General features: G+C 49.5%; 49 protein-coding genes and 1 pseudogene (1 of these 50 running past the window's edge). 25 read left to right on the plus strand and 25 right to left on the minus strand.

The annotated features are described in order from the left end of the window. The first annotated feature begins 431 nt into the window (after window positions 1–431). The 6 genes from BWI93_RS25250 (at window position 432) to poxB (ending at window position 8860) form a co-directional block, all read left to right on the plus strand. Window positions 432–2120: a sodium:solute symporter gene (locus tag BWI93_RS25250; protein WP_094816594.1), complete on the plus strand. Its 1689-nt coding sequence runs from the start codon at window positions 432–434 to the stop codon at window positions 2118–2120. Window positions 2121–2124: 4 nt separating this feature from the next. Next, entirely contained in the window at window positions 2125–2736 is a 612-nt protein-coding gene (locus BWI93_RS25255) for a DNA-3-methyladenine glycosylase (protein WP_094816596.1), read from the plus strand. Window positions 2737–2785: 49 nt separating this feature from the next. Then, window positions 2786–3694, plus strand: a complete 909-nt coding sequence (gene miaA, locus BWI93_RS25260) for a tRNA (adenosine(37)-N6)-dimethylallyltransferase MiaA (protein WP_094816598.1) — start codon at window positions 2786–2788, stop codon at window positions 3692–3694. 25 nt (window positions 3695–3719) lie between these two features. Continuing rightward, the gene (locus BWI93_RS25265) at window positions 3720–4223 is read left to right on the plus strand and encodes a methylated-DNA--[protein]-cysteine S-methyltransferase (RefSeq protein ID WP_094816600.1); all 504 of its coding nucleotides are present in this window, start codon (window positions 3720–3722) and stop codon (window positions 4221–4223) included. Window positions 4224–4371: 148 nt separating this feature from the next. Further along, complete coding sequence (locus BWI93_RS25270; protein ID WP_094816602.1) at window positions 4372–6717, plus strand: TonB-dependent receptor; 2346 nt, start codon at window positions 4372–4374, stop codon at window positions 6715–6717. 418 nt (window positions 6718–7135) lie between these two features. Continuing rightward, a complete protein-coding gene (gene poxB / locus BWI93_RS25275; protein ID WP_094816604.1) occupies window positions 7136–8860 on the plus strand; it encodes a ubiquinone-dependent pyruvate dehydrogenase in 1725 nt (574 codons plus the stop codon). Window positions 8861–9055: 195 nt separating this feature from the next. On the opposite strand, the gene BWI93_RS25280 is transcribed toward poxB, so the two are convergent. From BWI93_RS25280 to BWI93_RS25295, 3 genes are all read right to left on the minus strand, one after another. Next, window positions 9056–10159: a P1 family peptidase gene (locus BWI93_RS25280; protein ID WP_094816606.1), complete on the minus strand. Its 1104-nt coding sequence runs from the start codon at window positions 10157–10159 to the stop codon at window positions 9056–9058. Between the two features lie 59 nt (window positions 10160–10218). Continuing rightward, complete coding sequence (locus BWI93_RS25285; protein WP_141217599.1) at window positions 10219–11151, minus strand: hypothetical protein; 933 nt, start codon at window positions 11149–11151, stop codon at window positions 10219–10221. A 170-nt stretch (window positions 11152–11321) separates the two neighbouring features. Further along, a complete protein-coding gene (locus tag BWI93_RS25295) occupies window positions 11322–11957 on the minus strand; it encodes an ATP-binding cassette domain-containing protein (protein ID WP_094816612.1) in 636 nt (211 codons plus the stop codon). 29 nt (window positions 11958–11986) lie between these two features. Between BWI93_RS25295 and BWI93_RS25300 the strand changes: the two genes are divergently transcribed. The 4 genes from BWI93_RS25300 to BWI93_RS25315 all read left to right on the plus strand — a co-directional run bounded on the left by BWI93_RS25300 (window position 11987) and on the right by BWI93_RS25315 (window position 16154). Next, window positions 11987–13600, plus strand: a complete 1614-nt coding sequence (locus BWI93_RS25300; RefSeq protein ID WP_369679223.1) for an NFACT RNA binding domain-containing protein — start codon at window positions 11987–11989, stop codon at window positions 13598–13600. Between the two features lie 23 nt (window positions 13601–13623). Beyond that, window positions 13624–14019, plus strand: coding sequence for a hypothetical protein (locus BWI93_RS25305; protein ID WP_176454335.1), 396 nt, complete (start codon window positions 13624–13626; stop codon window positions 14017–14019). A gap of 68 nt (window positions 14020–14087) precedes the next feature. Next, the gene (locus tag BWI93_RS25310; RefSeq protein ID WP_094816614.1) at window positions 14088–15182 is read left to right on the plus strand and encodes a YncE family protein; all 1095 of its coding nucleotides are present in this window, start codon (window positions 14088–14090) and stop codon (window positions 15180–15182) included. A gap of 39 nt (window positions 15183–15221) precedes the next feature. Continuing rightward, entirely contained in the window at window positions 15222–16154 is a 933-nt protein-coding gene (locus BWI93_RS25315) for a hypothetical protein (RefSeq protein ID WP_094816616.1), read from the plus strand. Window positions 16155–16165: 11 nt separating this feature from the next. Here the strand turns inward: BWI93_RS25315 and BWI93_RS25320 are convergent, their stop codons facing one another. Next, on the minus strand, window positions 16166–17032 hold the full coding sequence (locus tag BWI93_RS25320; protein WP_255158063.1) for a DinB family protein: 867 nt from the start codon (window positions 17030–17032) through the stop codon (window positions 16166–16168). Between the two features lie 142 nt (window positions 17033–17174). Next, entirely contained in the window at window positions 17175–18023 is an 849-nt protein-coding gene (locus BWI93_RS25325; RefSeq protein WP_094816620.1) for a tetratricopeptide repeat protein, read from the minus strand. Between the two features lie 611 nt (window positions 18024–18634). Between BWI93_RS25325 and BWI93_RS27555 the strand changes: the two genes are divergently transcribed. Then, window positions 18635–18730: a hypothetical protein gene (locus tag BWI93_RS27555; RefSeq protein WP_199181970.1), complete on the plus strand. Its 96-nt coding sequence runs from the start codon at window positions 18635–18637 to the stop codon at window positions 18728–18730. Here the strand turns inward: BWI93_RS27555 and BWI93_RS25335 are convergent. The 10 genes from BWI93_RS25335 to BWI93_RS25370 form a co-directional block, all read right to left on the minus strand. Further along, on the minus strand, window positions 18704–19258 hold the full coding sequence (locus BWI93_RS25335; RefSeq protein WP_094816624.1) for a transposase: 555 nt from the start codon (window positions 19256–19258) through the stop codon (window positions 18704–18706). The genes BWI93_RS27555 and BWI93_RS25335 overlap by 27 nt on opposite strands. 455 nt (window positions 19259–19713) lie before the next feature. After that, window positions 19714–20379, minus strand: coding sequence for a sulfite exporter TauE/SafE family protein (locus BWI93_RS25340; protein ID WP_094816626.1), 666 nt, complete (start codon window positions 20377–20379; stop codon window positions 19714–19716). An 81-nt stretch (window positions 20380–20460) separates the two neighbouring features. After that, the gene (locus BWI93_RS25345; RefSeq protein WP_094816628.1) at window positions 20461–20886 is read right to left on the minus strand and encodes a FixH family protein; all 426 of its coding nucleotides are present in this window, start codon (window positions 20884–20886) and stop codon (window positions 20461–20463) included. Window positions 20887–20945: 59 nt separating this feature from the next. After that, a complete protein-coding gene (gene ccoG / locus BWI93_RS25350) occupies window positions 20946–22331 on the minus strand; it encodes a cytochrome c oxidase accessory protein CcoG (protein ID WP_094816630.1) in 1386 nt (461 codons plus the stop codon). 4 nt (window positions 22332–22335) lie between these two features. Then, the gene (locus BWI93_RS29205) at window positions 22336–22461 is read right to left on the minus strand and encodes a hypothetical protein (RefSeq protein WP_255158064.1); all 126 of its coding nucleotides are present in this window, start codon (window positions 22459–22461) and stop codon (window positions 22336–22338) included. Beyond that, window positions 22458–23126: a cbb3-type cytochrome c oxidase N-terminal domain-containing protein gene (locus tag BWI93_RS25355; protein ID WP_255158065.1), complete on the minus strand. Its 669-nt coding sequence runs from the start codon at window positions 23124–23126 to the stop codon at window positions 22458–22460. Before BWI93_RS25355 ends, BWI93_RS29205 begins: the two co-directional genes overlap by 4 nt. 112 nt (window positions 23127–23238) lie before the next feature. Continuing rightward, the gene (locus BWI93_RS28005) at window positions 23239–23397 is read right to left on the minus strand and encodes a hypothetical protein (RefSeq protein ID WP_165796030.1); all 159 of its coding nucleotides are present in this window, start codon (window positions 23395–23397) and stop codon (window positions 23239–23241) included. A gap of 119 nt (window positions 23398–23516) precedes the next feature. Further along, window positions 23517–25676: a cytochrome-c oxidase, cbb3-type subunit I gene (gene ccoN, locus BWI93_RS25360; protein WP_094816632.1), complete on the minus strand. Its 2160-nt coding sequence runs from the start codon at window positions 25674–25676 to the stop codon at window positions 23517–23519. A 25-nt stretch (window positions 25677–25701) separates the two neighbouring features. Further along, the gene (ccoS, locus tag BWI93_RS25365; protein ID WP_094816634.1) at window positions 25702–25845 is read right to left on the minus strand and encodes a cbb3-type cytochrome oxidase assembly protein CcoS; all 144 of its coding nucleotides are present in this window, start codon (window positions 25843–25845) and stop codon (window positions 25702–25704) included. Between the two features lie 106 nt (window positions 25846–25951). Next, window positions 25952–26392 carry a group III truncated hemoglobin gene (locus BWI93_RS25370; protein ID WP_255158066.1) on the minus strand — a complete coding sequence of 147 codons (441 nt, stop codon included), beginning with the start codon at window positions 26390–26392 and terminating at the stop codon, window positions 25952–25954. Window positions 26393–26421: 29 nt separating this feature from the next. Between BWI93_RS25370 and BWI93_RS25375 the strand changes: the two genes are divergently transcribed. The 3 genes from BWI93_RS25375 (at window position 26422) to BWI93_RS25385 (ending at window position 28977) form a co-directional block, all read left to right on the plus strand. Further along, window positions 26422–26640, plus strand: coding sequence for a hypothetical protein (locus BWI93_RS25375; RefSeq protein ID WP_094816636.1), 219 nt, complete (start codon window positions 26422–26424; stop codon window positions 26638–26640). A 227-nt stretch (window positions 26641–26867) separates the two neighbouring features. Then, the gene (locus BWI93_RS25380; protein ID WP_094816638.1) at window positions 26868–27353 is read left to right on the plus strand and encodes an ankyrin repeat domain-containing protein; all 486 of its coding nucleotides are present in this window, start codon (window positions 26868–26870) and stop codon (window positions 27351–27353) included. Window positions 27354–27369: 16 nt separating this feature from the next. Then, window positions 27370–28977: a catalase gene (locus BWI93_RS25385; RefSeq protein WP_094816640.1), complete on the plus strand. Its 1608-nt coding sequence runs from the start codon at window positions 27370–27372 to the stop codon at window positions 28975–28977. Between the two features lie 110 nt (window positions 28978–29087). Here BWI93_RS25385 and BWI93_RS25390 read toward each other — a convergent pair whose 3' ends face one another. Both BWI93_RS25390 and BWI93_RS25395 read right to left on the minus strand, forming a co-directional pair. Further along, entirely contained in the window at window positions 29088–29834 is a 747-nt protein-coding gene (locus tag BWI93_RS25390) for an acyl-CoA desaturase (RefSeq protein WP_094816642.1), read from the minus strand. 301 nt (window positions 29835–30135) lie between these two features. Next, on the minus strand, window positions 30136–32631 hold the full coding sequence (locus tag BWI93_RS25395) for a heavy metal translocating P-type ATPase metal-binding domain-containing protein (protein ID WP_255158067.1): 2496 nt from the start codon (window positions 32629–32631) through the stop codon (window positions 30136–30138). 132 nt (window positions 32632–32763) lie between these two features. Here BWI93_RS25395 and BWI93_RS25400 point away from each other — a divergent pair, with 132 nt between their 5' ends. Then, entirely contained in the window at window positions 32764–33471 is a 708-nt protein-coding gene (locus tag BWI93_RS25400; RefSeq protein ID WP_094816644.1) for a Crp/Fnr family transcriptional regulator, read from the plus strand. A 130-nt stretch (window positions 33472–33601) separates the two neighbouring features. Further along, a complete protein-coding gene (locus tag BWI93_RS25405) occupies window positions 33602–33970 on the plus strand; it encodes a cyclic nucleotide-binding domain-containing protein (protein WP_094816646.1) in 369 nt (122 codons plus the stop codon). Window positions 33971–34196: 226 nt separating this feature from the next. Here the strand turns inward: BWI93_RS25405 and ung are convergent, their stop codons facing one another. Beyond that, window positions 34197–34862, minus strand: coding sequence for a uracil-DNA glycosylase (ung, locus tag BWI93_RS25410; protein WP_094816648.1), 666 nt, complete (start codon window positions 34860–34862; stop codon window positions 34197–34199). Between the two features lie 166 nt (window positions 34863–35028). On the opposite strand from ung, the gene apaG reads away from it, so the two are divergent. After that, on the plus strand, window positions 35029–35415 hold the full coding sequence (gene apaG, locus BWI93_RS25415) for a Co2+/Mg2+ efflux protein ApaG (RefSeq protein WP_094816650.1): 387 nt from the start codon (window positions 35029–35031) through the stop codon (window positions 35413–35415). Between the two features lie 89 nt (window positions 35416–35504). Beyond that, the gene (locus tag BWI93_RS25420) at window positions 35505–36269 is read left to right on the plus strand and encodes an O-methyltransferase (protein ID WP_094816652.1); all 765 of its coding nucleotides are present in this window, start codon (window positions 35505–35507) and stop codon (window positions 36267–36269) included. Window positions 36270–36286: 17 nt separating this feature from the next. On the opposite strand, the gene BWI93_RS25425 is transcribed toward BWI93_RS25420, so the two are convergent. The 3 genes from BWI93_RS25425 to BWI93_RS25435 form a co-directional block, all read right to left on the minus strand. Beyond that, entirely contained in the window at window positions 36287–36901 is a 615-nt protein-coding gene (locus BWI93_RS25425) for an outer membrane beta-barrel protein (protein WP_141217601.1), read from the minus strand. 299 nt (window positions 36902–37200) lie between these two features. Further along, the gene (locus tag BWI93_RS25430; RefSeq protein ID WP_141217602.1) at window positions 37201–37617 is read right to left on the minus strand and encodes a hypothetical protein; all 417 of its coding nucleotides are present in this window, start codon (window positions 37615–37617) and stop codon (window positions 37201–37203) included. Between the two features lie 318 nt (window positions 37618–37935). Next, a complete protein-coding gene (locus BWI93_RS25435) occupies window positions 37936–39672 on the minus strand; it encodes a DEAD/DEAH box helicase (protein ID WP_094816658.1) in 1737 nt (578 codons plus the stop codon). 497 nt (window positions 39673–40169) lie between these two features. Between BWI93_RS25435 and hisB the strand changes: the two genes are divergently transcribed. Together hisB and BWI93_RS25450 are read left to right on the plus strand one after the other, a co-directional pair. After that, entirely contained in the window at window positions 40170–41303 is a 1134-nt protein-coding gene (gene hisB / locus BWI93_RS25445; protein ID WP_094816662.1) for a bifunctional histidinol-phosphatase/imidazoleglycerol-phosphate dehydratase HisB, read from the plus strand. Between the two features lie 264 nt (window positions 41304–41567). Beyond that, a complete protein-coding gene (locus BWI93_RS25450) occupies window positions 41568–41906 on the plus strand; it encodes an ArsC family reductase (protein ID WP_094816664.1) in 339 nt (112 codons plus the stop codon). A gap of 2 nt (window positions 41907–41908) precedes the next feature. Here the strand turns inward: BWI93_RS25450 and tsaD are convergent. After that, a pseudogene (tsaD, locus tag BWI93_RS25455) lies at window positions 41909–42906 on the minus strand (tRNA (adenosine(37)-N6)-threonylcarbamoyltransferase complex transferase subunit TsaD). 142 nt (window positions 42907–43048) lie between these two features. Between tsaD and BWI93_RS25460 the strand changes: the two are divergent. Continuing rightward, window positions 43049–47839 carry a translocation/assembly module TamB domain-containing protein gene (locus BWI93_RS25460; protein WP_094816666.1) on the plus strand — a complete coding sequence of 1597 codons (4791 nt, stop codon included), beginning with the start codon at window positions 43049–43051 and terminating at the stop codon, window positions 47837–47839. Between the two features lie 57 nt (window positions 47840–47896). On the opposite strand, the gene BWI93_RS25465 is transcribed toward BWI93_RS25460, so the two are convergent. Continuing rightward, window positions 47897–49126: a chorismate-binding protein gene (locus BWI93_RS25465; protein ID WP_094816668.1), complete on the minus strand. Its 1230-nt coding sequence runs from the start codon at window positions 49124–49126 to the stop codon at window positions 47897–47899. 155 nt (window positions 49127–49281) lie between these two features. Continuing rightward, window positions 49282–50325, minus strand: coding sequence for a Gfo/Idh/MocA family oxidoreductase (locus tag BWI93_RS25470; protein ID WP_094816670.1), 1044 nt, complete (start codon window positions 50323–50325; stop codon window positions 49282–49284). Between the two features lie 144 nt (window positions 50326–50469). Between BWI93_RS25470 and BWI93_RS25475 the strand changes: the two genes are divergently transcribed. The 4 genes from BWI93_RS25475 to thrA all read left to right on the plus strand — a co-directional run bounded on the left by BWI93_RS25475 (window position 50470) and on the right by thrA (window position 56069). Beyond that, on the plus strand, window positions 50470–50931 hold the full coding sequence (locus BWI93_RS25475; RefSeq protein ID WP_094816672.1) for a YkgJ family cysteine cluster protein: 462 nt from the start codon (window positions 50470–50472) through the stop codon (window positions 50929–50931). Window positions 50932–50945: 14 nt separating this feature from the next. Then, window positions 50946–51371: a tRNA (adenosine(37)-N6)-threonylcarbamoyltransferase complex ATPase subunit type 1 TsaE gene (gene tsaE, locus BWI93_RS25480; protein ID WP_094816674.1), complete on the plus strand. Its 426-nt coding sequence runs from the start codon at window positions 50946–50948 to the stop codon at window positions 51369–51371. Between the two features lie 40 nt (window positions 51372–51411). Beyond that, complete coding sequence (locus BWI93_RS25485; protein WP_094816676.1) at window positions 51412–53178, plus strand: ABC transporter ATP-binding protein; 1767 nt, start codon at window positions 51412–51414, stop codon at window positions 53176–53178. Window positions 53179–53615: 437 nt separating this feature from the next. Beyond that, window positions 53616–56069: a bifunctional aspartate kinase/homoserine dehydrogenase I gene (gene thrA, locus BWI93_RS25490; protein WP_094816678.1), complete on the plus strand. Its 2454-nt coding sequence runs from the start codon at window positions 53616–53618 to the stop codon at window positions 56067–56069. 141 nt (window positions 56070–56210) lie between these two features. Here thrA and BWI93_RS25495 read toward each other — a convergent pair whose 3' ends face one another. Further along, window positions 56211–57671 carry the 3' portion of a SulP family inorganic anion transporter gene (locus BWI93_RS25495; protein WP_094816680.1) on the minus strand. 81 nt of this gene lie beyond the right edge of the window, so 1461 of the gene's 1542 nt are visible here — the last part of the coding sequence; the start codon falls outside the window, past its right edge — the gene reads right to left on this strand; the stop codon is at window positions 56211–56213.

The following is a 57671-nucleotide window of genomic DNA, read 5'->3' on the forward strand; positions in this document are numbered from 1 at the left end:
TACATTCCATGTCGGCACGCCCACCGCTCTTTTCATCCTGCACTAGGCCACCGCATTGCGGATGAAAAAGGCGGTTTGAGCCCGACATGGAATGTGATAGGACGGGGTTCGGGTTTATGTCGTCCATGAAGGTATTTGTATGTGCAAAACAACTATCAACTAATGACCGGTAACTATTGTCAGAAGATGAAAATCTCTCCCGCCCGTGAGCAACGGAATGCCCTACGACAGCCGCAACGCGGTGGCCTGAAGCGGGCTGTTGTCAGGCATGGAGAGGCTCACGGGCTACTAGTCGGCCAGTAAGCAGGACCAAACCCGGTCTATATGCACTAAACCCCAGTAGGGACGAAAGCATAGCATCGATTCCCGTAGAAATTGATCCAACAAAAACCAACGAATAAACCCAAAAACACCTCTTTACCCTTGAGTATATGTCTTTACTCGATTGGATCGTACTGGGCGTTACCCTAACCTTCATTGTGGGTTACGGCATCTACCGCAGTCGACAGCAACAAAACCTGGAAACCTACCTGACGGGCGGCCATACGCTGACCTGGTGGCACGTCTGCCTGAGCGTGATGGCTACCCAGGCCTCGGCGGTTACCTTTCTGTCGGGACCGGGACAGGCTTATACCGACGGCATGCGGTTCGTGCAGTTCTACTTCGGACTGCCCCTGGCCATGGTCGTCATTTCCATTACCTTTATTCCGATTTTCCATCGACTAAACGTCTATACCGCGTATGAATATCTCGAAACGCGGTTCGATCTGAAAACCCGTACCCTCACGGCCCTGCTGTTTCTGTTGCCCCGCTGGCTTTCCACGGGTATCAGTATCTACGCCCCGAGTATCATTCTTTCCACCATTTTTGGCTGGGATATTGTCTGGACGAATCTGGCCATGGGTGGGATTCTGCTGATCTACACCGTGCTGGGCGGGAGCCGGGCGGTGAGTTATACGCACGTGCAGCAGATGTTTATCGTCCTCGGTGGAATGTTTCTGGCGGGTTATCTGGTCGTGCGGCTCCTGCCCGAAAACATGGGTTTGGTCGATACATTGGAAGTGGCCGGGAAGATGGGGAAGCTACAAACCATCAACTGGCAATTCGACTGGAATGATCGCTACAACATCTGGTCAGGACTGATTGGCGGATTTTTCCTGCAGCTAAGTTATTTCGGTACCGACCAGTCGCAGGTCGGTCGGTACCTCGGGGGCGAAACCATCGGACAAAGTCGGCTGGGCCTGCTTATGAACGGTATCGTCAAAATTCCCATGCAGTTTCTGATTCTGCTGGTGGGAGCGTTGGTGTTTGTCTTCTACCAGTTTCATCAGCCCCCCTTGCTGTTTAACGAAACGGCTTTAAAGAAAGTCGAACATACCGCCCAATACCAGACGCTTCAGCGGGAGCATACGCAGCGATTTGAGGAAAAAAAGCAGGTCGTTACGCAATTGCAATCGGCCCTCGAACGCGGAGATGAAGGTCATATTACATCTTTACAACAACGCGTCCAAACCCTCGACCACCAAACCACGGAGCTTCGGAATCAAACCAAAAAACTGGTACAGGCCGAGGGCGGCGACGCTAACGATACCAACTACGTATTTTTATCTTTTGTGGTGAAATACCTGCCGCCGGGCGTGGTGGGCCTGCTGATTGCCATTATTTTTATCGCTTCGATGGGGTCTATCGCTTCGGCCATCAGTTCGCTTACGTCGAGCTTCGTGGTGGATATTTACCGACGCATGTGGGTCAAAAACGGTACGGAAGCCCATTACATCCGGGTATCAAAAATCAGTACGGCGGTTTGGGGCATGCTTAGTATTGCGGTTGCTATGTACGCCAGCCGCGTGGGGAGCCTGATCGAAGCCGTTAATATTCTGGGATCGCTGTTCTACGGAACGGTTCTGGGCGTATTTGTTGTTGCCTTTTACTTTAAGTCGATTGGAGCCCAGGCTACGTTCTGGGCGGCAGTGGGAGCCGAGATTCTGGTAGTCGTGTGCTGGGTACTGAATCTGACGGCTTTTCTCTGGCTCAACGTCATTGGCTGCGTGGCTGTGGTGGGGCTGGGTCTGGTGCTGAAAGGGCTGGACCGCACCACTAATTCACCAACTCAGGATTAAATGTATGCAGGAAGCACTTGTTCATCTGGTTCATCGCGACGCCAAACTGGCTCAAGTTCTGGCGGCGGTAACCTTACCCGACCCGGAACCAACGGGCGATTTATACTACGACTTACTTGATTCTATCGTTTCCCAACAGTTGTCGACGAAGGCCGCTGCCGTTATTTTTCAGCGATTTCTAACCCTGTTTCCCGGCGAGTACCCGCATCCGCAGCAACTTTTGGCTCTGGATATTGAGACGTTGCGTTCGGTGGGCTTGTCCAGGTCGAAAGCCCATTACATGCAGAATGTAGCGGAGTTCTGGTTGAAGGAAAAGCTGGAAAACAAGAACTGGGACGAGTATGACGATGATGCCCTCGTTGATTACCTCAGCCAGATCAAAGGCGTGGGCCGCTGGACGGTGGAAATGATTCTAATCTTTACGTTACAGCGTCCGGACGTATTTCCCGTCGATGATCTGGGCGTACAGCAGGGCATGATGCTGGTGTATGGGCTGGAAAAAGACCGGAACCTTCGCAAGCGGATGATCGAAATCGCCGAAAACTGGCGACCCTACCGAACCACGGCCAGCCGGGCCATGTGGCGGTGGAAAAATCAACAGAAAAACAGTAACTAATACCTTAAAACGCGGTCTGGACTCAGTTTCGGGCCGCGTTTGTTTCGCTATGCGTCTTCCTACTTTAGTAATAATCGCCGGTCCGACGGCCGTTGGAAAAACAGAATTGTGCGTACGATTGGCCCAGGAACTCGGCACGGAAATTGTTTCGGCGGATTCCCGGCAGTTTTACCGCGAACTCAGCATCGGTACGGCCAAACCCAGTCTGGCCGAGCGGCAGGGCGTACCGCACCATTTCGTCGATTCGCACTCCATTGCCGAGTATTTCAGCGTAGGTGACTTTGAACGCGAAGCCCTGCAAACCATTCAGGAAATTTTTACCCGTACCAACGTAGCTATCCTGACGGGTGGTTCCGGCCTGTTTCTCAAGGTAATTACCGACGGAATGGACGAAATGCCCGAAGTGAATCTGGACATTCGGAAGCAATTGATGGAACGGTTCGAGCAGGAGGGAATTACCCCGTTGGTCGATGAACTTCGCCAGCTCGATCCGGCGTATTTCGACTACGTGGATCGCAACAATACCCAACGCATCGTACGGGCTCTGGAAGTTTGTTTAGCGACGGGTAAGCCATACTCCAGCTTCCGGACCGGACACAAAGTCGAGCGTCCCTTCCGAATACTGAAAATATGCCTGACCCGCGACCGGGCCATTCTCTATGACCGGATCAATAATCGGGTGGAATCGATGATCCAGCAGGGACTCGTCGAAGAAGTCCGAAGCGTGGCCGGGTACCGAAACCATTATGCCTTGAAAACGGTGGGCTATCAGGAAGTATTCGACTATTTCGACGGTACGTATGCGTACGAAACCATGGTTGAGAAAATCCAGCAGAATAGTCGCCGGTATGCCAAACGTCAACTCACCTGGTTTCGTCATCAGGATCATTTCCAATGGTTTGATGCGGAAGATTACGATGGCGTCAGGGCCTACGTACTGGAAAACCTTGGTTCCTGACTTTTCAGGGCTTGTCTAACACACGATGACTACTTCTTACAAAACGATACCCTCGCCCGTCGGTTCGCTAACACTGGTGGCCAGTCAGCATGGACTAGCGGCTATTCTGTGGGAAAATGATCGCCCCGAACGTGTCTCCGTTGGTTTGGGTACGCCGAACGAGCAACACCCAATATTGCTGGAAACGGAACAACAGTTAAAGGAATATTTTGCGGGAAAACGAAAGACGTTCACCTTACCCCTGGACTTCATCGGAACCGATTTTCAGAAACAAGTCTGGCAGGCCTTGCTAACCATCCCTTACGGTCAAACCCGCACCTACGGCGACATTGCCCAACAACTGGGAAATCCGCAGGCAGTACGAGCGGTGGGTGGTGCTGCGAATCGTAATCCGATTTCGATTGTGGCCCCTTGTCACCGGGTCGTAGGGGCGTCGGGTAAACTCGTAGGGTTTGCGGGTGGATTAGTGCATAAAAATCGGCTGCTGCGGCTGGAAGGAGCCCTTGCACAAATTGCATTGTGGGAGTAAAAAACTCGCTTGTCCTGAAGACCAGTCCATTAAACGTATAGAAGCAAAAACACGACTAAGCCGAAGAGGACTCTGGAATTTGAAAAATTATTATCTGTAATCAATCTAAATATAAATAAATTTGGGGCGTTCATAATTAGTTAATTCCATGCACCCCTATTTAAAACTTCCCTATCTGCTTCTTTTAACCTTCTTTCTTTTCTCTACTGCCCAGGCTCAATCCGATCGTACTACCCTTCAGGGAACGGTCCGCACCGAAAAAGGAATCGCCGCGTTCATCAACATTTCGCTGGAACAGGAGGGCCGCATCCGAGCCATCACCACCGCCGACGAAGCCGGGAATTTCTCGATGAAAGCCACCGCCGGGTCCTACACAATTATTGCCAGTGGGGTAGGCTATGAAACCGTACGCCAGGCCATTACGCTGGTAGCCGGTGAGAAAAATGAAGTGACGTTACAAACGACAGAAACCAATAAACAGCTTTCCGAAGTGATCGTTTCGGCAGGCCGTCGGGTGGAGACGCTGGCGGAAACGCCTTCTTCCGTTACGGTGATTGCTGGAAAGGAACTGGAAACGCAGGCGGGCATTAGTCCTAACGTTGCCAACATTCTCTCGAACACGGTACCCGGACTCGCTCCTTCCACCAACCAAACCGGTAATAGCGGCCAAACCTTACGCGGCCGTAACGTGCTGGTACTCATCGACGGCATTCCGCAATCAACGCCCCTGCGAGCCGGTGGCCGCGATATTCGTACCATCGACCCTTCCGTGATTGAACGTATTGAAGTCATCAAAGGAGCCACCTCCATTTATGGTAACGGAGCCGACGGTGGCTTGATTAATTATATCACCAAGAAAGTACGTCCCGAAAATCATACAGGCGGTTCTACGCAACTAGCCATGACGGGCAATACGCAGGGGGACAGCACCTTTGGTTACCGCTTTTCCCAGCAATTTTTCGGACGTACCGGAAAAGTAGACTACGTCGTGAGCGGTATGCACGAAAAAACGGGCGTATTCCGGGATGGCGAAGGACAGGTCATTTCACCCGAATACGGTCTGGGCGAAACGCGTATCTACAACGCATTCGTGAAAGTTGGGTATGATATATCCAGCAAGCATCGGATTGAAGGGATGTACAACTTCTACGGCTCTAATCAGCATTCTAATTACGTACTAAAGCCGGGGAAGTATGGCGTCAGTCCGGCCATCGGTGTAATTGGCAAACGCGTAGGTGTGGATGAAGGAACGCGGCATAACCACAACGCCAACCTTCAGTACATCGGTCGAAACATCATCGGCGGAACGAGTATCAACGCCAGTTTGTACTTTCAGGATTTCCTGACGGTGTATTCCAACTCGGCTTCGTTTTACGGTTCCGGCCAATCGCAGATTCCTTCCCAGAAAAAAGGACTTCGGATCAATCTGAATAGTCCTTTCGTGATTGCCAGCCGAATTCGCGGGGACGTTACCTACGGCTTTGATTTGCTTAACGACCAAACCTCGCAGTCGTTGGTAGACGGCCGGGCCTGGGTACCCAACATCAACATGCGAAATCTGGCTCCTTACGCTCAGTTGAGTACTGCTTTAATGGAAGGGATAACCCTAAAAGCGGGCGTTCGTGCAGAAAATATCAAAACCAAAATTGCCGATTTCAATACGCTCGCGACTGGACCTAACGGGCAGGGCAGTATTTTCGTGAAAGGCGGAAATCTGGATTACGAAGCCCTGGTCTTCAACGCCGGTTTGCGTTACTCTAAAAACAAAGCGTTTAATCCCTTCGTCAGTTATTCACAGGCGTTTTCGATTTATGATTTAGGTCGGATTCTGCGTTCGGCTCAGGAGAATACCATCGAAAAACTCCAAACGCAGCCCATCATTGTCAATAATTACGAAGTTGGGTTTAGTAGTCAGGTTGGGACGCTTTCCTTGTCGGCGGCGGGGTACATTAGTACGTCCAAGCTGGGAGCCAACTTCGTGGACCTGGGTGAAGGCGTGTACAGCACCGAGCGGGCTCCCGAACGCGTCTGGGGCTATGAAGTACAGCTTGACTGGTCGCCGGTATCGACGTTTTCTGTCGGAGGAAATTATGCCTTTACGGAAGGGAAAGTGGATAAAAATTCGGATGGGGATTATGAGACCTACCTGAACGCCAGTCGCATTTCACCCGATAAAACTACCCTTTACGCTCGTTATACCGGCATTAAAAACCTGAGTGTTGACCTCAACTGGTGGCGATTGGGCGACCGGGATCACTTTACACCCCGGGCTAACGGGACGTATGCGATTTACGAAGGACGGATTCGATCCTACAACCTCTGGAATCTGAACGTTGGGTATAAGGTAAGTACGCAGGTGCGACTTAATCTGGGGGTTGAAAACCTGCTCAACACAAGTTACTACACCAATATCGCTCAGTTCTTCGGTAGTAACGAAAACTACACCCGAGGTAGCGGACGACGGTTTATGCTGATGGTAGGCTACTCGTTTTAAGGTTTGATTATGGTTTGAGATTTGAAAAACAGGCCCGGACGTGTTCGTACGTCTGGGCTCTTTTTTTGGTGTGAAGTCTCAATTGGTATGAAGTTTGAAAAGTTCAAGGCTTAACTATCTGTCGTTTGTACGGGAGTGGAGTAGTTTGAAGTTTAAAAAATTTAAAGCAATTGCCTATCCGTTGCTTTTATAAATTAGTTTACCCTTTCAAGCCTCTTCCCAAGCTGCCAGTTGTCCGTAGCATCCGCTACGGACGGCCTACTTGTTAGGCTCCGCCTAACCTACCGCTTGCTCCAAAGAGTACCGCTTTCATCTCAACCCATTCGGGCATTAAAAGATCATTAACGGCTCCCCAATTGTCCCTATCTGGCAAGGCTTTTGTGTCGTAGGAAGTCTGATACAAAACCTATCTACAGATATGGCTAAGACAATTGCGGCCGTAATGGTCGAAATGCTGGTACAGGCCGGAGTTCGACGCATTCACGGCATTGTGGGCGATTCCTTGAATGGGCTAGTCGACGAAATTCGCCGTTCCGGAGAAATCGAATGGATTCATTACCGACACGAAGAAGCGGCTGCCTTTGCGGCCGGAGCCGAAGCTCAGGCAACGGGCCAGCTGGCGGTATGTGCGGGTAGCTGCGGACCGGGAAACCTGCATCTGATTAACGGTTTATACGATTGCCACCGGAGTATGGCACCCGTTCTGGCCATTGCGGCTCAGATTCCGAGTATGGAAATTGGTACGGGTTATTTCCAGGAAACCAAGCCCGAGTACCTGTTTCAGCAGTGTAGTCACTACTGCGAAACGATTTCCTCGGCCAAGCAAATGCCCCGGGTATTCCAGATTGCGATGCAGAATGCAATCGGAAAACAGGGCGTAGCGGTGATTACGCTGTCGGGCGATGTCTCCTCCGAAACCGTTGAGGAAACGAACCTGATTCATCCGCTTTTTTTGCCCAAACCCGTCATCCGACCCTCCGACGAAGAATTACAGCACATGGCCCGGCTCCTGAACGAGGCCGACCGAATTACGATTCTGGGCGGTAGTGGTTGTGCCGGAGCCCACGCGGAAGTCCTGCAGTTGTGCGAGCAGTTGAAAGCTCCGCTGGTGTACGCTTTACGGGGCAAAGAATATCTGGAGTACGAAAATCCCTACGAAGTAGGTCTGACGGGCCTGATTGGCTTCTCTTCCGGAGCGAAAGCCATCAGTCGGGCGGAAGTGCTGGTAATGTTAGGGACCGATTTTCCCTACAAAGACTGGTACCCGGAACAGGCAAAAATCATCCAGATTGATATTCGACCGGAACACCTGGGTCGCCGTACGCGGCTGGATCTGGGCATGGTCGGTAGTGTTGGACCAACGATTCAGGCCCTTTTGCCCATGTTATTACCGAAAACGGATCGTAGTCACCTCGACGATTCACTGGAGGCGTATCAGGAAGCCCGTAAGGAGCTGGATTCGCACGCCAAAGGCGACGAAAACGACGGAGTCATTCACCCGGAATACCTTACGTCCGTTTTGAGTGAACAGGCCAGTCCGGACGCCATTTTTACCTGCGATGTCGGAACCCCGACGGTCTGGGCGGCTCGTTATCTGAAGATGACCCGGCAACGGCGACTCATTGGCTCTTTTACGCACGGCTCGATGGCGAGTGCCATGCCGCAGGCCATTGGAGCCCAGTTTGCATTCCCGGATCGGCAGGTGGTTGCTCTGGCGGGCGACGGTGGATTTTCGATGCTGATGGGCGATCTGCTCACCATTTATCAGTACAATCTTCCCGTTAAGCTGGTCATTTACAACAACTATTCCCTGGGTTTTGTGGCGATGGAAATGAAGGTAGCGGGGATGCCGCCCTTCGGTACGGATATGAAGAACCCGAACTTTGCCCGTATGGCCGAAGCCATGGGGATTCGGGGCATTCGGGTGGAAAATCCGGAAGATGTACCGGAAGCCATTGATGAAGCTCTGCGTCACTCCGGACCCGTAGTGCTGGATGTGGTGGTGAATCCGACGGAATTATCCATGCCGCCAAAAATCAAGTTTCAGCAGGCCTGGGGCTTTAGTATGTACATGATGAAAGAAACGCTGCGAGGCGATCTGAGCGATGTGGTGGAAACCATAAAGACTAACTTTTTGAAGTAGAAAAAGCGGTGAGGCCAGTAAGCTATGGAATGAAGCCAGGGGTAAAACCCCTGGCTATTTACATTGAACCCTTTCAGGGTTGGTGGTAATGTTCTCAAACTAATCAAGCCTGAAACCCTATTCCACTTCAAAGCCTTTCAAAACGGGTAGTAGCGTCATCAAACCTGAAACCTCATCAAACGTCAAACGCTATCCTCACTTCAGCAAAGTCCTCACCTGATCCCTCGGTAATTCGTTAACCGTACCATTCTTCCCCTGCATCGTACGAGCCGCCCACAGGGAATTCAGGATGGCTTCTTCCGTCGCTTCGATGGCAGCCAGAAACAGGGGTGACATCGCTTCATTATCCACTTCCTCAACGGTTTGTGTCAATTTTTTGCTGTTGTGCGGAATACGTACCTTTTCACTGGTAGAAAAAGCCAGTACGTATTCACCCGAGCCGTTTGACGCAATACCGCCCACTTTTGCCAGAGCCGACCAGGCCCGTTTCGCCAGCCGTTCGAGGTTGCGGTGGGTGAGCGGAGCATCCGTCGCTACGATGATCATACAGGAACCATCTGCCGGATCATTCAACTGATCGCTCAGAAAGTACTTGCCCAGTGATTTTCCAATGGGTTTTCCTTTGATTTCGAGCACGCCCCCGAAGTTGGTTTGTACGAGCACGCCCACCGTATACGCACCAGACTTTTTCGGTAGTACCCGCGAACTGGTGCCAATCCCGCCCTTCCAGCCAAAGCAGATGGTACCCGTTCCAGCTCCGACATTTCCTTCGGCAACCGGACCCCTTTGGGCTTTCTGAAGGGCCTCGGTAACGTGTTCGGGTTTGACGTGAAAGCCCGTAATGTCGTTGAGGAAACTGTCATTGGTTTCACCTACGATAGCATTGACCGAACGAACGGAGGCATTGCCCGGCTGGGCCAGCGTATACGAAACAAGTCCCTGCATCCCCGCCGCTACCGAAAGCGTATTGGTCAGTACGACGGGCGTTTCGAGATTGCCTAATTCATTGATCTGACTGATTCCTGCCATTTTCCCGAACCCATTCGCCACAAAGACGGCCGCCGGGATTTTTTGCTGAAACAGATTCCCTTCCGTAGGAATAATGGCCGTTACGCCCGTTCGGATCTGCTGACCTTCAATCAGCGTAACGTGTCCTACTTTCAATCCGGCGACATCGGTAATGGCGTTGTGCGTACCCGTTTTCAGAATGCCGATGGTTTGCTGCGTATGCTCGCGAAAGCGGGTTTGGGCATGCAGGAGGGAAGTACTCATCAGGAGCAGTAGAATTACTTTTTTCATAGAAACTGGGAAGAGCTTACAAACCCCAAGTTACGATTCAATAGTCAAAAGGAAAGCAACTACTGCGGCAAATGAAATTCCGAGCGGTAGTAGTGGTAGGTATTTACCCAGCCCGCGTACGCCCACAGCAGCAGTCCCAGTAGAGCCGTATCTACCTGAAACATGATCAGCAGCAGACCGACTGGAAAGCCCCACAATCCATACGATCCAAGGTTCTCCAGGCTTTTATCATTCTGATACAAGCGGTGTAAACCCGCCAGCCACAGACCGATCCCAAAGAAAAGGGCCTTCCCGACGTACAGCCACGATACCGTTGCGGGTAGGTAGCGGAACAGGAGCAGGGTTTCCGGAATAAACAGAAGCAAACCCTGGACGAACAGATAGCCTATCCGTTTGCCGAACGAAAGGGGCAGATTTCGTAGGAAAAGCAGATACTCGTGTTCGAAAACGTACTGTTCCTGAGCCAGTCCCAGCTGCGTCAGTCCACCGATGAGCATACCGATGGTCAACAGACGTTCGTCGTAGTCGTCGGTGGGGTACAGCAGACAAACCCCCATGATCAGCAACCCGGAGAAGATTTTGGTTAGGAGCAACAACAGCGGTTGCCGCCGGAACAAATGCTGAATGAAGTACAGCGGATAAGGTAAGGGCCAGTGCCGGATGAACGTACGCACGCGGACTTCCTGACTCATCTGGTGCAGCATTCGTTCCAGCAGCGGAATTGGCAGTACGACGAGCCCCAGCAGAACCAGACCTATAAGAACTAAAGCTGACCACTGGCGGGCTGGAAAAGCGTACACGCCCATCCAGCCTGCGTACAGAAAAACGGGCAGTAACAGTCCAGCCTGCATGGTAACCCAGCCGCTCAGACGCGTGCCAAACGGAACCAGCCGCCAAAGGTCCAAAAACCCATACGCCGGATGCCGAAACTGACTGCGAACAAAACTCAGCGTTTTTAATCCGTACAGCATCCAGGGGATAACGTAATACACCAGCGTAGAAGGCGAAGCATCGCGTACCGAAACAGGGCTACATGATCGTCGCTGCGGATGATACCGAAACTGATCAGTAAGATCAGTAGGAAGAAGCCCGAATTTTGTCGGTAAAATTCGGTAACCAGCGTACGAAAAAAGACAGCGTTCAAGGGCGTTGGCGAGTAAGATTAGGCAGGCGTTTCCACCAACGTATGGTTCTGGATCAGATACGAAGAATCCAGGGCTAATTCGGTCAGGCGAAAATCCTGGTGCGAAGACAGCAGAAAACTTACACCCCGCTGGCGGTACGTCGCAATGAGGCTACAGACGTTAGTCACAGCCCGGTCATCGATGGTAATGAGGGGTTCATCCAGCATGATGAGTTCGGGTTGCCCCAGAAATCCCAGCACCAGCGACGTTTTCTTAAGCATACCCGAGGAATAGGTACCAACGGGCTGTTTCCAGAATTCCCGAATTTCCAGCGTGTCAATCAACACGTCCACCTGTCCAGCGGGCGACTGCTTGGCTTTTCCCACGAAAGAAATGAGATCAAAGGCCGAAAGATATTCCGGGTACAGCGGCTCCGCTTCGGCGTAATTCACCCGCATGCGATACGGGACCGAATGCCGACTGACTTCATACTGATTGTTCAGCCAGATTTCCCCCTCGCAGGGAAGCATACCCGCAATGGACCGGAAAAACGTACTTTTCCCGGAGCCGTTCGAACCCCGAATCCAGTGGATACCCGGCGATAACTGCCAGTCGGGTACTTGCAGAATCGTCCTTCCGTGGTACGCTTTCCGATAATTTTTGACCTGTAGCATACCTGCAAAAGAAAGCTTTTGCGAATCCCTTGCCAAACCTTTCAGTATTCCGGGCGGGCCGTTCGTACTTTTGGGGTATGCAAAGCAATTACTACTTTCTTCGTCAGCTCTCCCGGGAGATCGAAGCCCAGCTCGAAGGCCTGGTTCTGGCGGAGTGTTTTTCGCAGGAAAAAGATGAATTGGTGCTGGGGTTTTGTCCGGCGGAGAAGCAGTGGCGAAAGCGACGGGATTTTTACATACGAGCCACCATCCGGCCTGATTTTGTGGCATTAAACTTTCCCGAGGACTTTCGACGGGCGGGAAAAAATACGGTTGATTTATTCTCCGAGTTACTGGATAAACCCATTCTGGGCGTTCGGCAATACCTGAACGAGCGGGCGTTTTCCATTGATTTTGCGGATGATTTTCATCTGGTATTCAAACTCTTTGGCAATCGCTCCAACCTGGTACTAGTGCAGGGAACGGCGGTGGTGGATCTCTTTCACAACAAGCTTGTAACGGACGAAAAGCTGGACATCACCACGCTGGATCGACCGCTGGATCAGAGCCGCGAAGCCTTTGATCGGGCGAATGGCGACTGGCGAAAGCTCTTTCCCACGTTTGGGAAGGACGTCACTACCTGGCTGGATCGGCAGGGGTACCGTTCAAAAACCATTGACGAAAAATGGGCATTGGTGGAACAGGTACGCGGCTATCTGGAAAATCCGACGTATTATATTAAAACGGTGGAGTACCAGCCCGTACTAACGCTGCTACCCGACGACGCCGAGAAATCCTTTACCGATCCGATTGAGGCGGCCAATAGCTTTTACTACGCCTACTCGCGAATCAATGTATTTGACCGGGAAAAGGGGCAGATTGTCCGGGCTTTACAGAAGCGGAAACAGAAAACGCAGCAGTACGTAGACTCGGTGTACGAAAAGCTCGACGAGATGGAAAAGGCCATCAAGCACGAGGAAGTCGGCCACATCCTGATGGCAAATCTGCACCAGATTCCCGAGCGGGCCGAGTCCGTAGAGCTGCACGATTTCTACCGGGACCAGCCCGTAACGATTCGGCTCAAGCCCGATTTGTCGCCGCAGAAAAACGCGGAATCGTACTATCGAAAGTCGAAAAACGAGAAGATTGAAGTTGAACACCTCATGGAAGCCCTGGAGGTGCGGGAGCGGGAAATGGCCGAATACGACGCTCAGATTGCGAAAGTGGGATCCATCGAAACGCTGAAGGAGCTGCGGAAATACCTGAAAACGAGTGGCCTCGACAAAATCGAAAAGCCCGATGTATCAGCGGCGACGCTCTTTAAACGCTACGAATACCAGGGTTTCGAGATTTTCGTGGGTAAAAATGCGAAAAACAATGACTTGCTGACCCAGCGGTACACCCGTAAGGAAGACCTCTGGCTTCACGCCCGTGACGTCACGGGTTCGCACGTCATCATCCGGCATCAGGCGGGCAAACGCTTTCCAAATCCGGTGATTGAGCGGGCGGCTCAACTGGCGGCTTACTACTCCAAACGACGCAATGATACGCTGTGTCCGGTGATCGTAACGCCGAAGAAATTCGTCCGGAAAACCCGCGATTTACAGGAAGGTCAGGTGATTGTCGAAAAAGAAGAAGTGGTGATGGTGGAGCCGAAAGCGTAAAGAATTGACTAATTGAAAATCAGATGAGTAAAAAAGTAAAATACCTGTTCATAGGAGCCATTCTTGTTTTGATGGCTTACATGGTGTATAACGCCACCTCGCAACCCGGCGTACAGGATTTGAAGGGAAATTTCAAAGAAGTCGCCTTGTATCGGAATGAGAATAACACGGGTCCGATCAAACGCATGTATGCCGTAACGGTAGACGACACGTTATGGAGTGAAATGAAGCAATACGGCGATTTTATGCCGCATACCAAATACGGTACAACGACGGTTTATTTCTTCAAAACCGGCAGTGCGGCACCCACAGAATTACAACCGGGAGAAAAGCCTTTTGATGATACGTTCCAGCCCCTGGCGAAGTATGAAAAAGACGGCATGGGAGAGGTTTCGTTTCAGAATTTACTTGAAAAATAAATAAGAATGTACGCGTAGGTGAAAGAGGGATGCAATTACTTTTGTTCGTATTAATCCATTTACGTCCAATGAAAAAAATTGTATACCTTTTTCTCCTGCTTACCTGTTGCGTTGAACTTACGAGTTGTCGGAAAAATAAAGACGATGAAATTTCTATTAGTGATGGAAAAATTATCTTGGAAACTGAAGTCATTGATGCCGAGTACTCTAAGAAAACCGATATCCTTATTTACGCTTCTTCCAAACCGCATCAGCTGCACGTCTATAGTACGCGTAAAAACACCAGAAAAACGATTGATCTGGATTTCGCTCCCTTAAGTGTAGCAATTGCTTTAGACGGGAAAACGGCGGTAGTCGGGCACGACGCCCGCATTTCGTATATTGATTTAGTCAGCATGCGAGTAACTAAAGTCTATGACGTTAGTTGTGAAGTATTCGACATTGTGTTGAGTCCTAATAACTGGGTTTACGCTTTTCCTAAAAGAGATCAGGCGGTAAAAGTTCATTGCATTGAATTAGCCACGGGCGTAGAAACCTTGAACCCCTTTCAGTTAATTCGGGAACGTTCGAAAGCGAAAATTCATCCTTCCGGTAAATACCTGTACGTAGCGGATAATGGTGTTTCTCCTTCGGATATTGTAAAATTTGATATTCAGTATGGAACGGCTCAATACATGTACGATTCGCCGTACCATGGTACATACAATATTGATGGAGATTTATGGTTTTCGGAAGACGGAAACCGAATCTTTGTAAAAGGAAGAACTGTTTTAAAATCCTCCGAAGTTAAAACGCAGGATATGGTTTATAACGGTACCGTACCGCATGATACCGTATTCACCAATTATTATATGCATCGTTCTATTATTGGTTTGGATCATTCGCAGGCCACTAACGCTTTGTATGTAATCAATAAAGGAACGAACTGGGATGATCCGGGCTTACCATTCGTCTATATTCACAATGCTCTTAACCTGGATTATATTAAAAAAATACCTTTAGAAACGTATGCCGCTACTGATAACTATGGGTATTCCGTCGTTAAAGGAGTAGAACCTTTATTCGTTTTTGTGAACGCAAAAGGCAACCGGTTATTTGTGATTACGAAATCGGCAAAAATTCCGAATAAGAATGAATGGGCCATTCAAATTATTAATAATTAACGCGTTTGCTACGCAGGAAGTCTTATCCATTGGGAAGGAATGAAGTACATTAAATCTGGTATGAAGTTACAGCTCATTATTGCCTTTTTCATTTTTGTACCTAGTGCGTTAGCACAAACCGCCGAAAGGAAAATCATTCCCGGGACCAAATGCAGTATGATTCCGCCCGCTGGATTTGAAGTGGCTACGAATTTCAGTGGCTTTCAAAAGGCAGAGCTACAGGCTTCCATTATGGTTACAGAGTTAAATACCGCTGCTCAGACCCTCATCGATGGGTTTACGGCAGAAGCGTTACAAACTCGTGGAATGACCTTACTGGAGAAAAAGAAAATCACGTTTCATCAGGCACCTGCTGCTTACATTACCGTGAGTCAATCCTTAGGTACCACCCCATACCTGAAGCAGATGCTGATTTTTGGTAATGCCGAGGTGACCATATTGGTCAATGGTATTTATCCGGAGGCTCATAAAAACATTGAGAAAGACATCCGGCAGGCTCTGCTCTCGACTACGTACAACGTCAATCAAAACGACGACCCCCTGGCCGCCGTTCCCTTTACGATAGACGTAAGCCAGAGTGCATTTAAATTAGCGAAGTATATGGTGGGAAGTCTTATTTATACAACGGATGGGAAACTTCCTTCGGTCAAACCAATGCTGCTCGTTGGAACGGCAATGAGTACGGAACTTATAGCGGACCGAAAAGCGTACGCTATTCAAAGGCTGAAAAGCTTACCCGACGGCCAGACTAGCGAGGTAAAAGAGGTGCAACCCATCCAGATTGATGGGTTGGATGGCTATGAAATCCGGGCTAATGGCAAAAGTCGCGAAGGTAAGCCGGAGTTGATTTATCAGACCATGCTTTTCCCGGATGCAGGCGGGTATTTTATCCTGGTTGGCATGACCACTGAACAACCCGAAGCCAACCTGGCCACTTTTAAACGCATTGCCCGCACCTTCAAGCGGAAATAATACGAGGGCGTTTAAGCCATCACCGAAACCATCTCCAGAGCCATCTTTCCCAAAGTCGCATCGCCAATAATTGTCACGCCACTACTGAGCTCATGCGGGCGTACACTCTTGGAAAACAGGGGCCAGGCGACTTCCGGCGTTAGCGTCACTTCAGTATTCCAGTGCGGTTGCGGGCTGCGTTCCAGTTGCCAGTAATCCGGCTGACGCACTAGAAACCAACTGCCCCCCGCCTCGGTCGTGATGGTGACTTTCAGGGTAGTCCCTTCGGACGCTTGTACGTTTCGGTACGTATGGGGCAGGGCATACATAAAGACGTCGATGAAGGGGTGAAAAAACTCCTGCGTCAATAAGCCCGGTTTGTGAACGGCGGCTCGTATCTGTTGCTGATGTAGCCATTTTTCGGTGTATTCCCGAGCGATGTGCATCCAGTTCAGACTTTCTTCTTCACCGGCCCAGGCTACGGAAAAGGTGGCTTTTGCCTGGGGATCAAGGGAGGCGTAATAGTCGCAATACATCGGTCCCGTAATCCGGTGGAGCAGGATCAGTACCTGCGGACTGACCCGTTTCATGGCCTTTACCCAATCGGCATTGAGTCCATTCAGAAAATCCAGCAAATCCTGATAGGAGTGAATATTGGGATTTTCACCCTGATACTCATCCCGCAGTGATGACAGGATGCGGATGTTGCCATCCAGTAAATGAGCGGCTACGTCTTTTACTTTCCAGAGTCTGGCTATGGTCTGGGCCTGCCATTCCTCAGGCGTTAGCGATTCCAATAGTTCCAGCAAAAGCTCATCAAGTTTGCGTAGCTTTTCGATGAGGAGAGCCGTAGGATACGTCATGGCTGGTAACGGACGGCTGGGGAGGGAGTCAGGCATATACAGGTAATTAAAAATTAATTCGTATAGCTCATGAGAAATGTTTATTTTATTGCTACTAGTAAATCACGTTAAAAGTATGGAATTATCAATCGTCTATATTAAAGATAGACAAAGTCTAATAAATGTACATCAGAAAAGGTTAATGAATTCTTATAGTGTTAATTTTATCGATTTCTTCTTCTATTTCATAAGTAGTAATTTGGTGTGGGTAGCTAGAGTAGACAATATTATCTTCATTATAAGTAAAGCCTTCCTGCATATATTCTTTTGCCTGTTTTAGGTAGTTTAAAGCAGTATTGAACTTTTGCTTTTTAAGCTGACAACGAGCTAGGTAATAATTGGCATCTGGATGTTGCTCGTATATGGACAGACACATCTTTAAATACTTTTCAGCTAGGCTATATTTTTTCATTTCATAAAATACTACGCCCAGATAAAAATAAGTATTAAAGTGAATACCTTTTGCTCTACTTTTTCTTTGTGCATAAACATCTTGTCTTAAGTATTGTTCAGCTTTTTGGTAATTCCCCAGCTCTAAATGACAAAGGCCCTGATAAAATGGATAAAAATGGTCCATTATGGAAGCCATAGGATGATAGATTTCTGCCTGTTCAAAATCTTTAAGGGCACCTTCGTAGTCCCTCGTAAAAATGCATTTTAAAAAAGCTCTGTAGTCAATCCACTGTTGAGGATCAAGCGATACGGCCTGATCTTCGAGGAGCATCGCTTTACCAAAATCGCCAAATTTTATATAGGGAATTGCTTTCTCACGGTAAGCCACTGCGATGTTTGGACAGGTTGCAATAAGGCTGTCGCAGTACATTTCCCAACGGGGATCGTTATATCCAACTTTAAAAGCACCATTCTCAAGATAATGATGAATCAAACTATCCGTTACGACCGAGTCACTGCAAGGCTGAGCAGGGCTAGGGGAGAAAGAAAAAATAAGAAATAAAACATTAAGGTAGTACAGCAATAACTTTTCCATCGTGAATTTTAAAAGATAAATAAGTTAAGTAATTGACAGGGAACAGGTTTTTATAATGTCCAGGTTGCCATCGATCAAGTGTTTTTATAAAATCAAATAAATCATTTACGAAGACCTTATCAAATTGATAGGTTTTATAGTCGGAACTGGTTTGTAAAACTCGTACCCGTTGAACTCGCTTTCCCTCACAATCAATCATGAAACGAAAAGTAACGTAGCCGCTACCCTGGTAAGAACGCTTACGTTCAAGTAAGTACTGGTTAACCTCGGTTCGTAAGGTCGCTGAGCTTTTAGGATATTTCGCATTAATGTGATAATAGTAAACGATACGACAGGAAGAACATTTCGAACTCATCTGATAAGTGGTATCCATGTAGTCACCCGTGGGCAAGGAGTAGTCTTGGCCGAAACAGGAGCTGGAAAGCAAAAGAAAAAGCAATCCTGTAACATAAGTATTCATAGAAAATCTGAACTAGTTGTTTGTTACAAATAAAAATTTATATACTTATAAGCTTTTAAACTTAACCTTTCCTGCTGAGAGGCTGTAAATGAGACAAAATTTCCAGATACAGATTCTGTTGTACTGACACAGTCTAGCCAATAAATTAGCCATTGTAACCGGGGCGAGCTCCGGCATTGGCCGTGCCATTGCTTTAGCCTATGCTAGGGAAGGTGCAAAATCAGAAAAGAAATACAATCTCCAGTAATCCTTTTCCAAATCCGGTATAATCCCGGGCACTGCTGTAGAGGAAATGTTCAGGCGTATCAACCCATCCGGCCACTACCGGATTCTGATGCAGGTAATTTAATTTTTGTTTCGTAAAGCGGGGCGTGATGAGTTCTTCCGCATGATTATCCTGTTGCCAGAACTGGTAATCGTCATTGCGTTTGTTGTGATGAGCTGCTCGCTGAAACATCCAGAGCATCCACTCTTTCCGACTTTCCGGATCTTCTTTAATCGCTTCTATGAGCGTAGTAGCCGTATGCCGCTTTAAATCACGGAGTGTATCGGAAAGGTTAAACCCCTCTTCTGTACTAATGATGAGGTGCACGTGATTACTCATGAGGCACCAGGCATGAAGGCGTAAGCCTTTGTGTTGCTGGCAAAACGTTAGACTATCCAGAAAGATGGTTCGGTAATGAATTCGGGTGAATACATCGATCCAGTAAACCGTTGCGAAACTGATAAAATAAATACCCCGAGGATTGCTGAATTGATAAGGTTTGAAGATCATGCAGCAAAGAAACCGCGGGTAGTTTATTTCGTGTGCACCGTTGAATCAGTGGGGTAGGCACAGCCTACAAATTAGATGGTTCGTAGCGGATGCTACGAACAACTCGCCGCCTGGGAAGAGTTGTGTTAGGGGGAGGCTTGGCGAAGAGGTAAGGCGGGGTGTTTCGCAAACAGCTACTTGAGGAAATGATGTAACCCACAGCCAAGCCAGTATGAGCCTTACCGCCAGGCAATCAAACCCCCTTATCCGGAACGGATGCTACGAACAACTCGCTGCGTGGGAAGAGTTATGTTAAGGATAGGTTTGCTGAAGAGCTGGAAAGGCGTGTTTCTCAACCAGTTGCTTGGCAAAAAATGCCATAAGCTACAGCCAAGCCAATGTGAACCTTCCCGTCAGGTAACCAAATCCCGTTATCCGTAGCATCCGCTACGGATGATCAAATTAGTAGGCTGTGCCTACTTTTCATGACAAACCGGAACCCCCGCCGAAGGCAAACCCGGACGAGACGGCAAATTCAATCCCAGTCCCCGCCAGACAAACAGCAACGCAATCGCCAGCGTCAGTACGGGTACCCAGCGGTTCAACGTTCGGCGTACAGGTAAACTCACCCACTGCCAAACCCAGCCCACGGCCAGCATCGCCGGAATGGTGCCTGCCCCATATGCCAGCATCCAGAGCATACCCTGAACGGGCGTTGCAGCCGCCAGAGCTCCCGCCAGTGCCACGTATACCATCCCACAGGGCAACCAGCCGTTGATAAACCCAACGCCCACGTACGCCATCCAGGTTTTCTGCTGTAATAGCTTACTAAAAGTTGATTTCAGCTGTGCGAAGGGACTAAAGCCAATCCAGCGATCGGCTATCACGAAGCCTGCCATCAGTACTCCCGCCAGCAGCGAAAGGTATTGTTGCCAGCCGAGAATGGATACGCGTTCGCCCACAAATCCTACCAGCAAGCCCAATAACCCGTAACTCAGCGTTCGGGCCAGGTTGTAACTCAGTCGAGCCAGTAGCATCCGTCCTTCCGACAAACCACCCACGGGTAAGGCCAGAGCAATTGGGCCACACATGCCGACGCAGTGAATGCTGGAAAGAAGTCCGGTGAGAAAGGCGAGAACCATGGGAATGGATAAAGAATAGAGATGATAGAGGACAGACTAAAGACGTTTTTACCTATCCTCTAAACGTTATCATCTATTATCTCAAATAATGATTTCTTCTTCGGTGTAGTACTCCTGCTTACCGTCTGACCAGGTAACTTTTACCCGCCAGTAACCCGTTTTTAGGGTTTCGGTAGAGATGGTCTGGGCAGCGGCACCGGGTCGCACGGCGACGGTGAAGTCCAGCTTGGCATCAGAAGGGCGGAAGAACTGAATCTTGCCTTCCTGTACTGCGTTCGGTACGGAAAACTGCACCTGCTGCGTTTGCGGACGGTACTGCATGGTGACCAGCTCTTTGGCGGCCTTACTATGGGCTACGCGATCAATTTGCTGTTGGTAAGCCATTTCGGTTTGGTAGTAATCAGGTCGTACCAGATCTACCTGTGTACGCATCATTCGGTAGACCAGAAAACCAATGAAACTACCGAAGAGAATAAAGGCCAGAATAATGGATTTGCCCCAGTTCATAGCTTAGTTGTTGGTTAGTGGTTTTCAGTTTTCAGAAAGTGGATATGCTTTCTGAAAAACTACAAAACCGGACCCATGAAATTCGTTTTTACTTCCTGCATCAGCTGACCGTTCGCCCGTACTTCAATCGTGAGCGGCGTTTTATTTTCCTGAATGCCTTTCGCGGGCGTTAGCAAAAAGAAGGAGCTTTTGGTAAACGTACCCGGTTGTGCCGTTTGTAGGGGCTGACCTACGTACTGTAACGAGAAGCCCGGATTTTTGACTTTAAATTCCAACGCAACCGGCTTGAACGTTTTGTTAAGTACTTCTACCGTATACAGATTGGAAATCTGACCGTTGGCCTGCTGCTGAAAAGTAAGTCCCGAAGCTCGCAGTACCGTCGTTTCGATGGCTTTTCGGGTCAGGAGCAGGTAGCCCAAGCCGCCCAGTAAAAGAATCAGAACCAGCGTATAGGCTTTGAGCCGTCCCGTAAACTGGAATTTCTTTCCCTGCTCGATACCTTCCTGCGAAGCGTATCGAATCAGCCCATGAGGCTTACTGATTTTATCCATCACGCCGTCGCAGGCGTCGATACAGGCGGTACAGTTGATGCATTCCAGTTGCGTACCCTTGCGAATGTCGATGCCCGTCGGACAAACCTGTACGCAGAGGGAGCAATCCACGCAATCGCCTTTGACTTCGGTAGATTGTTTCCGACGTTTGCCCCGAGGCTCGCCCCGTACGTAATCATAGGCGACGACAATGGATTTTTTATCAAGCAAAACGCCCTGTAAACGTCCGTAGGGACAGATCACCACGCAGACCATTTCCCGTAACCGGGCAAAGACGAAATAGAAAATCAGCGTGAAGATCAGCAATGCCGTCAGTCCGCCTAAATGGTTGGCGGGGTTATCGGTCTGAATCTGGATCAATTCGTCTTTGCCAATAATGTACGCCAGAAAAGTATTCGAAATGGCAAAAGCGATGAGGAAAAACAGACCATGTTTTAGTACGCGTTTCCGGATTTTTTCGGCGGTCCAGGGAGCGGCTGTCAGGCGTTGCTGAGCTTTAAAGTCGCCTTCAATCCACTGTTCGATTCGCCGGAAAACCATTTCCATAAAAATCGTTTGTGGACAGGCCCAACCGCACCAGATTCGTCCGAAGGCCACCGTAAATACGATGATGAAAACAATGAACGCCAGTAGACCCAGGGCTACCAGGTGAAAATCCTGCGGCCAGAAGGGTACGCCAAAGAAGATAAACTGACGTTCGAGTACGTTGAACAGAAATAGCGGATGCCCCTCAATCTCCAGCCAGGGAAGACCAAAAAGAATCAGTAGCAGAACGCCCGCTACGATTTCCCGCCACCGCAGCAGGCGGCCGCCTTCGGGCCAGCGGGGATACTTTCGCTGACCCGAGACCGCCCCGTGGGCAAGAAACTCTATATCTTCATCTATGGTGAACATGACCTTAGCGTTTGGCAACTTCAGGAACCGTCTTTACTTCCTCTCCCTGCGGCTCTTTGGCTCCGGCCGGTTTCGTGCCCTGTAAGGAAAAAATATAGCTGGATACCTGCTGAATCTGAATGGGATTCAACTGTTTTTCCAGGAAAGCATCCCTTTGTCGGGAACACCTTCGGCAATGGTTTTGAATACGGCGTTGATCGTACCGCCGTGCAGCCAGTAGTTATCCGTCAGGTTCGGGCCTACTTTTCCTTCCCCCGCGGCACCGTGACAGGCCGTACAGTTCTGATCGAAGATTTTCTTCCCCGCTTCGATTGCTTTTTCATCGTGTAGGATCGTCACGTTCGACTCGTTAACCGAATTGGCAAATTTTTTCAGGTATGCTTCGTGGGCTTTCTCGGCAACGGCCATCTCGGTCGTATACTCCTGATTCATTACATCACCGGGGCCAAGCACGTGGTAGTAGAGCATGTAACCGATGGCACAAACGATGGTGCCGTAGAACAGGGCCATAAACCACCCCGGTGTGGGGTTATCCAGTTCCTGAATATCATCGGGGGCGTGCTCAAGCATCAGCTGGGCATTCATGGCCGTAGGACGAAGGCCCATGATCCGATGCCAGAAACTGCTGTACTGGTATTGCTCTTCCAGTTCCTTTTTGGTCTGATCAGGAAAAGCCTGTTTAACGGTCAAATACAAATGAAGCGTCGTGACCATCAGAGCCAACGCTCCCAAGATCAGGCAGCAGAGAACCACAATCAGAAAAAGATCCTCGCCGGTTTTTATCTCAAAGTTCATGAAAGTAGGGGTTAAAAGACAGTTTACAGTTCACCGTTTTCAGTTGGTGACTTTGTTCAAACGGGTACTACGAAACTGAAAACGGTAAACCGACAACTGTAAACTGAGAAGCTCATTTCTCCAAAGGCATTTTGCTCATTTCCTGGAGGTGATTCTTATCCGTCAGTAAGGCAAACAGACTCACCGTAACAAAGAAGGCAACGAAAATCAGAAGCGAGGAAATCATGTAGAAATCGGCTCCCTGAAGTTGGGTAACAAGGTTGCGAAACATGGTTGGTTTAGTTTTTAGCTGGTGGTTGTTCGTTGTGGGTTGGGATGGTGGTCCCGGGTAATGGTTTGTTGATGAAGTGTTGAACTACGAACCAGCAACAAACAACCTCCAACCAAGGTCTATTTAGCGGCCTGAGCGTTTTTGATGTCCGTACCGAGTCGTTGCAGGTACGCGATCAGGGCGATAATTTCTTTGTCGGACTGAATCTTGATTCCCTCGGCTTTCAGGCGATTCGTAATTCCTTCAGCCTGTTGCTGGGCATTTGCCTGAGCATCGCTGATGGCGTAATCATCGTAGGGAACGCCCAGGGATTGCATCGTTTTCAGCTTCGCTTCCAACTGACTATTATTCAGCTTCTGCGTCAGTAACCAGGGGTAGGGCGGCATGATGGAACCAGGTGACATCGTCGTCGGATCGTTCATGTGGTGATAGTGCCAGGAGTCGGGATACTTGAATCCTTCGCGGTGTAAATCCGGACCCGTACGCTTCGATCCCCATAAGAACGGGTGGTCATATACGAACTCGCCGGCTTTCGAATATTCACCGTATCGCTCCGTTTCCGAGCGGAAGGGCCGTACCATCTGACTGTGGCAGTTATTACAGCCTTCACGGATGTACAAATCCCGACCCTGCAATTCCAGCGGCGTATAGGGCTGTACCGCGGCAATGGTTTCTACGTTGGATTCAACCGTAAACGTCGGAATGATTTCCAGCACCGTACCGATCAGAATCACGATCAGCGAGCCGGCCAGCAATTGCATGGGGCGACGTTCAAGAACGCGGTGCCAGTAGGTGTCACCACCCGTAGCTACGTACTCAGGCGTAAGAGCCGGAGCTTCGGCTGCTTCGTTGGCCTGGAAACTACCCTGAGCCATCGTTTTGAAAAGGTTGAAGGCCATCAGGATGGCACCGCCCAGGTAAATCACACCACCCGCGGCCCGCATCATGTGCATAGGCAATAATTGAAGCGTAGTTTCCAGGAAAGCGGGATATTTCAGCGTGCCTTCGGGCGTAAATTCTTTCCACATCATGCCCTGCGTAAAGCCGGAAATGTACATCGGTACGGCGTAGAACAGGATGCCGAGCGTACCCAGCCAGAAGTGAATATTTACCATTCGTTTCGAGTACAATTCCGTTTTCCAGAGTTTAGGAACGATGTAGTACAGAATGGCAAAGGTCAGGAAGCCGTTCCAGCCCAGAGCCCCGACGTGTACGTGAGCCACAATCCAGTCGGTAAAGTGACCAATGGCGTTTACGTTTTTGAGGGAAAGCAGCGGACCTTCGAAGGTGGCCATCCCGTAAGCCGTAATACCGACCACCATGAACTTCAGACGTCCATCTTCCCGAACCTGATCCCAGGCTCCACGTAGGGTAAGCAATCCGTTGATCATCCCACCCCAGGACGGAGCAATCAGCATGATCGAGAACGCCGTGCCCAGCGACTGAGCCCAGTCGGGCAAACTCGTATACAGCAAGTGGTGCGGACCCGCCCAGATGTAGATGAAAATCAGTGACCAGAAGTGAAGAATGGAAAGCTTATAACTGTAAACCGGACGATTCGCCATCTTCGGCAGAAAGTAGTACATCATGCCCAAATACGGCGTCGTCAGGAAGAATGCCACCGCGTTGTGTCCGTACCACCATTGTACCAGAGCATCCTGAACCCCCGCGTACATGGAGTAGCTTTTCAGGAAGCTAACGGGCATTTCAAACGAGTTGATAATGTGCAGAACGGCCACCGTAACGAACGTGGCGATATAGAACCAGATCCCTACATAGAGGTGACGTTCGCGGCGTTTGATGATCGTACCGAACATGTTGATACCGAATACCACCCAAATGACCGTAATGGCAATATCGATAGGCCATTCCAGTTCGGCGTATTCCTTGGAAGTCGTAAAACCAAGGGGTAGGGTCAGTACGGCGGATACGATGATGAGTTGCCAGCCCCAGAAGTGAATCCAGCTCAGCGTATCGGAAAACATGCGGGCCTTCAGCAGTCGCTGAAGCGAGTAGTAAACGCCCATAAAAATGGCATTACCCACAAAGGCAAAAATGACAGCATTCGTGTGCAGGGGCCGGATTCGTCCGAAAGTGGTGTACTGATTGTCCAGGTTCATGCCGGGATGAAACAGCTGCGTGGCGGCAATTACGCCCACCAGCATACCGATCAGTCCCCACACAATTGTCGCAATCGAAAAGGCCTTAACCACCCGGTTGTCGTACGCAAAGCGTTCGAGCGTCGTCGGAGGGGCAGGGGAAGCAGCGTGGGAAATCATGGGTGATAAGGGATGTTAGGGGAATTCATTTCTCGTCGTCGAGCAGCACTCGCATGCCCGGCGTGTACATGTCATCATTTTGTCCGGACTTCATCGCCCAGAAGAAGGCTCCCAGAAAACCCAGAGCCAGCAAGAGGCTAATGCCGATGAGAATGAAAATGATATTCATAAACCTTTGATTTTCAGTTCCAAAGGTCTGAATAATGGGAAGGGATAGAAATGACAAAAATCACCCTTTAGGGTGATTTTCGAAGGAGAAGAGGAAATCGCCGGGTTTAGCGTTCCATATACGAGTCGTTATTGAGGTATTCCAATTTGGAATTCCAGACCAGAGCAATCTGCGTTGCCCGTTCGCGGGCCTGCTCGGCCATGGGGCCTTCAAAGTTTTCCGAAAGCGTTTGCGTAAACAACTGCAACCAGCGTTCGAAGTGCTCAATCGTTAGCGTATGTTTCTGATTGACAATCAGATGTGGACGGAACGGATGGCCGTGGTAGGTGTTATTGCCCAGCAGCAAATTTTCCCAGAACGCGTACATCTTCGGCATATGCTTCGACCAGTCTACCTGGGCAACCTCTGTAAAGATGGGAGCCAGCAGAGAATCCTGCTGTACTTTCTCGTAGAATGAATCTACCAGATGCCGAACGGCTTCGGGGCTATCAAGGAATATCTTTTTTGTGGGGGAGTCCATCGAAGGGTGCTTAAAAGAGATGAGCATCAAATCAACACTGTTAAATCAACTTAGCCATGAAAAACGTTCGTTTCCCACTATTTTTTGCAACCCTGTACTTACTGGTTTATACGGTCGGGGCTAACCTGGGTTGGCTTTCCACGCCCGTAGTCGCCACGCTTTGGTTGCTGTCTCCCGTGGTCGTGGGCTGGATGGCGTATCGCATTTTAAAGTACGGCGTTCCGAGCGGTCGTACCTTCGACGAGCAATTTTACGAAGATTATAAACCTAACTAATTAGCTGATAAACAAAGCTGATCGGGTTTTTGGAATGGCACGATTATTGAGAAATGTTCTACTTCTTCCCTCAGGGAAAAGAGGAATGAACGGTTGTTGGCCTGGCTGATAAATCCATTAGTGCTTCGCCCGGCATTCGCTCATTTTGTTATCAATTTTTCTATCTTGGCAGGGAATCAAAAATATCAGTAATTACCCTCTATTTAACCGATCCCGACGAGTACACTATGGACATTTTTGAAGCCGCCCGGCAAAACAACCTCGAAGCCCTGGAGCAGGAACTGGAAACGCTACATCCCGACGTAGTCGATGCCCGCGGAAGTACGCCCCTGATTATTGCCGGGTATTATAACCACCCGGAAGCAGTCCGGCTCTTACTGGAAGCTCAGGCAAATCCGGACGCTCAGGATGCCATGGGCAATACGCCCTTGATGGGAGCTTGTTTCAAAGGGTACACCGAAATAGCCCAATTGTTGCTTGAATTCGGAGCGGCAGTAGATACTACCAATGGGAACGGAGCCACGGCTCTAACCTTTGCGGCCACATTCAATCATAAAGCATTAGTCGAGTTACTATTACAACACGGGGCTGATCCCTTACTGAAAGATCGTTTCGGGAAAAACCCCATTGATTACGCCATGGTCCAGGAAAATGCCGAGAGCTACGAAACCCTAGTGGCTGCCTTACACGCCCAGAAATCCTCTAATTCATAAATAAATCAAGTTACCTATGAGCAATGAAAACGGTGCGAATCAGAATGGCCATGCGAATGGTACTGATTCCGACAAAACGCTGACCACTCGCCAGGGTCACCCCGTCACTAACAATCAAAGTATCCGTACGGTAGGGAATCGCGGCCCGGCCACGATGGAAAACTACCACTTTCTGGAAAAAATCTCCCACTTCGACCGCGAACGCATTCCTGAACGCGTGGTGCACGCTCGCGGAGCCGGAGCACACGGCGTATTCGAGGCGTACGGTACGGTAGGGGATGAGCCCATTTCCAAATACACCCGAGCAAAGCTATTTCAGCAAAAGGGAAAACAAACCCCCGTATTCGTCCGATTCTCTTCGGTGATTCACGGCGGTCATTCGCCCGAAACCCTGCGGGATCCCCGCGGTTTTGCCGTCAAGTTTTACACCGAAGACGGGAACTGGGATCTGGTCGGAAATAACCTGAAAGTGTTCTTCATTCGGGACGCCATGAAGTTCCCCGATCTGGTACACGCCTTCAAGCCCGATCCTGTAACGAACCGTCAGGACGGCGAACGCATTTTTGATTTTATCAGCGGTACGCCCGAGGCGATGCACATGATTACGTTTTTGTTCTCACCCTACGGCATTCCGGCCAATTACCGGCAAATGCAGGGTTCGGGCGTGAATACGTACAAGTGGGTGAATGCCGAAGGCGAAGCCGTACTCGTCAAATACCACTGGGAGCCCCTGCAGGGAATCAAAAACCTGACGCAGGAGCAGGCCCAGGAAGTACAGGGTAAAAACTTCAATCACGCAACCCAGGATTTGTTCGACGCCATTGAGGAAGGTAATTACCCCGAGTGGGAATTACTCGTGCAAATCATGAGCGATGATGATCATCCGGAACTCGACTTCGACCCGCTGGATGATACCAAAATCTGGCCGCAGGATCAGTTCCCTTGGTTGCCCGTCGGTAAAATGACGCTGAAGCGTAACCCGGAAAATTACTTTGCCGAAGTAGAACAGTCGGCCTTTGGTACGGGTGTACTGGTGGACGGTCTGGACTTCTCCGACGATAAAATGCTGCAGGGCCGTACTTTCTCGTACTCGGATACGCAGCGGTATCGCATTGGTAGTAATTACCTGCAACTGCCCATCAACGCTCCGAAAACACACGTGGCAACCAATCAGCGGGATGGACAAATGGCGTATCACGTAGATGTACCCGAAGGGGGCAATCCGCACGTAAACTACGAGCCTTCGGTGATGAATGGTCTACAGGAAGCCCCTAAAGCCGGCAATGATTACGAACCTTACTATGCAGCCAAGCTGGTACGTCAGAAAATCGATCGTCAGAACAACTTCGCTCAGGCGGGCGAACGCTACCGGACGTTTGAAGACTGGGAACGCGACGATCTGATCACCAACCTGGTCAATACGCTGGCTCCGGCCAAGAAGGAAATCCAGGACCGGATGATTGATCTGTTCACGCAGTGCGATCCGGAATACGGTCAACGCGTAGCCGACGGCCTCAAAGCCGCCGCCAGCATGGACATTCAGAAAGGTCCGATTGGTAGTACGTCTTCAAAAGATGCGGTAAAGCAGGCCGAAGAAGAAAGCCACGAGTCGAAGCCGTATTAAGCGGATTGAATCAGTCGGCATGAGTTCCGACGCTGTATGAGAATCGAGTCTATGAATCTTGTTAAGAAGATTCGTAGACTCGATTTGTTTTACAACCTGCAATTCAACCCTCACATATAATTCAAATCATTATTCTTCTTCAGTTTCAGAATACCCAGGCTATTGAACAGCAGAATAAACGGATACGTCGGATCGAACTCAAACCAGCGTACACCAAAATTCGCCCGTCCACCCAGCTTGTGGTGGTTGTTGTGGTAGGATTCGCCCATCATCAGAAAGTCAAAAGGCAGCAGATTCTTCGCCGTATCATTCACTTTGAAATTCGTATAGCCGTACTTGTGAGCAAACCAGTTGATAATCACCCCGTGTACCGGTCCCATCAGGTAGTGGATTGGTAACAGTAAATACATCCAGGGGCTAGTCGCGTAGTGCATGTAAAACAGCGTATAGGCCGTACCCCAGCCGATACGCGAAAGCCAGTTATCGCCAATCTTTTCCATAAAGCCCCAGTACGGAACGTTCTTGAAGTATTTCGGGTCTACGTTTTCCTTATGCTTCAAAATGCGGTTGTAGATATTCTTGGTCTTCCACATCATATCAAAAGCATTGTCCGAAAAGCTGGGGGAGTGTGGATCGTTTTCGGTATCGGCAAAGGCATGGTGCAGCCGGTGCATGACCCCGTACGCATACGGACTCAGGAAACTCGAACCCTGCGTAACCCAGGTGAAAAAGTAGAAAAATCGCTCCCAACCCTTCGACATCGTAAACATCTGGTGAGCCGCGTAACGATGCAGGAAAAACGTTTGTGAAAACAGGGAAAGATACCAGTGAGCCAGAAAGAAAATCAGAATGTACATGGAAAGGTGTTGTAGTGTGAAAGGATTTAATGGAGTTGGTCGTGGGTTTGAGTAGGGTTTCAGGTTTGATTAGGTTTCAGGAGGTTTGAAGGAGTGTGAAGTTTGAGGGGTTTAAGTTTGAGTTAGTTTGAAGGGAAGGTTGGAGTGACAAGCGTTGAAAAGCCTTTTCCTGGCCTTTTTAAACCTTCAAAAAGAATTAAAAACGTTTTCAAGGCTAGAGCCCTTCAAGCCTTTATCAAACCCTCCTCAAATCCACAATGAAACTTTAAACCTTTTCAAACTTTATACTCCTCAAACCTGCTTAAACTCTTGCTAACTCCCGTCGCCTCGCCCAGTGCATCCCCGTAATGGCAATGAAAAGCATGGAGGCTGAGCTGACAGGCATGAGAATGGCTGCTACAATTGGAGCCAGATTACCCGTGAGTCCGTAGCTTAAGCCGATGAAATTATAGACCAGTGAAATCAGGAAGCTGAACTGGATGACTTTCAGGCCCGTACGACTGAATTTGAGGAAGTGTCCTACATTTTTCAATTGAGACGCCTCCAAAATGGCATCGCTGGCCGGACTGAAATGCAGCGTATTGTCCGTCAGGGCAATCCCCACATCGGCCTGTTTCAGGGCTCCGGCATCGTTGAGTCCATCGCCCAGCATCATTACCTTTTTACCCTGTTGCTGAAGCGTTTGGATGAACGCTAGTTTGTCTTCGGGTTTCATCCGAAAGACCATGTGATCACTGGGAAACCAGCGACTGAGCGTACGCTTCTCCGTATCAGAATCGCCGGAAAGAACGTACAGTTCGTAGGAATGAGCCAGCTGCGTCAGTGTTTCGTCGAGGCCTTCGCGGTACTGGTGCACGAGTTGGAAAGCCCCTTTCACCTGCCCATCGATACTAAAAAAGCTAGCGGAACCTTCCCGGTCTAAAGCACCTACCCAGGCCGCGGAGCCAAATTTCAGTACGTGCGTATCGACGACACCGGAAAGTCCCATTCCGGTTACAGCTTCGAATCCTGTAACGGGTTTTCGTGTTGATTCCTGGAGATATTCCAGCAGTTTTACACTGATCGGGTGCGTAGAATGCTGAACCAGCGAAGCCAGAGCCACGCGTTCCTCTGCCGTGAGCGGTTCGCCCTGATACTGGATCGGACTGACTTCGGTCGTACTCAGCGTACCCGTTTTGTCAAAAACCAGCGTATCGCACTGAGCGATGTGCTCAATGACTTCGGCATTTTTCAGATATAGCTTTTTCTGGCCGAGCATCCGCATGCCGTGACCCAGAGCAAAAGGGTACGAAAGAGCCAGAGCACAGGGACAGGCAATAATCAGTACCGCCGTAAAAGCGTTGAGGATTTTGGAAGGATCGTACACGTACCAGTACAGGGCCGTTAACGTTGCCAGCGTGAGTACGCTAATGGTGAAGTATTTACCGACCTGATCCGCAAAGGATTTCAGCCGACTTTCCTGACCTTTAGCAAAAGCCGTATGATTCCAGAGTTGGGTTAAATAACTTTGGGAAACGTCTTTCAGTACTTCCAGCTCCACGGAATCGCCCAGTTGTCGGCCCCCCGCGTAGACCAGTTCGCCCACTGTTCTGGATTCGGGGGCCGCTTCTCCCGTCACAAAACTGTAATCGATCAGGCCCGTTCCCCGGTATAAAAGACTATCGGCAGGAATAAGCTCGCCGTGCCGAATTCGGATGCGATCCCCCCGACGAAGCTGCTGAACAGGAATGCTTTCCGTCTCAGCCGTCAGGAAATTCTTAATCCGCGTAACGGCCAGCGGGAAGTACGATTTATAATCCCGCTCGAAGGAAAGAAAGGCGTAGCTTTTCTGTTGGAACCACTGTCCAGCCAACAAAAAGAACGTCAGGCCCGTTAGTGAATCGAAGTAGCCGTTCTGTTGCAGAAAAAGCACTTCGTAGACACTCCGTCCCCAGGCGACGAGAATACCCAGCAGAATTGGGAAATCGAGGTTAAGCCGCCCAGCCCGCAGACTTTTGTACACCGATTCAAAATACCCGCCGCCGGAATAAAACACGACCGGTAACGACAGAATCAGGCTAAGCCAGCCAAAGAGTACCTTATACGAATCATCTTCCAGCCCCAGGTACTCCGGAAAACTAAAGAGCATGATGTTTCCCGCACAAAAACCCGCAACACCAATACGTGTGAGCAGATTCCGGTAGGTAGGGCTTTGCTGTTCTTTCACCACATCCTGTAAGCTGATCAGCGGTTCGTACCCTACCGAGGCTAGCAGTTCGGCCAGCTCCCGTAGTGAAATTCGGTTATCGCCCGTTTTTCGGTACAGAATGCTAACCTGCTTTTTCATAAAATCGACCCGACTGGTTAATACCGCCGGATGGAGACGCGGCAGGTGTTCGAGCAGATACAGGCAGGAAGAACAGTGGATGGCGGGCAGATAAAACGTTACTTTCGCCTGCGTATCGTTCTGAAAATCGAGTAAGGAATCACTGATTTCGGCGTGATCCAGAAATTCGAATCGGGCTAAACTGGGAGAGGTGCCAATCCCACTTTTTCCCAGCGAATAGTACCCGCATAATTCGTGGTCGGCCAGTAGTTCGTAAACGGTCTTGCAGCCTTCACAGCAAAACGTTTTATCGTCTACGTGGAGGGCATCTTCCGCACAATCATTGCCACAATGGTAGCAATGCGTAGGTGCAGCAATGGATAAGGAAGCAGTGGAGCTGTTCATGGCAGGTAAATCAGGCAAGACCTGGGAAAGCCGGATGACAACGGCGGATGTTACGTTCGTTGCAGCCCCAAAAGTCCGCTTTTCCATTTCCTTTTTCCATGATTGGAATTAAGTCCGGAAACTGATTTTTATCATTTTTCTAACTGATGTGACCTTGCAACTTTGTCAGGCCAACCGGTAGTAATACCATATACGTTTTGGCATTTAAACAAGATCCTGATGAAATCGCAAGCTGCTCCTGAGTGCCAACGTTGTGCTTTTCGTGAACATTCGCTGTTCAAAAATTGTCAGCACGACGAATTGCTGGAGATGAATGAGAATAAGTGCTTTCACACGTATAAAAAGGGACAGGTCATTTTCCACGAAGGCAATCGCCCGTTCGGTCTGTTTTGTGTATTCGACGGAAAAGTGAAAATCAGCCGACTTAACTCAGAAGGGAAGGAGCAGATCATTCGTCTGGCGAAGTCGGGCGATACGCTGGGCTATCGTTCCCTGATTGAAAATACCAAATACACGGCCTCGGCAGTAGCTCTGGACGATACGCAGGCCTGCTTTTTGCCCGCTACGGATTTTAATTCTCTGATTGATTCGAATGTGAAAGTGGCCAATGATCTGATGAAAATGCTGGCGAAAGCGTTGGGGGAGTCGCAGGAACGGATGATCCATATGGCAATGAAACCCGTACGGGAACGGCTGGCTGAAGCCCTGTTGCTCCTTAAATCGACCTACCATAAAACCGAGGTAGCAGATCTGTTCAGTATCGCCATCTCCCGGGAAGATCTGGCGGCGATTGTAGGTACGGCCAAGGAAACGGTCATCCGCTTTTTGTCTGAATTCAAGGAAGAAGGGATCGTGAGTTCGCATGGTAGTACCATTACGATTTTAAAGCCCGATCGTTTGTTGAAAATCAGTCAGTTATACGATTAGGCGTGCGAAAGCCACTAAATCACATCACTGAAACCACTGATTTTTATCATTTCAAACGAGGCTGATTTCCAGCAACTTCGCCTTACCATTGAGCTTTACTTCCCGGTTGGGAAAAGCCAGACGAAGAACCATGCTACTAGATACGGAGAAATTATTACTGGCTCGGGGTACGGAGTTGTACGCCCACAAAGGCGAATATCTGTACCGGAAAGAACAGCTTGCTGAGTTTGTTTTTTATCTCAAGGACGGATCGGTCGAAATTTTACCCGAAAATGGGAAAGAAAACCATCGCCTCCAGAGCCGCTGTTTTTTAGGATTACACGAAGCTTTGCTGAACGTGGAGCATCAGGCTTCCGTAAAGGTGAATGACGAATCCATTTTGCTGGTGTTTGACAAACAGGAAATCGAGCACTTTATGGAGGAACATCGGATGGCCCGTCGCTACTTCATGATCAAGCTATGCGATCAGATGGATTTGATGCAGAAGAGTTATGAATGAAAGGCTTTGAGAAAGATTGAGCGGAATCCCCTACACAACATGATAATCCGCCAAGTATCTATACGTTGAATTTATACAAACGATCAATCTTTTCTCAAAGCCTTTTGTCTAGAGTATAAGGCTAGAAGGTAGTAATCACCTGACATCCGGATAAAGAAAACCCGCTGACACGCAAGTGCCAGCGGTCCAAGTAAAAGCCAGACGAAAACAAAGTACTTACCCCACCTTACCACTCAATTTCCGGTAACCCCTTACTATGAAGATAGGCATTGGTTTGGCTGAAATGTTTGCAGCCAAACCAGCCGCCATAGTTGGCCGACATGGGCGAAGGGTGCTTGGCTTTCAGAATTAAATGTTTATCGGGCGAAATGACAGCCCCTTTTTTCTGAGCATAGGCTCCCCAAAGTAGAAATACCAGATTTTCTTTTTCTTCGGACAAAATCCGGATGACCGCATCGGTGAAGGTTTCCCAGCCTTTGCCCTGGTGCGAACCCGCCTGCCCTTCGCGTACGGTGAGGGTCGAGTTGAGCAGTAATACGCCCTGATCGGCCCAGCGGGTGAGATCACCGGATTTGGGTATGGGCTTTCCTAAATCGTCTTTGATTTCCTTGAAAATATTGACTAGCGAAGGCGGGGTCCGGATACCCTCGTTGACAGAAAATGCCATCCCATTGGCCTGATTGGGACCATGGTAAGGATCCTGACCCAAAATGACCACCTTGGTATCCTCAAACGAACAGTGATTAAACGCGTTAAACATCAGCTTGCCCGGTGGGTAAACCCGTTGGGTGGCATACTCATTTTTGATAAAGGATACTAAGTCACCGAAATACGGTTTTTCGAATTCCGGTTGCAAATAAGGTTTCCACGATTCGGCAATCTGAACGTTCATACGGCAGTTAATTAGAGAAGTCGAAGCTAGGACATTCAACGCATGAGCAAGAATACCCCGGGATTAAAAAATATAAAAATCAATTCCAGGATTTGCCCCGTATCTTGCTGACGGTTAATTTCGATTTGATTAGCTTTTAGCAGTTTCGTCAAACAAGGACACGATTATGGTAACGGCCATCACGGAAGGCATCAAAGTTAGTGTGATTACGGAATTCATTTCCGATCATTCCAATGCTTCCCTGCAGCATTTTGTATTTACGTATCGCGTGCGTATCGAAAACCAGTCCGATCATACGATTCGACTGCGTCGCCGCCATTGGTTCATTTATGATTCCAATGGTGTAACCCGCGAGGTAGAAGGGGAGGGCGTGATTGGCCAGCAACCCGTACTTGAGCCTGGACAGGTGCACGAGTATGTATCCGGCAGTAACCTGCAAACCACCATGGGCAAAATGGCGGGCAGTTACCTGATGGAACGCATGTACGACGGTCGCGAGTTTCTGGTACAGATTCCGGAATTTCTGTTGATTGTGCCGTATAAGCTTAACTAATCTTTGCGAATAGCCCGTCTCACGTTTCGTATCACTTTTAATTGAAGCTTGGAGCGAAGAACATTCAATCGCGATAAGCAAGAGCCATCTTGATTGCTTCTTACCTTCGGTATCTGTTTACCGCCGGAAACGAACATGGTTTACATTCACCATTCGTTTTTGATTTATATACCCAAGTCATTCGTTCCCGGGAAAAGCAGCCGGTCTTTGAAGAGATTGAAGGCATTCGTGCAGCCATGAAAGCTCGGACGGATGAAATTGAAATTGTGGATTACGGAGCCGGCTCCCGCCGTACTAATGCTCCAAGGCGTAAAATTTCGACTATTGCCAGGAATGCTCAGAAAACGCCTAAATTTTCTCAGTTACTCTATCGCCTCATTGCCCACTTTCAGCCCCAGGTCATTTTTGATCTGGGAACATCGTTGGGTATCACTACTTTGTACGAAGCGAAAGCTGCTCCCCAAAGTAAAATTTATAGCTTCGAGGGCTGCCCGGAAACCGCCCGCGTGGCCGCTGGTAATTTACAGTCGGCTTCTCAGGTAACGATTGTAACGGGAAATCTGGATGAAACACTGAAAGCCCAAGTCGAGCAGGTTACCCAAATTGATTTTGCTTTTTTCGACGCCAATCATCGGTATGAGCCCACCGTTCGGTACTTTGAGACCTGCCTGCGTAAGGCTCATGCCGATAGTGTTTTTGTCTTTGACGATATTCACTGGTCCAAGGAAATGGAAAAAGCCTGGACCGAAATCCAGGCTCATCCAAGTGTCACAGTAACGATCGACTTGTTTTTTGTGGGCTTGGTTTTCTTTCGAAAGAAACAACCAACCCAGCATTTTGTCCTTCGTTTCTAAGGGGTGAAACGGGCTACTTAGTTGTTTGTACGGGGGAAACCAAAGGTAACACCTACGTTAACTGCCCAAAGTTTGCTGGGGTTTTCCCAACGAATGTTGTTTACGGTACCAGTGCTGGCACTTCCGTCTTTGCTACCAAAGATGAAGTTGTAGCTACCTTCAGCAAACAAACCTACGCCACCCAGTGCGAAAGCCAGACCCAGTTTAGGAGCCGCTCCGAAGCGGGTATCAGTAGACTTGTAAATTTCGCTTCCAGCCAGGTTTACTTTCGTCGTGCGTAAGTAAGCACCTGCTTCTGCTCCAATGTAAGGACGAACCACACCGCTGGTCAGGAAGATGTCCAGAGTACCCGTCAGAGGCACCAGTGATCCACGGTTTTCCAGATTATTACCTACGTTCTGGTTATAATCGTAGGAGATGGCAATGTACTTGGCGGCAGCACCTACGGCTACATTAGGGCCAAGGAACACTTTCAAACCAGCACCCACACCTGGTTTAACTTCTGCATTGTCCAGGTTAGGAGCCGCAGCTGTTCCGTGTAAAGTAAAACCTACTTGTCCAAATGAGTTAAAGCTGAAGGAAGCTAGTACGGCTACCAGAGCCAAACTTGCATATAAACGAATTGCTTTCATGGAGATAATGTTGTTTAGGTAATTAATCCGTACATCATCATCAAAAAAAAGTGCCAAGCCCTCTAAGAGGCCCGGGAGCTTTTAGCAGATCGGGTAGGAATGTCTACATTTTGGGGTTTTATTAGAGAATAAGACTTATGTGGGGAAGTATCCTACCTGCTTCTCGGGAGGATAAAAACAAAAAAGTGGTCGGCGAAAATTCACCGACCACTCCGCTCACCTGTCAAACCAATCACTCGAATTACAAAGGAAGCCCTATCCCTTCTATCCAATCACACGTCTCCAGGGCTCCCAATATTTTACCAGCGATTCGGGTATCCCTGGCCATCGCGTCTTTCCCAGGTAATGGCCCGGTCGATTCGATCTTGTAAGTCACTAATCAGGGCTCGTTCGCGGGGGGAAGTATATCCGTTGGAGCGAGCTGCGTAAATGGCCCGATCCGTTTGCGATTGCAAGCGTTTTAGATCCCGTACTTCCCGGCGGGTCAATTGCCCTGATCGGATACCCTGATCGATTCTTCTATTTTGTTGTTGCTGCCGAAATTCAGGATTAAAGCGTCCCCGGTTGTTATAGCGGCGATCTTCGTAACGATCCCGATCGCGACGATCATACCGGTCATCGTAACGTCCGTAGGGCTGGGCCTGCGTGCAGGCAGCAGTACCAATCATCAACGTAGCGGCGACAAAAAAGGCTTTGGAGAAAAAGGAGGTTTTCATGGCGTTCTTTCGTTTTTTGTTCAAATTCAGGACTAAGAACAAATACCTCAACGCACGTTTAAAGCCTTAACTTTCTTTAACAGGGGAGTGTACAGTTTTCAGTTTGCTATTTACAGTTTTTAAAAACCTTTAAGCTTATATAGTATTGAAAATCAATGTTTTAATATTTTGTAAATAATATTTATTGACTAATTAAGCGAGAAGCAAGCAATTTTTAAACATGAAAAAAGCCTCTGCAACGATTCGTCACAGAGGCTTTTTTATTTCAAGTTGTCAAGTTAAAACTGAAAACAGTACACTAGAAACTGACAACTAAACTTATCCTTTCGCCACTTCCACATTCACCCGTTTGCCTTTAATGGTATTGCCATCGAGAGCACTCAGGATCGTTTGTTGGTGTTCTTTAGGAACGTCCACGAAAGAGTAGCTATCGAACAAGTCGATCTGGCCGATGACTTTACCGGGCAGACCGGTTTCGCCCGTAATGGCTCCTACAATGTGGCTAGGCGTAATTTTGAAATTCTTACCGATGTTGATGAACAGACGAACCATTCCGGCATCGGCACCACGGCGGAAGGGTTTGCCTTCACGATCCACACGGTCACGGGTGTTTCCGTTACGTTCGCCGAAGCTTCCTTTGCGGTCACCGAAACGCTCATTACCGCGACGATCTCCGAAGCGACCATTGCGGTCTCCACCGCGTGCATCACGGCCTTCGAATTTGTTACGGGGTTGTTCTTCCAGATTATCCTCAGTCGTTTTTACACCACCCAGGTTAAGTTGAGCTAAGGCAGAAACGATGGCTGTAGGCTCATATCCGGCTTCTTCCAGCGTGCTCAGTACATCGGCGTAAAATTCAGACGTACCTTCTTCGATGGTTTGCTGTACGCGTTCAATGAAGCGAGTTTTCTTGATTGCGAAAACATCCGCAAACGTAGGCAGCTTACCCCGCGTAATTTCTACTTTCGTATAGTTCTGAATGTCACGGATACGGTATTTTTCCGCTCCAGCAGCCAGTGTAAAGGCTTTACCTGACTTACCAGCACGACCCGTACGACCAATCCGGTGTACGTAGTATTCCGAATCCATCGGTACATCGTAGTTGAAAACGGCTTCTACATCGTCTACGTCGATACCACGAGCCGCTACGTCGGTAGCAACCAGAATTTGCGTAGTACCGCCGCGGAATTTGCTCATTACCTGCGTACGGGCCGCCTGACGCATATCGCCGTGCAGACCTTCCGCTGCGTAACCACGCATCTGGAATTGCTCAACGATTTCATCGACCCGAGCTTTCTGATTACTAAACACCAGCATCAATTTGATCTGGTGGAAGTCGATCAGACGGCACATGGCTTCGAACTTCGCATCGGGACGCACCGCGTACCAGCTTTGTTCGATATTGGCGTTCGTAACTTCGTTTTTCGTAACTTTTACCAACTGTGGGTTTTTCTGATACCGTTTGGTCAGATCCATAATTGGTTTCGGCATCGTAGCTGAGAAGAAGACCGTTTGGCGATCTTCAGGGCAGTCGGCCAGTACACTTTCAATGTCTTCCCGGAAGCCCATGTCCAGCATTTCATCCGCCTCATCCAGTACCATGTATTTCACATGATCCAGACGCAGGGAACCACGTTCGATGTGGTCCATTACCCGACCCGGCGTACCTACTACGATCTGGCAGCCTTTGCGTAAATCGCGGTTCTGACGCTCGTAGCTATCGCCACCGTAAATAGCCGTAATCCAAACGCCTCTTTTGAATTTAGCCAAGCGACGAAGTTCTTCAGAAACTTGTACGGCTAATTCACGCGTAGGGCACAGAATCAGGGATTGAACGACTTTCTCGTTCGGATCAATAATGTCGATTAAAGGAATACCGAAAGCAGCTGTTTTACCGGTACCGGTTTGAGCTTGGCCAATGACGTCACGGCCTTCCAGCAGATGAGGAATAGACTCGGCCTGAATAGGCGAGGGTGCCACGAAACCCATTTCCGTGACGGCTTGCATCACCTCGTCAGAAAGACCGAGGTCAGCAAATAAAATTTGATTCTCCATGAATTAATAATACCACAAGAGTTCCTTGTGCTCCGGTCATCTACAGGCAGGGCCTGTTTCCGAAGACCTCACAAACAGAAGTTTGCGGTACAGTCGGTTTTAAATGATGTAAAATAAACCACAACGATGCCTACACATCCGTCGGGCTTCTGATGACCAAAGTGTGAGCTACAAAGGAGGGTTCGGCACGCGAACCAAATCAGAGCAAGGCAGACGGGAGGCCTTTTCAGCAAGCAGATGTTTCCCTGCCGCTAGAAATACAATGCAAAATACGCTGAAAGAGTTCAGGTCTGCAAGTAAATTGTACTATGTAGGGGAAATGTTCAGTATAATCAAAGAAATATACCATTCACTTTACTTTTTCCATGATTTAGATCAAAATCCGGGCTTCCTTCAAAAGGGTTCCATGGCCCTTGCAACCCCTGGGAATGAAATACTGGCGGGAACGTGTGGGTAATTAGCTGTTTCGGCTACAAATTTGTGACAAAATCGCGTGCATGAAAAAAGCCTTATTTATTGATCGGGACGGAACGTTGATCGTAGAACCCCAGACCGATTTTCAGATTGATTCCCTCGAAAAACTGGAGTTTCTGCCCAAAGCCATCTCCGCGTTACGTAAAATAGCCGAAGAAACCGATTACGAACTGGTGATGGTAACCAACCAGGACGGATTAGGTACGGATTCCTTTCCCGAAGATACGTTCTGGCCGACGCAGAATAAAATGCTGCAAACGCTGGAAAACGAAGGAGTCGTCTTCTCCGCCGTTCACATTGACCGCTCGTTTCCGGAACAAAACCTGCCGACGCGTAAACCAGGTACTGGCCTGCTCACGCAGTACCTGGACGGGAGTTACGATCTGGCCAACAGTTTCGTGATTGGCGACCGGCTGACGGACATACGGCTGGCGAAAAACCTGAACGCGAAAGCTATTTTGGTAGAACCCGGTAATAAAGAATCGGAACGCGGCCTGCTTACGCCGGAACTGGAGCCCTATGTAGCTCTGATTACGCCCGACTGGGATGAAATTTACCGCAAAGTACGGCTGGCTGACCGCATCGGACAGGTACAGCGGGATACGAAAGAAACCCAGATTTTTGTTGAACTCAATCTGGATGGTACGGGTAAGGCCAACATTCAGACGGGACTCGGCTTTTTTGATCACATGCTCGATCAACTGGCCAAACACGGCGGTTTGGATCTGACCATTAAAGTCAACGGTGACCTGCACATTGACGAACACCATACCATCGAAGATACGGCACTGGCCCTGGGTGAAGCGTTCCGCAAATCCCTGGGCGATAAACGGGGCATTGCCCGTTACGGTTTCCTGTTACCCATGGACGAAGCACTGGCTCAGGTAGCAATTGATTTTTCGGGTCGCCCGTGGCTGGTATGGGATGCTACTTTCAAACGGGAGAAAATTGGCGATATGCCCACGGAACTCTTCCATCACTTCTTCAAGTCCTTTACCGATACTTCACTTACTAATCTGAATATCAAGGTTGAAGGCGACAACGAGCACCATAAAATTGAGGCTATTTTCAAGGCCTGGGCCAAAGCGATCAAGATGGCCGTACGGCGGGAAATCCGGGAGCTTAATAATCTGCCCAGTACAAAAGGCGTCCTGTAAACTTTAGAGTTTAAGCTTTGTGGCTTACTTTTGTGATCATTGCTTTCGAAACACTAGATAACACATACGCATATGTTACTGAATATTCCTCTGCCCACTTTTGTACCCATCGCGTTTTTTGTATTGCTGATGGCCACGTCTTTCTACATTGGAGCATACCTGGAGAAGCGGGAACCTCGCAAGTAGGAATACCAAACCTTAAGAAAAGAGCGGCCTTACGGGCCGCTCTTTTTAGTATAAACCTGACTTGATCCTCAGAAAACAATGTATACGTTATACGCCATTCCCAATTGTGATACCGTGAAAAAGGCCCGCGTATGGTTGGCCGATCATGCCATTACCTACCAGTTCCACGATTACAAAAAACAGGGTATTACGCGGGAAACGATTGAACGCTGGCTCACGCAAAAGTCCTGGGAAGAACTGGTCAATAAAGCCGGAACCACGTGGAAACAACTCGCCGAAAAGCCAGCCGATCAGGAATCGGCGATTGCTCTGATGCTGGAAAAACCATCCGTAATTCGTCGCCCCTTGATTGAAGCCGAAGGGAAAATCGTGGCTCTGGGTTTCAAACCGGACGTTTACGAAACTACTTTTAAATAGGTTTACCATTCCATCCGGGGCAGCGGAGATACGGTCTGCGGGCAAAACTCGCCCCGTAACGCCTTGTAATGCCCGGCCATACCAATCATAGCCGCATTATCGGTGCAGTACTCGAAGTTAGGAATGTACACGTTCCAGCCGAGTTTCTCTCCCGTTTGCTGCAATTCCCTGCGTAAACCCGAGTTCGCCGAAACGCCACCGGCAATGGCAATTTCCTTAATGCCGGTTTCGCGGGCGGCCCGTTTTAGTTTGGTCAGTAAGATTCGAATGAGTGTGGCCTGGACGGAGGCACAAATATCGGCCAGGTTTTCTTCGATGAAGTTCGGATTCTGAGCCGTTTCTTTCCTAAGAAAATACAGGATGGCCGTTTTGATACCCGAGAAGGAATAATTCAGGCCGGGTGTATCTACGTCGGGTAAAGCAAAGCGGTCAGGATTACCCGTTTGAGCGTATTTGTCAATCAAAGGGCCGCCGGGGTAGGGCAGATTCAGCAGTTTGGCCGTTTTGTCGAAGCTTCGCCGACGGCATCATCCTGAGTTTCGCCGATGACTTCCATGTCCAGGTAGTCCCGAACCCGTACAATCTGCGTATGTCCACCCGATACGGTCAGACATAAAAAAGGAAACGAAGGGTGCGGGTCCTGCAGGAAATGAGCCAGTACGTGGGCCTGCATGTGATGCACATCGACCAGCGGAATGTTTAGTCCCAGAGCCAGTGATTTGGCAAAGGAGGTACCTACCAAGAGGGCACCCAGTAATCCCGGACCACGGGTAAAAGCAATGACGTTCAGGTCATTTTTTGTAACTTCGGCCCGCGTTAGAGCTTCGGTTACGACTGAGACAATGTGTTGCTGGTGAGCCCGTGAAGCCAACTCCGGTACTACACCGCCGTATTGCTGGTGAATTAATTGCGTAGCAACGACGTTCGAACGAACCTGACCATCAATCAGTACGGCAGCTGAACTTTCATCGCAGGAAGATTCAATGGCGAGTAAGACCATAGAGAGCGAAACGACCCGAACAAGCGGGGTGGTTTGTAATTTTAAATGAGTATTTAGTCAACAAAAGTACGGGGTAAACGTTCAAATGACAGGTTTTGTCACGTGATCCCTGTATAACTTTAGCTTTTTGTACCGATTTCCCATGATGCGATCGCTCCTCCGTTTCACCCTTCGAACCCTGCTAACCCTGGCGTTGGTAGCTTTCATCGGGCTAGCGATAGCAGTTCGGTTTTCGTGGGTTACGTTTACCGAAGCCGAGCAGGAGAATCTGGAACGTAAACTGCTGTTCATCGGCTTACCCCTGTTTACCCTCGGAGTACTTTTATTAATTTTTGTTCCCCGGCTACGGGCCTGGGTCCTGCCTCGCATCGCCCGGGAATCCCCCATTGTACTCCGTAACGCGACCATAATCCTTACGCTGGCGTTTGGGTTTACGATTAGCCTGATGGCCTTTCTACGCATTCCAGCCATTCAGACCAGGCTGACGCGATACGTTACGGAGTGGTTCTACGAGCAGACGCACTATCCCGTTAGCATTGGCCGCGTGAATTATCGCTTTCCCGATAATCTTATTCTGGAACAGGTTTCCATTCCGGATACGCTTCGTAAACCCATGATTGACGTCAAGCGTCTGGAAGTGAATCTGGCCTTATTCAAACTCATTGATTCGGCCAGTACCAACATTCACCTCGATCAGGTCAAACTGGTGGGTCCCGACGTCCGATTGGTCGTACAACCCAACGGGGATTTAAACATCGATGGTTTCATCAATGCCATCGACCGGCTCACGGCTCCTAAAACGCCTCGGAAAGGCCCGCCGAAAGTAATTCCCTTCACCATTGGCGAGGGCTTGGTGGAAGGGGGAGAATTTCACTACGACGATCCCCGCAAAGAACCTTTCCGACGAAAAGGCACCTTTGATTACAATCACTTTGTCATTCATGAGCTAAACGGCAACGTTAAAAACTTCCTGGTTTTTGCGGATACCATTGCTGCCGACATTACGCAGTTACGGGGGATTGACCGCGTCGCTCAGTTGCGTATTCATAAGTTCGATACGAAGTTCTTTTTCTCCGCCCAGCAGATGCGGTTTGAAAATCTACTCGTACACGTCAATCGTTCGACGCTGCGTAAACATATCGAATTCCGATACAAAAGAAGCCGGGATTTAGGTGACTTTAACGAGAAGGTACGCATCATTGCCGATCTCAGTCAAAGCGTCGTTTATGCCAATGACCTGGCCCGCTTTGCCTCCTCCTTATACCAGTTTAACGACCGCTGGCAGGCGTCGGGACACTTCGACGGAACCGTTCGGGATTTTGTTTTCAACGCTACCGACCTGCGTTACGGCAAGCAAAGTCGGGCGGCGGGTACGTTTGCCTTTAAAGGCTTACCCGATTTTGAAACGTCGGATATGGATTTTCGCCTGAGTCAGTTTGTAACGAACGCTCAGGATTTGGCTCAGTATACGGGAAAAACCGCCGAAGAAACCATTAAAGAATTTGGTACGCTGGATTATCAGGGACTTTTCGCGGGTCGTTACAATGATTTTCGGGCGAAGGGAATCCTGAAAACCGGACTCGGCACGATCGTGCCTGACCTGAGTATGAAGATTGCCGATGACATCGAAAATTCAACGTACAAAGGCAATATTGAACTCGCCGATTTTGCCCTGGGCGATTTAATTAAAGATCCCAAACTGCTCCAAACGATTGATTTGAAGGGCCAGATTGAAGGGGCCGGATTCGATAAAGAAACGGCAACAGTCAGGCTTAATACGGACGTTAAACAGGTTGGATTCCAGGGTTATAACTACCGGAATATCCGCGTGGACGGAGCCTTGCAACTCGGGTTGTTTGAGGGAAAAGTAGCCATGAAGGATACCAATCTGGTATTCGATCTGGAAGGGAAAGCCGACCTGCGTCAGAAACGCAACTACTTCGACATTGACGGCACCATCAGCCGGGCCATGTTGCATCCGCTGGGTGTATCCGAAGAAGACATGCGGTTACAGTCGGAAGTACACGTCGTCTGGACGGGGCTTGAGCTGGATCAGATGTACGGCGTCGCCCGCCTGAAAAATACGTATCTGACGCGAATGCTCGAAGAAGGCGACCGGAACCTGCTCATTGATACGCTGTATCTTTTCGTACCCAAGCCCGTAAGCAGTCGGTATATTTCCCTGCAAACGGATATTCTGAATGCCACTGTCGAGGGGCCCTTTGCCTTGTCACAAGCCCTGAAAGACTTACCCAATCTGGTAGAAGAGTACAAAATTTATTTCACGGAACTGGACTCCACCCGGCAGGACTATTACCGCCGAAAAGCCAAAAAGTCGTCCATCATCGACCGCTACAGTCTGGATTACTCCGTTGACTTTAAAGACGCCCGACCGTTGATGGCTTTTCTGTATCCCGGCGGCTATCTTTCGCCGAATACGCGGGTAGAAGGAGCCTTTACGATGGGAGCGACATCGGTATTTTCGCTGAACGCCAAAGTTGATACGTTACTGATTGAAAAGTATAAGTTCTACCACTCCGAAGTAGACCTCAACACGTCCAAATACGCTAATCAGAACGACGTATTGGCTTCAGCAGTCATTACCTCCCAACAGCAGCAAATCTATTCAGCGGCCCCAACGGAAGCCTTACAGGTGGAAGCTTCCTGGGAAAAAGATCACATTGCCTTTACGAGCCGTCTACGGCAACAGCAAAGTACCAACCGGCTTAACCTGAACGGGGATATTTTTTTCCGTCCGGAAGGGACCGACCTACATTTTCGCCGTTCCCGGGTCCGGATTCTGGATCAGGACTGGAACGTGAATACAGAGAACCGGATTCGGCTGACGGGTTCAACTATTCAGGTCAATGATCTGACTTTCCGCAATGTGGAGCAGTCGATTGCCATTAACGGCCTGGTTTCCAAGGATCCACTACAAACCCTTTCCCTCAAGGCTCAGGACTTTAACCTGGCTACGCTCCAACCGATTTTACAGGTAAACGTGAAAGGGACGCTCAATGGAGAATTATCCATGCGAGATGCCTACGAAAACATTAATCTGGACGGTAACCTGAACGTGGATGAACTCGTATATAAAGGTTTTCTGATTGGCAACGTAACGGCTTCGTCGCAGTGGGACCGTACCAATCAACGGGTAAATATCAATATGGGCGTCGATCGGATGAACAACCCGATTCTAAACGTAAAGGGGACGTACTCGCCCGAGCAGGATGACAATTCGCTTGACCTCGTTGCCACGCTGAACCGAACTGACTTACAGATTTTTGAACCGTTTACGGAAGACCTTTTCTCGGAAATCAAAGGACAGGCCAGTGGGAAACTCCTGATCCGTGGTACCCCCCGCGATCCGAAACTGGGGGGATTGGTAGACGTGAAACGTGGACAACTTCGCTTCGATTATCTGGGCGTACGGCTGGCTTTTTCCGATACCATCCGTTTCCGGGGGGGCGAAATTCAGGCCCAGATGGGCATAAGTGACGAAGAAGGCAATACGGGTAAGCTCCGGCTGGGCATGTATTCGGGCGGTAATGGCAGTTACGCCATGGATTTAAAGGCTAATCTGAAAAACTTTAAAGTGCTCAATACGACCAGTAAGGATAACAAACTTTTTTATGGTAAAGCTTACGTAACGGGCGATGTGAGCGTGGAAAGTGTGGGTTCACTGGATAACCTGATCGTAAAATCCAACGCCACCACTCGACCCGGTACAGAAATCACCATTCCGATTGATAATGCTTCGGAGGTAAGTAACACGGATTACATCCAGTTTGTAAATCTGGCCATTAAGAAGAAGGAAGAGGACCTGAATTTGCCCCGTAAGGTGCGTACGGGCATTCGAATGGACTTCAACTTCAATATTACGCCCGATGCCAAATGTATTCTGCTACTCGATCGTCGAACGGGTGACCGACTGGAGGCCTACGGACACAGTAACCTGAATCTGGAAGTAGATACGAAAGGCGAATTCGCCATGCGGGGAACGTATGAGCTGGAAAAAGGGAAGTACTATTACAAGTACGAAGCACTGGTTTCCAAGGAATTTGCCATTCAGCCCAACAGTCGCATTAGCTGGTACGGCGATCCCTATGAAGCCTACGTGGACGTTAAAGCTTCGTATACCAAACTCACTTCCCTGACGCCCATCATGAACCTGAGCAATGATCAGACTTCTTCGGCTCAGGCCCGGCGGGCGTATCCGGTGGAGGTGACGATCAGTTTGAAAGATCGGCTGATGAAGCCAAACGTTGGCTTTGGGTTAAAAATTAAAGAATACCCACTGGAACCACAGTTCTCCGGTTCAGTACAGGCTTTTGAAGCCCGCATTGCCAATGATGAGCAGGAGCTAAACAATCAGGTGAGTAGTATCCTGTTTTCGGGACGACTGATTCCGCAGAACTCGCAGGCGTTCCGCGACATCAACGTACTGAATTTGCTGGCGGAAACGGGTACCAGCGTGCTGAGTGACATCCTTTCCAAAGTAGCCAATGGCGTAGAAGTGGATATCAATACCGTGAACGTGATTGGTTCGAATCAAAACCTGGCCGATCAGCTTCGGGCCCGCGTATCGTATAATTTCGGGAATGGCCTGACGATTAGTCGGGACGGTGGGTTTTCATCGGTGTACAGCACGCAGAATGCGAACCTCATTGGCGACTGGGCCGCGGAATGGACCGTAACACCCGACGCCCGCTGGCGACTGAAAGCCTTTAGCCGTTTCCCGCAAAACACATTCCTGCAAAGTACCATCAACCAGAATACGCCGACGGTAGGGGGTAGTGTACTGTATACGAAAAGCTTCAATTATTTCTTCCCGAAGAAAAAAGTAACACCGTCCGCCGTGACTCCAACGGATACAACCCGACCCGATACGACCCGGCAACCCGCCCGTACGACGGAAGCCTACAAGCCCTGAAAATAAAAGCGGCCCGAACTTTGGTTCGGGCCGCTTTGCGTTAAAATCGTAAGGTACTTACAAGGCCAGGGCGGCGAGTAAGGTCTGGCATTTCATTTCAGTTTCGTGCCATTCCTGTTCCGGAATTGAGTTTTCTGTAATGCCCGCTCCGGCGTATAAAATGGCCTGATCGCCTTCCATCTGCATGGTCCGTAAGTTGACGAACAAATGGGATTCGTTGTGAATATTAATCGGACCGAGGAAGCCACTGTAATAGCTTCGGTCGTAGTTTTCGTAATGTTCGATGAAGCGAAGGGCCGAGGATTTCGGCGTACCGCAAACCGCTGAAGTGGGGTGTAGTAGATCCAGCATAACCGTGCCCAACTGCGGAAAATTAACGGCCTGGGTATCCACCTGAAAATCCGTACGCAGGTGCAGGAGGTTACCGGCTTTGACCGTTTTAGGGCCGCTTTCCTGGTATTCCCGCAAACGAATTTTCTTGAAACACTCGATGATATACCGGCTCACCAACGCGTGTTCTTCAATCTCCTTGTCTGACCATCGGGCATGTTCCAGGGAAACGGGTTGCTGCTCAGCATCCGTTGCGGATTGCGTACCCGCCAAAGACATTGTCCGAAAGATGCCCTGTTGATCCTGACTAACGAGTACTTCGGGCGTTGCTCCCAGCCAGACGCAACCCGACTCCGGTAAGGAAACGAGCGAAATAAACGCGTTAGGGTAAGTTTCGCAAAGCCGATGAAAGGCAGCGACGTGATCGAAACGGGCGGGTAATTCCACCCATTTACGCCGGGAAAGGACTACCTTCTGAAAAGCTCCGAGCTTCATTTCCGTAACGGCCTGCCGAACGGCTTCTTCGAATTTCTCCCGTTCTGAACCCGCGTTTCCGTCCAGCGGAATGGGGGTCAGATGGTATTCCGGGAAGTCATCGGAATCGTCGTCGGCATCATCTTCAAACGCCTGAATACGCCAGAAATCCGCCGACGAAGTAATCTCTTCGGCAATCAGGGTCTCCTCCGCATCAAACGAAAAGTAAAGATCAGCCCGCAAAAAACGCGTCTGCTCGCCTTCCGGATTTAGAAAAGGACTGATGGCAAACCCAGCAGGCAATTCTTCCAGATCGGCTTTCAGACGACGGTCTTCGCTCGATAAATCAATAATCAGCTGTTTTTCTGAAGCTCGCGGTAATCGCCACAAGGCTGCCGGATAACCGCCACGCTCAGCCGTACGCCAAAGATTGGATAATGAGTGGGTACGAATTGAAATATTCTCAGTATGAACTGTTTCCATAACTCCATTTCACGATATAAGTATAACTATTCGCAGTGCGAAATGGTGCTGGGAATTCCTTAAAAAGTCATTAATTGACGTAGGGATGTGTGTAAAGAGTACGCTCAAGAAGAGTAACTCCCCGAAAGTCAGCACTTTCGGGAAGGAAATAAAATTTAGGACAAATGAACGGTCTGGCCCGTTTGTGTACTTTGAAAAGCCGCTTCGATGACTTTCAACTGCGTAACTATCTGCTCGGGTTTCACAAACAATTCGGCATCATCGGTAATGGCATCCGCTACGTTTTGGTAGAAAATGCCCCAGTCACCGGGTAAGCTTTCCATTTTTCGGGAAATGCTCTGTCCGTCTACATCCGTATGCAGCAAGCCCCAGAGTGATTCGGGTTCTACACCAAAGTTGGGGTGACCCGGCATGATTTCACCCGCCTTCAACTGATCTTCCTGAATATCAATACCCGGTTTGAGAAAACTCCCGTGTGTACCATGCAGCGTATAGCGGGGAGCAGGCTCCTGTACGAGCAGACTTGAACGTAAGCGTACCCGTAACCGACCGTAATTCAGGTACAAATCGAAAGCATCATCAATTTGGGAGCCTTCCCGTTGCGTCCAAATGTTGGCCCATACCGATTGCGGACGACCGAACAGTACCAGAACCTGATCCAGAATATGCGAACCCAGATCGTAAAGAGTTCCACTACCGGCAGAATTGGTTTCTTTCCAGGCTTTTGGATTTAAAACGGGCTTGTACCGGTCGAAGTGAGCTTCGTAGGTATGCACTTCGCCCAGTTCGCCGGATTCCAGTACCTGTTGGACCGTACGGAAATCACTGTCCCAGCGACGGTTATGGTATACGCTGAGTACCCGGTTTTGTTCCCGAGCCAGCTCAATCAGTTCTTCGGCTTCTTCGACAGTAGGCGTGAAGGGCTTTTCCACAACGACGTGTTTGCCCGCCTGCAACGCTTTTCGGGTATAGTCCGCGTGGGTATCGTTGGGCGTATTGATGATGATCAGATCGATCTCCGGGTTTTCCAGCAGAGCTTCAAACGTACGTACCGTCTGCAAAAAAGGATAAGCCTCCGCTGCCCGGTTTTTGGAACGTTCGAAGACGTGCGTAAGTTGAAAGGCGGGATTCGCCAGAATAAAGGGGGCGTGGAGATAATGAGCAGAATCTCCGAAACCAGCAAGAGCAGTACGAATCATGGCAGTAAGTGGTCAGTTTTCGGTCTACAGTGTTCAGTTAGTAAAAGTATACCCCCGGGCCTGGGGAAAAGGAGCCACTGATTTTCAAAGAATAACTGTAAACCGAAAACAATAAACTGAAAACTAATCTATTATTTTTGTACAATGAATGAGCGTTACGCGGAACATAAGCGGTATTTAAATCGGCTCAAGGCCCGTAAACCTAAAAAATTAGACGAAGCTTTTGAGCAATTGCACGAAGAAGTTTTTGAGGAAGTCGATTGTCTGGCCTGTGCCAATTGCTGCAAGACGACCAGTCCCATTTTTACGGATACGGATATTGACCGCATCGCCAAACACCTGCGGATTCGCCCCTCGGATTTGATTGACCGGTATTTACACCTGGACGAAGATCGGCATTACGTACTCAATAGTTCGCCCTGTACCTTCTTAGGCAGCGATAACTACTGTTCGATTTACGAAGTACGCCCCAAAGCCTGTCGGGAGTACCCCCATACCGACCGACGCCGAATGGTTCAGATTCTGGATCTGACGTTAGCAAATACGACGATTTGTCCGGCCGTGGCTACCATCGTTGATCGTTTACAGCACCTAGTACCGGCCTGAGGCCCTTTCCCATCATGCAGATTCAGGAATTTCATTGCCCTTCGCTTTCGGAACTTTCAGAAACCGCCCGTCAGGTGCTGGCGTATGGGAAGGAGCGTACCGTGTGGCTATTTGAGGGCGAGATGGGAGCGGGCAAAACCACTTTTATCAAAGCGTTGTGCGGGGTACTGGGCGTAAGCCAGACCGTACAGAGTCCGACCTTTGCCTTGGTGAATGAATATGCCACCCAAGCGGGTGAAACGGTGTACCACTTTGATTTCTATCGGATTAAGTCAGAAATTGAAGCCTTGGATTTGGGCGTAGAAGAGTATTTTGATTCAGGAGCGTACTGTTTTGTTGAATGGCCCTCGTTGATTCCGAACCTGTGGCCCCCCGATGCTTTATTGGTGTCCATCATCCCTAACCCCGACGATTCCCGAACGATTCGCGTGCAGAGCTAATACGCGGACGTTCCGTTTTTAAGGTATCCTTTTTTCCCCCATGCGTAATCCTTATGTTTCGCTGCTGCGTACCGCGTGGCAGTATGCCCGGCATGAAAGAGGCCGGTATGTAGGCGTGTATACGCTGTTTATTCTTTCCAATTTAGTCAATGCCAGTTTGCCCCTGATGCTGGGCTGGCTGGTCAATCAGCTTCAAAAAGACGGCGTTCATGCCCTGCGGTATTCCCTCTGGTACATCCTGGGGTATATCGGTCTGCGGCTGGTTTTCTGGGCGTTTCACGGTCCGGCCCGCGTGGTAGAGCGGGAACTGGCTTTTAATCTAAGCCGTAACTTTCTACAGGAACGATACCACCAGGCCCTGCATTTGCCCGTCAAATGGCATAAAGATCACCACTCGGGAGCCACGATCAACCGGATTCGGAAGGCCTACGAAGCCCTGCGTCTCTTTTTCCAGAACGGCTTTACGTACCTGCACGCCCTGATGAAGTTTGCCTTGTCACTGGGAGCCATGCTGTACTTTTCCCCGCTATTTGGCATGATCGGGGTAGGCATTGGTATCGTGACGCTACGCATCATTTTTATGTTTGATAAGCCTTTCGTTCGGACGCTGAATGAAGTCAACGAGGGTGAACACGAGGTATCTGCCACGCTCTTTGACAGCCTTTCCAACATTCTTACCGTGATTACCTTACGGCTGGAAAACAGTATGGAAACCGGACTAATGCAAAAGGTATCGAAGCTGTTTCCAGCCTTTCGTAAAAACGTCGTAATTAATGAATGGAAATGGTTCACGGCTGAAATGATGATTAGCCTGATTTACGGTGTCATTACGCTGGGTTACATTTATCAGAACAGCGATCCGTCACAGGCTTTTTACGTGGGTGGACTGGTCACGCTGCTCGGCTACGTGAACCAGTTTACGAGCGTATTTCAGGATGTAGCCTGGCAGTATACGGACATCGTTCGCTACAATACCGACCTGCAAACGGCCAACGACATTGCCGAGGCCTACGAAAATAATCACCGTCCGGAAGCCATTGAAACGATACCTCCCGACTGGCAGGCGATTGAGCTAAAAAATATTCATTTTTCCCACCAGTCTGACGAACGCGTGACGGGTCTGAAAGGCCTGAACCTGCGAATTCAGCGGGGACAACGCATTGCCCTGATCGGGGAAAGTGGCAGTGGCAAAAGTACTTTGCTCGCCCTGTTGCGGGGATTGTACCAGCCCAAGCCCGGCTGCGAAATGGCCATCGATGGCGAGCTGTATCCGGATTTGGGAGCCTTGTACGATTCCGTAACGCTTTTCCCGCAGGAGCCGGAAATTTTCGAAAATACGATTGCCTATAACATCACGCTGGGTCTGCCGTTCGAGGAAGCGAAACTGCGGGAAGTCTGTGAAATTGCTCATTTCCACGAAATCGTGAAGCAACTGCCGCAGGGGTTCGACTCGCAGATTCAGGAAAAAGGAGTCAACCTGTCGGGTGGACAAAAACAGCGGCTGGCTCTGGCCCGGGGAATTCTGGCCGCTCAGCACAGTCACGTAGTATTGCTCGACGAACCGACGTCCAGCGTCGACCCAAAAACGGAAGCGTTGATTTATCAGCGGATGTTCGAAGCGTTCCCCGACAAGGCGATCGTCTCCTCGCTGCACCGCCTGCACCTCTTACGCGACTTTGATTACGTCTACGTCATGGACAAGGGCCGAATCATTGAAGAAGGTTCGTTTGACTGGTTACGCTACAACGGTCCCCGTTTCATGGAACTGTGGTGGCACCAGGAAGAAAAAATGGAGAAAGTGGCGTAAGCCCCGTTTCATAACCAGTACGGACTTCCCGGGAGTCATTACTTCCGGGAAGTTTTCTTTTTAATAATAGCCAGCCATCGCCTTACCTTAAAAATCCCGCCTTCCCAAGTTATCCGTAGCATTTGCTACGGATGCCTAAATTTGTAGGCTGTGCTTACCTTGGCCGCGAGCCTGAGTCCGACTAACCGTCACGTTCTTTTTCCGAGTTATCCGTAGGATTTGTTACGGATGTTCAAAATTTGTAGGCGATGTTTAGCCTAAGAAATTTGCTCTACTCCCGCATTCTCCTACGTTTAGTACCGGCAAACGCGTAGTTTTTAGAATTCTTCAGCTGCGAACCAATCGTCTCGGTTATCTTTGCGATTCTCTTATTTTATGAGTCTCCCCCAAGGGCTCCTCTACTTATCCGGCACGGCTGTAAAGTCGTTGATTAGCGTATGAAAGTTCTAAAGTTCGGCGGCACCTCCGTAGGAAGCATCAAAGCCATAGAGTCGGTTTTGGGCATTATTCATGATAATCTTCAACGCGGTGAAAAAATAGCCGTGGTTTTCTCGGCCATGGGTGGATTTACCAACCAGTTGCTGGAAATGGGCAACCGGGCCGCCCGTAATGAAGAATACCGGGACGTTTTGAAAAAAGCGTCCGATCGTCACCTCGAAGTCATTAACCATTTCATTGGACCGCGTTTTCGGAGTCGGGTCATTGCCGATGTCATGGGTTTGTTTAATGAACTCGAAGACTTACTGCGGGGGATTACCCTGATTCGGGAAATTTCACCGCGAACGTCCGATCTGCTTGTAAGTTTCGGCGAACGCCTGTCGACGACGCTGGTGACTGAAGTGCTAAAAGATCAGGGTGTCGACTGCGATTTTCTCGATGCCCGCAAGCTGATTAAAACGAACGCTTCGTTTCAGCAGGCCGAAGTAAACTTCGAGTTGACGAATCATCTGATTCAGCATCATTTTGCCAAGAATAAAAACCTCCAGCTCATTACGGGCTTTATCGGCTCAACCGAAGATGGCGTGACGACGACGCTCGGTCGCGGAGGCTCCGATTATACGGGTAGTATTTTCGGGTCGGCTCTCAACGCCAGCGTCATTGAAATCTGGACGGACGTACCGGGTATGATGACTTCCGACCCTCGGAAGGTACGCAATGCCTTTACCATTCCAGTGGTCAGCTACGCCGAGGCGATGGAGCTGACGCACTTTGGTGCCAAGGTGATTTATCCGCCCAGCCTGACGCCGGCGTTCAAAGCCAACATTCCCATTAAGGTTCTCAATACCTTTGATCCCTCACATCCGGGAACCATCGTAACCCGGCAGGCTCCCCCGCACGAGTACACCATCACGGGGATCAGCTCCATCGACAATCTGGCTCTGGTTAACCTACAAGGTTCTGGTATGATTGGCGTAGCTGGGGTATCGGCCAAGCTGTTTACGGTACTGGCCCGCCACGAAATTTCGGTGATTCTGATTTCGCAGGCCTCTTCCGAACACTCGATCTGCTTTGCCATCGATCCCAAGTTCACCAGTAAAGTACGGGAAATCATGGAAACGGAATTTTCCGGCGAACTCCGGATTGGAGACATTGAAGGAATCGACATTCAGGAAGACCTTTCCGTCATTGCCGTAGTAGGTGAAGGCATGCGGCAACACACGGGTGTGTCGGGTCGCTTGTTCTCGGTACTCGGAAAGAACGGGATTAACATCGTGGCAACGGCTCAGGGCAGTTCGGAGCTGAACATTTCCGTAGTAATCGAGCGGAAAGATCTATCGAAAGCTCTGAATGTCATTCACGAAAGCTTCTTCGCCGATCAGGTCAAAACCCTGAACCTCTTCCTGATGGGTACGGGACTGATTGGTAAAACGCTGTTGCATCAGCTTTCGCAGCAGGAAAGTTACCTGCGGAAATACCGGAATCTGAAACTTCGCCTCATTGCCGTAACGAACAGCCGGGTAATGGTTATTGACGAAGGGGGTATTTCAAAGGAACACTGGGAAGAACGTTTGGACATCGACGGTGAAAAGGCGGATATGTCGGCCTTCATCGAACGGGTGAAAGCCTTGAACCTGCCCAACAGTATCTTCGTGGATTGTACGGCCAATAAAGCCATTGTCGATTACTACGAAGGATTGCTGGAAGCATCGGTATCCATCGTTACGCCCAATAAAACGGCCAACGCCGCTCCGTACGAGGAGTACGCCCGCCGTCACCGCATGGCCCTCAAGAAAGGGGTGAAATTCCTGTATGAAACCAACGTGGGAGCGGGCTTGCCCGTCATCAACACCTTGCAGGGACTCATTGCTTCGGGTGACCGATTCCTGAAAATCGAAGGCGTATTCTCGGGTACGCTGAGTTATATCTTCAATAATTTCCGTCCGGGCTTACGCTTTGCCGAAGTGGTTCGCGAAGCGAAAGCCAAAGGCTATACCGAACCCGATCCCCGCGATGATTTGAGTGGTCAGGATGTCGCCCGGAAAATTCTGATTCTGGCCCGGGAAATCGGCATGCAGGCGGATTTCGAAGACGTTGAAATTACGCCCTTGTTGCCCGAAAGCTGCCGACTGGCTCCCTCCGTGGACGACTTCTTCGCTGAACTGGAAAACTGTAATCCCGTTTTCGAAAAATGGGTCGATGACGCCGATGCCAAAGGCGAGAAACTCCGGTTTATCGCGACGCTGGAAGGCGGAAAAATCAAACTTGGACTGAAATCCGTAGGACCCCAGCATCCGCTGTATTCGCTGGAAGGAGCCGATAACATCATCTCTTTCACAACCAAGCGTTACCACGATCGACCCCTGGTCATCAAAGGCCCCGGAGCCGGTGCGGAAGTAACCGCCACCGGTGTATTCGCCGACATCGTTTCCATTGGTAGTTACCTTTCGTAAGAAAAAGTGAAACATAAAAAAAGCGGGCTGATTAGAAATCAGCCCGCTTTTTTTATGGAATCTACCAAGTCATTTTCATTCGCTAGCACGAAAGCGGAAACATACGAGCAACCACCAACTAATAACTATCAACCATTAATTCTACTCTAAATCCGAAGCCACCCGATACGTCGGATCTTCCAGAATATTCACTTCAATCATCGATTCCGCCTGTTGTAGAAGCTTTCGGCAATCGGGACTCAGATGGCGTAGATGTACCGTTTTACCCGCCACCCGGTAGCGACGCGTCAGAGCATTTAGGGCCTCAATGGCTGACATATCCGCTATGCGACTTTCCGCAAAATCAATCACCACTTCCTGCGGATCAGAGCTGACGTCGAACTTTTCATTAAAGGCGTGAATCGAACCAAAAAACAGTGGACCGAAAATCTCGTAGTGCTTCGTTCCCTGCTCATCCACATACTTCCGGGCCCGAATGCGTTTGGCGTTTTCCCAGGCAAAAACCAGGGCCGAAATCACAACGCCTACGCCAACGGCCAACGCCAGATTGTGCAGGAAAACCGTCACCAGCGTTACCACTACGATAACGAATACGTCGGAAGCGGGCATTTTGCCGATGGTTTTGAAACTGGCCCATTCAAAGGTTCCGATACAAACCATGATCAGTACACCGGTTAAGGCCGCCATCGGTAATTGCTCAATCAGACTGGCTCCGAACATTATGAATACCAGCAGCATCACGGATGCAACAATTCCCGATAGTCGGGCCCGGGCTCCCGAAGAAATATTGATCAGACTTTGACCAATCATCGCACAGCCGCCCATGCCCGAGAATAATCCGGTGACAATATTGGCAAGTCCCTGAGCCATACATTCCTTGTTGCTACGACCTTTGGTTTCGGTAATTTCATCAATCAGATTAAGCGTTAGCAGGCTTTCAATCAACCCTACACCCGCCACAATGAACGAGTAGGGTAGAATAAGTTGCAGCGTTTCCAGCGAAAAAGGTACCGCCGGAATATGAAAGGGCGGCAAACTTCCCTGTACCGAAGCAATATCGCCTACGGTTTTGGTATCGATCTGTAAGCCAATAACGGCCGCCGACACGACTACAATCGCCGTGAGTGAGGCGGGAATCGCTTTCGTAAGTTTGGGTAGTCCCCACATGATGAGCATGGTCAGTACTACCAGTCCCAGCATGAGCCACAAGGCTGGTCCCTGCATCCACCGTAGGGTGCCGCTGGCATCGCTTATTTTAAACTGATCCAGCTGAGCGAGAAAAATCACAATCGCCAGCCCGTTCACAAACCCGAACATGACCGGGTGCGGTACCAGCCGAATGAACTTACCCAGCCGTAATAGCCCCGCCGCCATCTGAATAACTCCGGCCAGCACGACGGTAGCAAAAATGTATTCAACCCCGTGCGATTTCGCCAGACTGACAATCACCACGGCTACTGCTCCGGTAGCTCCCGAGATCATACCGGGGCGGCCCCCAAAAATCGACGTAACGAAACCCATGGTAAAGGCCGCGTAGAGGCCCGTGAGGGGTGAAAGGCCCGCAATGAGGGCAAAGGCAATGGCTTCGGGAATCAGGGCCAG

The sequence above is a fragment of the Siphonobacter sp. BAB-5385 genome, assembly GCF_002261125.1.
Classification (GTDB): domain Bacteria; phylum Bacteroidota; class Bacteroidia; order Cytophagales; family Spirosomataceae; genus Siphonobacter.

Coding starts and splice junctions, on each gene's coding strand:
- BWI93_RS25250 (WP_094816594.1), top strand. CDS start 432: ATGTCTTTACTCGATTGGATCGTACTGGGCGTTACCCTAACCTTCATT.
- BWI93_RS25255 (WP_094816596.1), top strand. CDS start 2,125: ATGCAGGAAGCACTTGTTCATCTGGTTCATCGCGACGCCAAACTGGCT.
- miaA (WP_094816598.1), top strand. CDS start 2,786: ATGCGTCTTCCTACTTTAGTAATAATCGCCGGTCCGACGGCCGTTGGA.
- BWI93_RS25265 (WP_094816600.1), top strand. CDS start 3,720: ATGACTACTTCTTACAAAACGATACCCTCGCCCGTCGGTTCGCTAACA.
- BWI93_RS25270 (WP_094816602.1), top strand. CDS start 4,372: ATGCACCCCTATTTAAAACTTCCCTATCTGCTTCTTTTAACCTTCTTT.
- poxB (WP_094816604.1), top strand. CDS start 7,136: ATGGCTAAGACAATTGCGGCCGTAATGGTCGAAATGCTGGTACAGGCC.
- BWI93_RS25280 (WP_094816606.1), bottom strand. CDS start 10,159: ATGAAAAAAGTAATTCTACTGCTCCTGATGAGTACTTCCCTCCTGCAT.
- BWI93_RS25295 (WP_094816612.1), bottom strand. CDS start 11,957: ATGCTACAGGTCAAAAATTATCGGAAAGCGTACCACGGAAGGACGATT.
- BWI93_RS25305 (WP_176454335.1), top strand. CDS start 13,624: ATGAGTAAAAAAGTAAAATACCTGTTCATAGGAGCCATTCTTGTTTTG.
- BWI93_RS25310 (WP_094816614.1), top strand. CDS start 14,088: ATGAAAAAAATTGTATACCTTTTTCTCCTGCTTACCTGTTGCGTTGAA.
- BWI93_RS25315 (WP_094816616.1), top strand. CDS start 15,222: ATGAAGTACATTAAATCTGGTATGAAGTTACAGCTCATTATTGCCTTT.
- BWI93_RS25320 (WP_255158063.1), bottom strand. CDS start 17,032: ATGCCTGACTCCCTCCCCAGCCGTCCGTTACCAGCCATGACGTATCCT.
- BWI93_RS25325 (WP_094816620.1), bottom strand. CDS start 18,023: ATGGAAAAGTTATTGCTGTACTACCTTAATGTTTTATTTCTTATTTTT.
- BWI93_RS25335 (WP_094816624.1), bottom strand. CDS start 19,258: ATGATCTTCAAACCTTATCAATTCAGCAATCCTCGGGGTATTTATTTT.
- BWI93_RS25340 (WP_094816626.1), bottom strand. CDS start 20,379: ATGGTTCTCGCCTTTCTCACCGGACTTCTTTCCAGCATTCACTGCGTC.
- BWI93_RS25345 (WP_094816628.1), bottom strand. CDS start 20,886: ATGAACTGGGGCAAATCCATTATTCTGGCCTTTATTCTCTTCGGTAGT.
- ccoG (WP_094816630.1), bottom strand. CDS start 22,331: ATGTTCACCATAGATGAAGATATAGAGTTTCTTGCCCACGGGGCGGTC.
- BWI93_RS25355 (WP_255158065.1), bottom strand. CDS start 23,126: ATGAACTTTGAGATAAAAACCGGCGAGGATCTTTTTCTGATTGTGGTT.
- BWI93_RS28005 (WP_165796030.1), bottom strand. CDS start 23,397: ATGTTTCGCAACCTTGTTACCCAACTTCAGGGAGCCGATTTCTACATG.
- ccoN (WP_094816632.1), bottom strand. CDS start 25,676: ATGATTTCCCACGCTGCTTCCCCTGCCCCTCCGACGACGCTCGAACGC.
- ccoS (WP_094816634.1), bottom strand. CDS start 25,845: ATGAATATCATTTTCATTCTCATCGGCATTAGCCTCTTGCTGGCTCTG.
- BWI93_RS25370 (WP_255158066.1), bottom strand. CDS start 26,392: ATGCTCATCTCTTTTAAGCACCCTTCGATGGACTCCCCCACAAAAAAG.
- BWI93_RS25375 (WP_094816636.1), top strand. CDS start 26,422: ATGAAAAACGTTCGTTTCCCACTATTTTTTGCAACCCTGTACTTACTG.
- BWI93_RS25380 (WP_094816638.1), top strand. CDS start 26,868: ATGGACATTTTTGAAGCCGCCCGGCAAAACAACCTCGAAGCCCTGGAG.
- BWI93_RS25385 (WP_094816640.1), top strand. CDS start 27,370: ATGAGCAATGAAAACGGTGCGAATCAGAATGGCCATGCGAATGGTACT.
- BWI93_RS25390 (WP_094816642.1), bottom strand. CDS start 29,834: ATGTACATTCTGATTTTCTTTCTGGCTCACTGGTATCTTTCCCTGTTT.
- BWI93_RS25395 (WP_255158067.1), bottom strand. CDS start 32,631: ATGGAAAAGCGGACTTTTGGGGCTGCAACGAACGTAACATCCGCCGTT.
- BWI93_RS25400 (WP_094816644.1), top strand. CDS start 32,764: ATGAAATCGCAAGCTGCTCCTGAGTGCCAACGTTGTGCTTTTCGTGAA.
- BWI93_RS25405 (WP_094816646.1), top strand. CDS start 33,602: ATGCTACTAGATACGGAGAAATTATTACTGGCTCGGGGTACGGAGTTG.
- ung (WP_094816648.1), bottom strand. CDS start 34,862: ATGAACGTTCAGATTGCCGAATCGTGGAAACCTTATTTGCAACCGGAA.
- apaG (WP_094816650.1), top strand. CDS start 35,029: ATGGTAACGGCCATCACGGAAGGCATCAAAGTTAGTGTGATTACGGAA.
- BWI93_RS25425 (WP_141217601.1), bottom strand. CDS start 36,901: ATGAAAGCAATTCGTTTATATGCAAGTTTGGCTCTGGTAGCCGTACTA.
- BWI93_RS25430 (WP_141217602.1), bottom strand. CDS start 37,617: ATGAAAACCTCCTTTTTCTCCAAAGCCTTTTTTGTCGCCGCTACGTTG.
- BWI93_RS25435 (WP_094816658.1), bottom strand. CDS start 39,672: ATGGAGAATCAAATTTTATTTGCTGACCTCGGTCTTTCTGACGAGGTG.
- hisB (WP_094816662.1), top strand. CDS start 40,170: ATGAAAAAAGCCTTATTTATTGATCGGGACGGAACGTTGATCGTAGAA.
- BWI93_RS25450 (WP_094816664.1), top strand. CDS start 41,568: ATGTATACGTTATACGCCATTCCCAATTGTGATACCGTGAAAAAGGCC.
- BWI93_RS25460 (WP_094816666.1), top strand. CDS start 43,049: ATGATGCGATCGCTCCTCCGTTTCACCCTTCGAACCCTGCTAACCCTG.
- BWI93_RS25465 (WP_094816668.1), bottom strand. CDS start 49,126: ATGGAAACAGTTCATACTGAGAATATTTCAATTCGTACCCACTCATTA.
- BWI93_RS25470 (WP_094816670.1), bottom strand. CDS start 50,325: ATGATTCGTACTGCTCTTGCTGGTTTCGGAGATTCTGCTCATTATCTC.
- BWI93_RS25475 (WP_094816672.1), top strand. CDS start 50,470: ATGAATGAGCGTTACGCGGAACATAAGCGGTATTTAAATCGGCTCAAG.
- tsaE (WP_094816674.1), top strand. CDS start 50,946: ATGCAGATTCAGGAATTTCATTGCCCTTCGCTTTCGGAACTTTCAGAA.
- BWI93_RS25485 (WP_094816676.1), top strand. CDS start 51,412: ATGCGTAATCCTTATGTTTCGCTGCTGCGTACCGCGTGGCAGTATGCC.
- thrA (WP_094816678.1), top strand. CDS start 53,616: ATGAAAGTTCTAAAGTTCGGCGGCACCTCCGTAGGAAGCATCAAAGCC.